Source organism: Nocardia sp. NPDC041819, assembly GCF_055590505.1.
Window position 1 is genome coordinate 57,672 of the sequence record NZ_JBVJAP010000007.1, and the last position, 55,337, is coordinate 113,008.

A 55,337-nucleotide genomic window follows, 5' to 3' on the forward strand; every position below is an offset into this window, starting at 1 on the left:
GCTCGCCGACGAACGCACCCGCGACTTCCTCGTCAACGGACTGCTGCCCGAACTGCGCCGCCGCGGCATCGTCGGCTCCGACTACGTCGGCGCGACCTTCCGTGACAACCTCGAACTTCCCCCACTACCGGACGGACCGCCCGAGGCACAGTCACACCCCTCGGCGAGATGAGCCCGCAGCCATTTTCGCCCTCGAGCCGGCGGGGCTCATCCGGAGATCACGCGCGTTGTGCCGCCCGAACGCGAGCACAGCCGCGGGACCGACGAGCCGCCGACGGCTACCGAGTGAGGACCGGCGCCGACCGGCGAGCCGAGGTTTCGCTCCCCGGTGTGTTCGTATTCCGCACCCAGGTGACGTTGGCGATGAGGTCGTCATCGAAGACCAACTCGTCCCACAGCACCCGCTCCGCGGCATCCGGCGTCGGCTGCACAGCCGGACGGGGCGCCACCGCGGCGGCCGGAGGCGGCGTTGTCTCGGTCGGCAGCGGCGTCACCAGCCAGGACAACGCCCGCATCGTGCTGAGGCCGTAACGACGGGCGCCCTGCGCGACGGCGGCCACCGCGGCGGCGGAACTCAGCACCCCGGCGAGCAACGCCACGGGGGTCAGTGCGGCACCTGCCATCCGCTGCTCACCGGCACCCGAAACGGCCGTGCCGTCCTCGTCGAAGATCCGGCGCAGCCAGCCCGAACCGAAACCTTCACCCGGATCGATCAGCGTCCGCAACTCCGGCCCCTTGGCATCCAGGTACAGCAAGCAGATGAGCACCAGAACCGTCACGGCCACACTGGATCCCATCACCAGAGCGGCGAGCGCACGAGAGCGCGACCGCACCTGCGCGACCGCCGCGAACACGGTGACGACCGCCGCGGCGGCGGCCAGCAGACCCCAGGCACCACTGATGTTCATCTCACGAAATTTCGACACCGACCACTCGTCGAAACCGTTGGTGACACCGGTGACCCGGCCGAACGCGTCCGAACGCACCTGGCCACCCGAACCCGACGCCGACAGCCACGGCTGGAACAGCAGGGCGAACGTGACCGCATTCGTGGCCGCGGCGAACAAGAAGCCCCAGTCCACGCCCCGGGGTGGCCTCGCGCTTCGTGCCGGGCGTCCGGAGCCACGGCTCCGGCGGTGTCGCGCTTCGGTTGCCTGCCAGGGGGTTGGTTGTACCATTGCTCCAGTTTCGCCGGTGCCGCATGAATTCCGCTGCCGCCCAAAGCAATAACAATGAAATTGCCTGAAGGGCGGAAAACGCGGCACATCAATGAGATGTAATTCGATCGGGCGTCATCGGCCATCGACGAAATTCACCGTAAGCACCGCGGCGACACCGGGCAAGCGTGATCGATGTCCCACGCATCACCGCAGCTCCCGCCGCATCCGACCGCAGAGTGACCCAACCGGTGAGTAACATTTCGCGCACAGCGTTGAACTCGGCCTTCACGGTTTCGCCGCGACAATTACTTGCCCGGCGCAACCGAATTGCTGTGACAGGCCTAACAAGTGCGCACTGCGACGTCGGTCACAAACCTGCACCACATCCGGTGAAAAATCCGAAAAATGGAAAACACGGTGCCGGACCGTATTTCGATCAGCACCCACCCGCAGCGGGTCGAGACCTCCGAAACCGGATCACGCCCATATCCAGAGCGGGCGCTCGCGGATCCGGTCCCACCACCCGGTCATCATGCGGCGCACAGCCGGACTGCGAACAACCTGCCGCCGCTCAGTGTCCTTCCGCCGCCGCCCGCGCGTCGGCGACCCCACGGGTGATCTCCGCCAGGCGCTCGGCCGAAACCTCGACCGCGCCCTCGGCGTCGACCAGCACCGCGGTGGGATAGAGATCGCGCAGCAGATCCGGGCCACCCGTCGCCGTATCGTCATCAGCCGCGTCGAACAGCGCCTCCACCGCAAGACGCAACGCCGCCTGCTCATCGATATCGCGGCGATAGGTCTTCTTCAACGACGACCTCGCGAACACCGACCCCGAACCGACCGCGGTGTAACCGAAACGCTCCTCCTGCCGGCCACCCACCGCGTCGTACGACACGATCCGCCCCGCCCGCTGCGGATCGGCAGCGTCCGGGTCATAGCCGACCAGCACCGGAATCACCGCCATGTCCTGCAACGCCGCGGGCAGATTCGCGCGCACCATCGCCGACAACTTCGTGGCCTTGCCGTCGAACGTCAGCGGAGCCCCTTCGATCTTCTCGTAATGCTCGAGCTCCACCGCGAACAACCGGATCATCTCCAACGCCATCCCGACCGTGCCCGCGAAACCGGCCGCCGAATAGGTGTCGGTGACGAAGACCTTCCGCATATCCCGCGTCGCCACCAGATGCCCCATCGTGCCCCGGCGGTCACCGGCCACCAGCACACCCCCGCGATAACCGATCGCGACGATCGTCGTCCCGTGCGCCGCGGCGCCGTCCCCACCGCCGCCCGCCTCGAAACCTACATCGGGCAACAACCGCGGCGCGTACCGGCGCAGAAACTCCGAGAAGGACGCCGCCGGGTACTGCAAACCGAGCGGCAGGTGACTATCGGTCGTCATGATCACCTTTCCGGGCGGACGCTGCCCACCCGCGAACGCGACACGTGCACTCCCGCCGACGTTACCGGAACACCACCACCGCTCGGCCGCAACCGGCATCCGCCCACGCGCGGTCCTAAGCCGGGTCGTCCCCGGCACAGGTGTCCGGCGCATCGATCCGGACACAGGGGAGCGGAGCCCGCGTCGGCTGATAATCCGGCCCCACCCCACCCGCGCGGATCAGCCGGACATACGCATCGACCGCGTCGGTCGGGCGGCGCGCCAACGTCGGATCGGTCAGCACATCGACCGTGTAGAGCCCGAACCGCGGCGCGTACGAACCCCACTCGTAGTTGTCCGTCAGACTCCAGTAGTTGTAACCGATGACATGCATCCCGTCGGCCTTCGCCCGCTGCAGCCAATACACCGTGTCCCGCAGATGATCGGCGCGGCTGTACCCATCCGGACGAACCTGCCCGTTCTCCGTCGGAAGACCGTTCTCCACCACATACAGCGGCCGCCCGGGAAACTGGCGCGCGTAATGCCGCAACGCGTAGTAGATACCCTCCGGCTGCACCGGCAACTCCCACATCGCAGGACCTCCCTCCGCGCCGCCCTGCGCCGACTCACCCGTCTGCGGCAGCGGAGCGAAGTAGTAATCCACACCGATGAAATCCAGCTTCGCCGAGATCCGATCGACGATCGGCTGATTCACCTCCCTCTCCGCACCGGCCACATAGCCCAGATTGCTGGTCACCTGCGCATCCGGCCGATAACCGTGGATGACGTCGTAGATCTCGTTGTGCGCCAGCGCGATCCGATCCAGCATCACCGGCGCCTCATCGACACCGATCCCACCCGTCCGCAACTCCGTGCCGACATACGCGGCCGGCTCGTTGAACGTCACCCACAGCGGATCACGCGAGGCATACCGGCCCACCACCTTGCGCATGTTCGCCAGCCAATCCTCGACCATGCCCGGGTTACGCCACCCGCCCCGATCCAACGCCCACCCCGGATACACCCAGTGATCCAAGGTCAGCATGGGCCGCATCCCCGCCGCCAGAATCCGCGCGATCACATTGTCGTAGAACCCGAACGCCGCCTCGTCCCAGGCATGCGGCGCCGGTTGCAGCCGCGCCCACTCGATACCCACCCGGTAGACCCGCACCCCCAGACGCGCCGCCAGATCGATATCGGAGATATAGCGGCGCGCGAAGTCCACCGAATCCCGGTACGGATCCGCCGTCCCGCCCGCCGCGATGAAACGCGACCAGTTGCTGTCCGGCGCATAACCTTCGGATTGGAACCCCGACGACGCCACACCCCACAGGAACTCCGCATCGAACGCAGGCAGCGCCGGACTCGGCTGAGCAGCGGAAACGCCCGAAGCCATCAGCACCGCCGCGGCAGCCGACAGCGCGGCGAACCCGCGCCGGTGAGTGCGTGTACGCATCGCCGTAGCGTAGCTGTAAGATTGCTGGCTGCCCGGGCAAGGAATCGCGTGTCGCCGGTCGAACAACCATCGCGATCCGCGCTCACGCCATCCGCGACTGCCGCGCCAACTCCACCGTCGCCGCCCGCAACTCCTCGACCGCGTTGATCCGCTCCGCATACCCGACCCTGGTGCGAGCCACACCCCGCGGCGTCACCACCCGCAAATCCAAGCCGTATCGGTCGGCACGCTCACAACTCGCCCCGGTGGCATCCGGGTACCCGCCCAACCGCCGCGCCATCGCCAGCAACGCCTCGGCATGGTCATCATTGAGATGCGCCACCGCCCGAGCCGCCACCGGAATCACCGGATCCGGCTCCGCCGCCGCATACTCCTCCGCACTCGCCGAATCCATCCGCCCATACCCGCCGACCCAGCGCACCCGCCGCACCCGCAACACCCACAACGAGAAATCGCTGTAGTCGATGTACATCCGCCCCGCCGCCACCGCCGCCAGATACGCCTCCCTCGCCGCGACCGCCTCGCCACCCACCGGCCGCTCCACCACACCCGACAGCGTGATCCGCGCCCCCGCCAACGGATCCGCAGGCGGATCCGGCGCCACCACCGCCAAGCTCGCCCGCCCGTCCGCGGCCAGATTGCGCCCGTGCTCGGCCAGCCGCGACACACACAACACCGGCTGCCCCGCCGACAACCCATACGTCACCAACGAAGCCCACGGCGAACCATCCTCCGCCAGACTCGCCAGCGTCGCGGTATTCACCGACGCCGCAACGGTTCTCGCCTCCTCCGCAGCCGATGGCCGAACCGGACACAACACCGGCGCCAGCGGCGGCGGCACCGAAGGCCCCGCACCAGGAGCACCATGATCGACAGTCATGCCCCCATCCTTCCAGCGCGTCCGGGCGAAACGCCGCACAACCTCACACGAGCGAAGCAATTGACCGAGCGCATCCGCCGCCGATCGACCAGACTTGCCCAGTGACCAGATACGCATTCGACGCCGACCGCGCCGCCCTCGTCGCCACCTGGGCGACCGGACGAGGCGACCTCGCCCAGACGGTGGCCACCCTGCCCCCGCAGGTGACCAGGGACCAGGCAACCGATCTGGCGTCGAACCTCACCACCCTCTCGCGGTTCCAATGGCGCACCTATACCCACCCGGCCAGCGCCGCGGGCGACCCCGACGTCCCCAACAGCGAAGCATGGCGCCGCGCCGAAGAACGCCGGAACTTCAAAGAGGTCGAAACCGGACTGCGCAGCCCCCATCTGCCCACCGACGAGGGACTGCTCGTCTCCTACAGCGGCGTCGTCGAATCCGCCCACCGCATCGGACGCACCCTGCACGACATCGATGACGACGCCCTGCTCGACACCGTCGCCGCCGAAGTGCGCACCGAACAAGAAGCCATCGAATCCGCCGAACGCGGCGACCTCTCCGGCCGCGCCCGCCAAGCCGTCGAACTGTCCCGCCCCGACGTCTCCCCGGCCCAGGTCCACGCCGCCGACGCACTCCTGCGCGCCGACCCGCTCGGCAGCATCGAACTGTTCACCGAACTCGACCCCGCCTCCGCCTCCGTCGCCGCGGCGCACTGGCTCTACGCCGCCGCCGAAGTCGCCGGAGAGGCCGCGAACGTACCCACCACCGATGTCGTCGCCGAAGCCGACGACATCGAAGCGCTCCAAGTCGAGACCCCCACCCTCGTGCTCGAACGGCTCGCCGCGGGCGACACCCCCACCGAAGTCGTCCTCGAACTGATCGCCGAAGCGATGGCCGTGCACGAAGGCCGCGTCGCGGCCCCGTGGAGCCTCGTCGCCCGCGTCGCCGAAATCGAAACCCAAGCCCACCGCTTCGGCGTCGACGCCGACACCCGCGAGGCGATGCTCACCGGATTCCGCATCAGCCGCCTCGACCCCGCCCGCCCCGCCCTCGACCTCCTGGAAGACCTCCTCGACGGCATCCGCGGCTGCCTGCTGCTCTACGCCGCCAACACCGACCACGACGACCCCGAATCCCACTTCGCCGAAGACGTGCGCCTCGAAGCCGACGCCGACCCCGAAGACCTCCTCTGAACGCCCGGGCGGGACACGGCCGCGCCCTGTCCCGCCCGGGGATCACTCAACAGGAGACTTCGCCGGAAACCGCCACCGCGTCCGAGGTCAACCAGGCGCGCACCGCGCGGTAGACCGCATCATGATTGAGCAACGTGAAGTGATGCGCCGACGCGAGATGCATACCCTTGTCCATGTCGAAACCGATACGGCGCGTCCGGTTCCGCCCGCCGCCGCTGGGCGTGAGAACCAGCCCGTCACCGATCACGCGGCCCAGCGGATGCCGCGGACTGCGCGTGACGGTAGCCGTGACGAAATAGTGCTCCGCACTCATCAGCAGCGGCACCTCGCGGATCACCCGGCGACGCAGCGCGTCGGCATCCAGATCCCGCCAATCCTCGTCCACCAACGAGCCATCCCGAAGATCACGAATGCCGGCGCTGCGACGACGCAACAGACGCCCGAACGGACGAGTCTCCGGCAACCGCACCAGCGCCGCCGACGCGTAGTGCACCAACTGCTCCAGCGGAGCGCCTAGATGGGGTGAACCCAGACACACCACCTGCCGCACCAGCCCCACCCACGGCAATCCGGCTTCGCTCGCCACGAAACACGCGCCCCGCGCGACCAGCCCGCCCATCGAATGACCCACCAGCGAAACTCGCTCCACCGGCACCGGCCACCGCTCGATCAGGCATCGCATCAGTTCGCTGAACTGTGCCGCATTCTCCGAGATGTGCAGACCGCTGTTGTACCGGACCTGTAGCGCCGTGCAGCCCGTATCGGACTCCAGTCGCTCGGCATAGGTCGGCCCGCCACCCAGCCGCCACGCATGCTCGGTCTCCACCAATCCGTGCAGGAAGACCACGATATGCGCACCCGGCCGCCGCACACGCGCACCGACCAGCTCGGCGGGTACGGGAGCGCCGTCGATCCGGAAGGTCATCGGCCCGGCCAGAATCGGTCGCTCCCGCTCGAGCTCGTCACCGATGAGTCCCTGCACCGCGGCGAGCAAACCCGACCCGAACACCGTGCGTGACGGCGCAGCCCCCGGCAGATCCGCAGTCCGTTCCGCGACCATGCCCGCCGCCACCGCCGATCCGCTGACCACACGATAGACACTCCCGGCGATCGCATCGTGCATCAGCTCGACCGGAGCCGCCGCCGGGCCGACGCCCCAGCGCACGGCCGCGAACACTCGCTGCGCTATCGCGCGGTGCACGGCCGCGATCCCGTCGACCGCTCCACCGAATTCGTCACCGGCCAGCCGGGCCAGCGCCCTGACCTCCGCTTGCCGTCGGCGCGCCTCTTCCGTCATGGCATGAGTGTACAAGTGTGCACTGAAAAAGTGGGCGGAGGAGTCCTACGGCACTCGCGACACGGCTACCGCCGGCTCACTGAGGCTGCCCAGATACAGCACGCCGTCCTGCTCGACCACACCCGTCACCATCGAAAAGTCGGTGCCCTCCATCTGGAGGTCGTGCACGACTTCACCCTCGAAATCGACCGCCATCACCCACACCGTCCGCGCCGGCTTCGGCTGCACCCACTCCGGCAGCGTCCACACGATGCGCCGCAGAATGCCCGGAAGTGGAAGGAGGCGGTCCAGCAACGGATTTCGCGGCGAAGGAAGGGTGATCCAGATCAGGCCGTCGCTGCCGAGCCCCAGGTTGTCGGGGAAACCCGGCAGATTCTCGATCAACCGTTCCTGCGTGCCCGCCTTCGGGCCGGTGAGCCAATAGCGCGTGAGCCGGTAGCCGCCGGTCTCCGCGACGACGACACTGGAACGATCGGGCGCGAGAACGACGCCGTTGGCGAACTGCAGATCGTGAATGAGCGTTTCCACCTTGCCCGCGGGATCTCGGCGGAACAAGCGGCCGGTACCGGAGTGCTCGAGGATGTCGCCCATGTACTCGTCGAGTGAGTACCGACGCGACGACGCGGAGAAGTAGATCGTGCCGTCGGGATCGCGCACGACATTGCTGGCGAACCGGAGTCGCTCTCCATCGATCTCGTCCACCAGTACAGTCAGCGCGCCCGAAGTGTCCAGCTCCAGCAGTCCACGCTCGAAATCGCAGATCAGCAGACGTCCATCGGCGTCGGCGTGCAGACCGAGCGGGCGGCCGCCGGTGTTGGCGAGTTCCCGTACGTCTCCAGTCGCCGGATCGATGCTGAGAATCGCACCGCCCGCTACGCCCGCGATGATCCTGCCGTCGGGGGAGAGCACCACATCCTCCGGTCCGGCGTCGGGCAATTCGAGACGCCGTACCCCCGGAAGGGGAGGGGTACTGCGGCTTTGACGTGCCCGAGCAGGGGAGGGCGGCGGCGTCCACCGCTGCGGCTGCATGGTCGAGGCGAGCATGGCCTCAGGGTAGTCCGTGAGTGCGGAGTTCCGGGAAACCGATGCCGAGCAGGCGAGCCCGCTTCGTCGGAGGTGGGCATCGGGGTTGGCTGATGTATAACATCTAGGTACGTAGATATGCGCATCTAACAATGTGTCTCTCATGACCCACCCAAGCTCCAGAGCATCCGAAACAGCAGCTCCAAAACAGCAGCAAGGAAGGGGAGGAGGCCCGACGAAACGAATTCGGCGGCAGGCTACGCGAAGCAGATCGGTTCGCCCTGGGATGCGCTGCTGCCGGCGTGTGTCGCGACTACCTCGCCGGAGCCGGGAGAGGTCACACCTGGACAGCAGCGCCGAGGTATCAGGGCTGGTGCGTGATGGTGTACCAGAGTATGGCCAGTGTGCCGAGCGTGAACAGTGGTGCCACGATGAAGGTTTCGACCTTGTTCCCGGTGCGATCGATGATGGGAAGGCTGACGCGGAGGTCGAAGGGCCAGAACAGTCGGCAGCCACGCTCGGTGAGGCAGTCGCCGATCAGATGGGCCAGCGCGCCCAGCCCCACCGCGAACGGCAACCAGACCGGCTTGTCGGCGATCCAATGCTCCATCGCGAAGGTGCCCGCGGAGGCGAGCGCCACGATCGGACCCCACGCCTTGAAGTTGTTGCCGGACGGGCACAGATGTAGTGCGCGCACGGCCAGGGCCAGAAGGAAGAAGACCAGGCTCAGGGTGAACCAGCGTCCGAGCCAGTGCTCGCCGGCCCACGTGCCGTAGGCGACGGCCGCGACGAATGCCAAGGAGTGGGTGGCACCGCGATGGCCGCCCGAGACCCAGGAGATCAGCTTGCACGCAGTGTGCGTGATCGGACCGAGGGCGTGCGAGATCGTGCCCTGGGGGTGGTCGGCATCGGGCAGCAACGCGGCACCGGCGGTGAGAAAGACCCCCAGCAACAGATCGACGGTACCGAGATGTCCCGTCGCATCCTGGAGAGCCGGAAACGTCAAGATCGTTACCGGCAGCGTCGCCACTGCCGCCGACCAGGCCAACGCGCCACTGGTCGCATGTGAATGTCCAAGCACCATTCGAACGTTAGTTCAGCTTGCTATGGGTTCGCGAATGTCGTTGTCGCGCGGGGGAGCAGCGTGGTGCGGGCGCTTCCTCGGCTGTGATGAACTAGGGGAGTGCTGGTGCGGTGCGGCGCCCCGTGCAGCTCAGGCGCGAAGATGTGGCCAGGTGCCGCCGAAGCTGACCAGTCGCTGAACTTCATCAAAGTCCTGCATCCCAGCCGCGGCATAGAAAGATGTCGGTACGCTCCTATGCATATCTATACATGTGTAATACATGCCAGTATCTAACCCGACAAATCCAGGCCATCCAAAGAAGGCATAGAGCCCGGGGGATCCTCGGTAGTCCAAGGCAGTCCGGATAGCGGATGATCTCGCTAGAGGACGTCGCCGATGGCGACCGTCGCCGCGGCCATCACCCGGCGTGCGAGTTCCGGACAGTCGATCGGAGCGGTGGTGTCGACGGTGACGACCGGAGCGAGCGCGAGGGGTTCGGCCAATCGCGCCCATCGATCCCAATCCAGCGCCAGATGCGCGTCGTCCTCGTAGAGATCGGCGCGCCGGCGGCCGCGAAATCGCGCACGGGCAACCTCGGATGGCACCGCGCACCAGACCTCCACCGCGCGTGTTGCGCCGGAAGTCGCGAGCCCGGTGGCGGCATAGCGCGCGTCGCGCGGCTTGAACCACCAGGAGTCGACCAGGACCACGCCGGGTAGTGCGGCGGCGAGCGCCCACCCCGCCTCCATCGCGATCGCGCCGATGTTCGGCAGCACAGTGGTGTCGTCGAGCCCGGAGCCCAGCGCCTCCTTGATCAGATCTTTGGAAATCAAGTGCGCGCCGAGTTCCCGTGCCAGGGGCGCGGCCAATGTCGACTTCCCGGAGCCGGGGAGGCCGTTGACCATGATGAGTAGTTCGCAGATGTGACAAAACCTCCTGAGCGGCCCGTGAATGCCGGGGCCGGCGAATGGCGTACAGCGGTGACCGCCGGAGGTTCGACCGTCATGTCGTGATTCTTATTGCTCGACAGCATGTTCGGCAAGACGCCCTGAACGATTCGGTTCGGGCCCGGGTACAGGGGAGTCGCCTTGCCGGCGTCCCGCCAGTGAACCGATCGCTGGTTGTTTCCCAGAACTGGGGATTTGGGCCATCGGTGCACGCCTACGCTGCATCGCGTAGTACGACCTGATCGATTGCCCGCTCTGGCTCCGAGTTTCGGGGATTGATGTGGCAAATGTCTGGTTCGAGCAGGTCGGCTCGATCAGCGGTAGGCCATGTGTAGGAGGTTGCGGTGGGTGAGGGGCGCGGAGTTCATCTGTGCGGCAGTGTCCCGTTGACGGACGCGCGGACGGTCTTCTCGGAGGCGGCGCGGCGGATCGGGCCGCACTTGAAACGCATCCCGGACGGTGAGACCGGGATCCGGGACAACTGGGTGGTGTGGCAGCTGCCGAAGATGCAGGCGCATCCCGATCTGGAAACCGTTCCGCCGCCGAGCCCGGAGTACGGGCCGAGCGAACGGGTGCAGCCCAAGCCCGGCGTGGACGCGGCGTCGATCGACTTCGGTCCGTTGGGCTACGCGGAGGCGGCCCTGGAATCCTGGCAGGTGTTCCGGCAGCTGCGCGAGGACGGGACGATCCCGGCGGGCATCCGCTTCCAGGTGAGCTTGCCGACCCCTATCGCGGTGATCGGGGCATTCGTCGCGGGACCGCAGGGGGAGTTGGAACGCAGATACGAGGCGCGTCTGCTCGACGAACTCGCCGCCATCGTCGCCGCGATCCCGGCCGAAGAGCTCGCGGTGCAATGGGATGCCGCGGTCGAGTTCGCCATCTTCGAGGGGATCTTCCCTTCGTGGTTCGGGGCGGACTACCCGACGCAGCTCGACGAAGTTGGGCAGCGGCTCGTCCGGCTGGGTGCCGCGGTGCCCGAAGCGGTCGAGCTCGGCTACCACCTCTGCTACGGCGATTTCGGTCACCGTCATTTCGCGGAGCCCACCGACACCAGCCGGCTGGCGGCGGTCGCCGCTCGGATCGTGGCCGGGCTGGACCGGCCGGTCAACTGGCTCCACCTGCCGGTCCCACGTTCACGTACCGACGCCGACTATTTCAAGCCACTCGCCGACCTCGTCCTTGCTCCCGAAACCGACCTGTACCTGGGCCTGGTGCACGCCACCGACGGCCGTGTTGGGGCGCTGGAGCGCATCGAAGCCGCCCGTTCCGCAGTCACCGCGTTCGGCATCGCCACCGAATGCGGTATGGGACGCCGTCCGGCGGATCAGATTCCCGCTTTGTTCGATCTGCACGCGGAACTGGCGGAGATCTTGGCCTGAGTTCGAAGACCTCGGCGCCGGACCACGTTCGGGGTTGGGTCCGGCGCCGAGACCGGAATTCGAGGTTGGGTCCGAACACAATTCAGTAGGTCGGCCCGGGCCTGCCCGATAGGGGATCAGGGGAGTTGCATGCAGGACCTGTACGTCGTGAGTCATCCGCACGCGGAGCACACCGAACTCGATCTGGTCGGTGGATGGTACGACTCGGAGTTGACGGCGCGCGGTCGGCGCGACGCCCACCTTGTGGCAGCGGAGTTGGTGCGGCGACGAGACGGAGCGATACGGCCGGTGCGGATCACGACGTCCGATCTGACTCGGTGCACCGAGACCGCGCAGATTCTGGCGGCCGCGCTCGGCGTTCCGGTAGCGGCGGATCAGCGGCTGCGGGAGATCAGCTTCGGGGAGGCGGGCGGTCGATCGAACGCATGGCTCGCGCAGCGCCAGGTTCCCGCGCCGGATCACGATCGGCTCGACCATCGCGGTCCTATCCCTGGGGCGGAGACGCGGCGTGAGGTCGCGACCCGCGTGCAGGCGTGTGTACGTGAGTTGATGGCCGACACGGACCATGACCACATCGTCGTCACGCACGGTTACGCACAGACATTCGTCCTCACGACGTGGATGATGGTGCCGGTCGAGGCGGTCGGCTTCGTCTCGTTCGCGACTGCGCCCGGCGCGATCACGCATCTGCGGCACGACGATTACTGGCGCAACCGCGCAGTGCTCAGCCTCGCCGATACGGCTCATCTGGCTGGCGAGCAGTAGTGGTCGCTACGGAGGAGTGCGGAGGCACCGGGCAACGCTCTAGTTGACATAATGTTGATTATCGGCGCAATTTCGGCCCGGGTTCGTGGGAGTGGCTTATCGCGGTACGTCGTTGCCGCTGTATGTCATTCGCTGCCTGCGCGGCGCTGTCGAGTCGTCTACGGGCTCTTAGGTGGGCGGTGTTCGTTGCCGGGCGGCCGAACCCTCTTGGCGCGTTTGTCCGTTTAGTGGAAATTTTCCGGTGATTCTTGGCTTGGTTGGTGATTCTTGGGTTTTTCCTAGAGTGGGCTCCCCTGGTCTATATCCCAGTTGCCTATAAACGTCACAGTGACGAATTGGGGCCTGCTCCGGAGTGGCGGTTGATTTCGGTGGTTGTTGTTTCGAGGTCCAGTGATCGGTGATTGGCTCTGGTTGTGGTGTCCAGTTGCGGGCAGGCTGAGTCGGTGCTGGTTCGTCGGTTGATCGCGTTGTATGTCGGGTTGTGGTTGTACGGGTTCTCGATGGCCGTGATGGTCCGGGCGGGGCTCGGACTGGATCCGTGGGATGTGTTCCATCAAGGCGTGGCGCGGCAGGTGCCGATCAGTTTCGGTGCCGTCACGGCGGTTACCGGTGTCGCGGTGCTGCTGGCCTGGATTCCGCTGCGGCAGATGCCCGGCCTGGGCACGGTGAGCAATGTCGTGGTGATCGCCGTGTCGGTCGATGCCGGGCTCGCGTGGCTGCCGTCGTGGGATCTGCTCGCGGTGCGGGTCGGCGCCATGGCGGCCGCCGTTGTTCTCAACGCGGTGGCGAGTGTGTTGTACATCGGCGCGGGCATGGGTCCGGGGCCGCGCGATGGACTGATGACTGGACTGGTGCGGCGAACCGGGCGATCGGTGTGGGTGGTGCGCACGGCGATCGAGGTGACGGTGCTGACGACGGGGTTCGTTCTCGGCGGCAGCGTCGGCATCGGAACGCTGGTGTATGCCTTCGGGATCGGCCCGCTGATTCACCTGATGATTCCCGTGGTGAACCGATTCCTGCCGGGATTCGCGGCGACGAAGCCGGCGCCTGCCGCCCGTGAAGCCGCTGAGGTACCGACGGCGTAGGTCGTCTCCCCTGCTGATCCCCCCTTGGACTCAGCCCTAATCGTCACAGTGACGGTTAGGGCTGAGTGACCCCCGCCATGGCTCTCGGTGGCCGCGTCGTCGGTGTCCTGGAGCTGAGTCGCGGCGGCGCGAATCGTCTCGGATGCTCACCCTGATCGCTCAGCTCGGAGCCGAGAGGTCATCGGCCGACCGGACGCGTGATCATGAGGTCTGTAGACGTCCGAAATGGTTTGTGCGGCGGTGAAAGTAGGGTGTGCGCCCGGCGGTGTCAGCGCAGCCCCGGATCGCGCGCGGAGCGGTCGCGTGTGCACCCGCGTCAATCTTACGTACAGCCCTGTACGGAATATGGTGTCCCCGGTTAGCCTGTGGAACATGAGTGCTACCACCATCGCCCGGCAGTGCACGTTGTGTGAGGCGCACTGCGGAATTCTCGTCACGGTCTCCGATGACCAGGTGACGCGGATCGAGGGTAATCCCGAGGACGTGCTGTCGAAGGGGTACATCTGCCCGAAGGCGACGGCGATGGGCGGGTTGCACCACGACCCGGATCGGTTGCGTACGCCGGTGCGGCGGGTGGGTTCGTCGTTCGAGCCGATCGGCTGGGACGAGGCGTTCCGCGAGATCGGGCAGCGGTTGCGGCGGGTACGTCGCGAGCACGGGAACAGTGCGGTCGGCATGTATCTCGGTAATCCGGCGGCCCATAGCTCGTCGGTGTTGTACGCGGTGCTGCTGCGGACGTTGCTGATGACGCGGAATTTCTTCTCGGCCTCGTCGATCGATCAGTTCCCGCAGGAGTTCGTCGCGTGGCGGATGTTCGGCTCGAATGTGCTGATGCCGGTGGCCGATATCGATCGCACCGATCGGCTGGTGATTCTGGGCGCGAATCCGGCGGTGTCGAACGGGTCGGTGACCACGATGCCGAATGCGAAGCAGCGGATTCGGGATGTGCGGCGGCGTGGTGGGAAGGTCGTGGTGATCGACCCGCGGCGGACCGAGACGGCGCGGCTGGCCGATCAGCACGTCGCGGTGGCGCCGGGCGGGGATGTGTATCTGCTGCTGGCGATGTTGCATGTGCTGGTCGCCGAGGATCTCTGCGACGAGAAGGCGATTCGGGCGTCGAGCACCGGCTGGGAGCGGTTGTGCGCGCTGGTGGCCGAGGCGTCTCCGGAGCGGATGGCGGTGTACGCGGGGGTGGACGCGGAGACGATTCGCGGGTTGGCCCGGGAGCACGCGGCGGCCTCCTCGGCGGTGCTGTACGCGCGAATCGGGGTGTGTCAGCAGGTGACCGGTACGTTGACGCATTGGTTGGTGAACACGATCAACGCGGTGACGGGCAATCTGGATCGGGCGGGCGGTCAGATGTTCGCGACGCCGCCGATCGATGCGGCGCGGTATGCGAAGTATCTGCCGGTGGGGTACGGGGCGTGGACGGATAGTTCCGGGACCTACAAGTCGTTTCGTTCGGAGTTGCCGGTGGCGGTGCTGGCGGAGGAGATGCTGACCGATGGGCCGGGCCGGATCCGCGCGATGATCACGTATGCGGGCAATCCGGTGTTGTCGACGCCGCAGCGCGGCCGGCTGGGGGCGGCGCTGGACTCGCTGGATTTCTATGTGGCCGTGGATATGTACATCACGGAGACGACGCGGCACGCGGACATCATCCTGCCGCCGATCTCGCCGTTGGAGCGGGAGGACGTCAACATTCTGTTCCCGGTGTTCAGTGTGCGCAACAATTTGCGTTTCGACGCGCGGGTGTTCGAGCCGCCTGCCGATGGGTTGGAGGATTGGCAGATCATGGCGCGGCTGGTCACCGAGGTGGTGCCGCTGCCTGCTCGTCGGTTCACCGCGCGGGTGCTGAACGGGTTGTTCGATCGGGTGAGTCCGGTGCGGATCGCTGCGCTCGGGGTTGCGGCGGGTCCGTACGGGGTGTTGCGGCGGGGCCGCAAGGGGTTGACCGTGGGTAAGGCGCGTGCGGCGGTGGGTGGGATCGATTTGGGGCCGTTGCGGCCGAGGTTGCGGTCGTTGCTGGGGACGAAGGATCGGAAGGTGCAGGTGGCGCCGGAGGATTTCGTGGCGGCCGCGCGTGAGGTCCTGGCGGACGCGCAGCGCGGGAATGCGGTGACCGCGCCGGTGGACGGCTATGACTTGAAGTTGATCGGGCGGCGTCATCTGCGCAGCAACAATTCGTGGTTGCACAATGTGCCTTCGATGGTGAAGGGGCGGGATCGCTGCACGGCGCTGATGCATCCGCAGGACGCCGCGGCGCGGGGGTTGCGGGACGGTGAGCCGGTGACGGTGCGTTCGCGGACCGGGTCGATCGTGGTGCCGGTGGAGGTCAGTGATGACATCCGGGTCGGGACGGTGGCGATTCCGCATGGGTGGGGGCATCAGGAGCCGGGTGTCGGGTGGACGGTGGCGGCGTCGTTGCCGGGGGCGAATGTGAACCTGCTGCACGATCCGGCGTTGACGGATACGTTTTCGGGGACGGCGGCGGTGAACAACACTTGGGTGGTGGTGACGCGGGCGTCGGTGGATTCCGGGGAGCAGGTCGGCGTGAGTGAGCGTGAGAGCGCGCCGACTGCTTGAGGGGTGCGGGTCGTGCCACTTTGCACCGGCTGCGGTTGAGGGAGTTACCGAACGCCGGTGGATCGCGGCGCGATCAGTTCTCCTCGGGCGTCCGCGCGATCGTGTCCTGGACGATCAGTTCGAGCTTTCGGCTGATGCGGTCCAGCGCTCGCGTGCTGCGCTCGGCGCGGCACACCGCCACGCTTCCCTCGACGGCGGTGACGATCAGCGTGGCGGTGAGTTCGGCATCAGCGGGGTCGGCGCCGTGTTCGCGCAGCGACGATGTCAGTAGGTCGGTCCATCGGCCGAAGGCGGCGGCCGCTGCGTCGTGTGGCGCCCCTTCGGTTTCGGGGAGGTCTTCGATCGCGACCGCCAGTACCGGGCATCCGGCTCGGAAGTCGGAGTCCACCACCAGCTTTCGCCACATCTGTAGGAAGACGCGTAATCCCTGGAGGGGTCCGTTCTCGAGTTCGCGAGCGAGCAGCGTCGCGGTGAGTTCGCCGGCGAAGGTGACCGCTTCGGTGGCGAGTTGGGTCTTGCCGCCCGGGAAGTAGTGGTAGGTCGATCCCAGCGGTGCGTGGGCGTGCTTGGCCAAGTCGCGCACGCTGGTGGCGTTGAGGCCGCGTCGCCGGATCATATCGGCCGCTCCGGCCACGAGCTTTTGGCGTGAGTCCGGGGATTCCGGCATCGCTACCTCCTTGTCTATGACAGCTGTCATATAGTAGCGTCCCCAGATTATAACGACTGTTATAGACAGCGGAGCGACACGAGGGAGAACGCCGATGCCGATGATCCACTTGATCCTGCCCACCGGAGTCCTGACCGCCCAGGCGCGCGGCGAGCTGATGAACTCGCTGCCGAAAACCCTGCTGAAGTGGGAAGGCGCGCCCGATACCGCCTTCTTCCGCGCGCAAGCGTGGTGCCGCGTCGAGGAGGTGGCCGACGGGTGCTTCGCCGCACTGGAGGACGACCTGCCGCGGTTCCGTGTGGAGGTGACCGTTCCCGAAGGCGGGCTTTCGCAACGGCGCAAGGCCGGGCTCGTCGAGGAGGTCACCGAGCAGATACTCGCGGCCGCCGGTCTCACCGCGGGTGACGCGCTGCGGGTGTGGGTGCTGATCCGCGAACAGCCGGAGGGCACGTGGGGCGCTGCCGGGAATATCGTGAAATTCCAGGAGCTGGCCGCACTGGCGCAGGGGCAGCGCGAGAATGCGTGAGCTGCAACTCGTTCGCGCCGGGCACCTGCAATGGCGGGACCGGCCCACACCCGTGCTGACCGATGCGCGCGATGCGATCGTGCGTCCCTTCGTGGCGGGCCGATGCGATGGTGACACCCTGCCGATCCACCGGCGTGTGTCTCGCGCGATGCAGTTCGGTATGCGGGCCGGGTTGATCGATCCGGTGGTGGGCAGCATCTGCGGGCCGGTTCCGTTCCTGGGTCCGTTCGGTATCGGCCACGAATGCATCGCCGAGGTGATCGAGGTCGGCGCGGACATCACCACCCTGCGCCGCGGTGACGTGGTCGTGGTCCCCTGGGCGGTCTCGTGCGGAGACTGTCACGAGTGCCGCCTGGGCCTCACCGCGAAATGCTCCACCACACGCACCTCGACCCTGGCCGCGTTCGGGTTCGGCCCGGCCAGCGGCCCCTGGGGTGGCATGGTCGCGGACCTGCTGCGTATCCCCTTCGCCGATCACATGCTCGTGCCGATCCCCGCCGGTGTCGACCCTCTGCGGGTCGCCGCGGCCGGCGACAACCTCTCCGACGCCTGGCGCTGCGTGGTGCCCGCTCTGCGGGTGCGACCGGACGGCAAGGTCCTCGTTCTGGGTGGCGCGGCGCAGAGCATCGGCCTGTACGCCGCCGGGCTGGCGGTCCGGCACGGCGCGCAGGTGGTCGACTACGTCGATCACCGGACCGAGCGGCTCGAGATCGCCGAAAAGCTCGGTGCCAGGGTGCATGCCACAGCGTCGAAGGGCAGCGTCCGGCTCGCTGATATCCCCCGCCGCGACTACGACGTCGCTGTGGAAGGCACCTCATCGGCCGCCGGTGTCGATGCCGCGCTGCGGTCGTTGGCGCCGGGCGGGTTCTGCCGGCCGGTGGGCTATTATCTGCCCATCGGTACGAAGGTCCCTTTGATGCATATGTACGCCAATGACGCCACCCTGAAGATCGGGGTCTCGAATGTCCGGCCGATCCTGCCGGAAGTGCTGGATTTCGTTGCCCGGCAGGACTTTCCCGCCGAACAGGTCACTACCCTGACCGCGGATTGGGAGGACGCTCCCGAGGCCTACAAGGCCCACACCACCAAGCTGGTCCTGCACCGCAAGCCGCTGCACGCCGTCGCCGCCGACCGATAAGGAGGCGGCTGTCGCCGTTGCGATCCGGGTGCATCGCGCGGCTTTTCACTTGCTCACCTGGTCGACGCGGGTGCCGTCCAACCATGGTTGCGGGTCGGCGAGGAAGGGGGTGTCGGCGAGACGGTCGAGGTCTTCGAAGAAGGCTTTGGTGGTGCGGGCGGCCGCGGCGGTGGTGCCGACGGAGATGAATCCGGCTTGTTCGGCGTCCAGGCCGCGGGAGAGGGATTTGTCGGAGCCGAAGTAGACGGCGCGTTTGAGTTCGGCGATGGCGATCGGGTTGCGGGCGGCCAGCCGGGTCGCGGTGGCGTGGGTTTCGGCGAGCAGGTCCTCGGCGGGGAGCAGACGGTGGATCAGTCCCAGGCGCAGTGCTTCCCGGGCGGTGAAGGGTGTGCCCTCGAGGGTGATCTCGATGGCTTTGGCGGCGCCGAGCAGTCGGGTGAGGCGTTGGGTGGCGCCGCCGCCGGGGATGAGGTTGGCGAGTGTCTCGATCTGGCCGAGGCGCACGTGCTCGGCGTCGGCGCCGTAGCGCAGGTCGCAGGCCAGTGCGATCTCGTGGCCGCCGCCGAGTGCGGGTCCGTTGATGGCGGCGAGGTAGGCGACGCGGGAGCGGTTCATCCGCAAGGTGGTGCGCTTCCAGCGGTGGCCCCAGACCAGGCCTGCGCCGAGGCCGCCGCCGTGGCGTTCGATCAGGTCGGTCGCGCCGGGGACGCGGAGCGCGGCCGCGGCGGCGCGCAGGAACGGTGCCGCGGCGCGGGCGGGGACGAAGGGGTGTGGCCGGTCGATCATGCCGCCGAGGGCGGCGGGGTCGGCGTGGGTGAGGAAGCGGCCGGGTAGTCCCCCGGTGAGCACGACCGCGCCGATGGTGTCGTCGGTGTCTACGGTGGCGGTGAGGGTGTCGAGGTCGCGGACGACCGCGGGGGTGACGAAGTTGAGCGGGGGTGCGACGACGCGTGCGGTGAGTACTCGCCCGGTGCGGTCGAGTTCGATGGTGTCCAGGTGGAGGTCGGCGGCGGGCATCGGCGGCTCCTTCGGTGCTCGGGTGGGAACGCGAGAGTGTGTGCACGCGAACCTGTTTCGGGTGGGTCGGCCCCATCCTCGACGGTCGTCTACACGATAGTGTTGCGGACCGGCCGGGCAGCCGGTCCGCAACACGGTTGGCCGGAGCGCGTCAGGCGGTGGGCTTGTGTACTCGGTCGGTGTGGAATTCCAGCAGCGCCGCGAGGGTCTGTTCCGGTGCCTCCAGTTGTGGGTAGTGGCCGATTCGGGGCAGTTCCACCACGTCGGGGTCGGTGATGAGCTCGCGGTAGCGGTGTGCCATGTGGCCGCCGGACACGGGGTCGGTGACGCCGTCGACGAGCCGGATCGGGACTTGGGCCTGCTGCAGTGCGCCCACCCAGCGCTGCCGTTGTTTGCGGCGTTCGGCCATGTAGCGGATGAGTTTGTGGCCGTTGCGTTTTCCGTGTTTGCTGCACCACAGCAGCCAGAATTGGTGCAGTTCGACGTCGGTGGGTTTGGTGTCGGGCCCGAACACGGTGGCCAGGCTGCGGTGGAAGGTGCGCTCGGTGCCCAGGACGCCGACGAGCGGGCCGAGGGGTCCTGCCAGCAGTCGCTGCACCGGACGGGCGCGGTGGGCCTCGGGGAACAGGCCGCCGTTGAGCAGGAACACCGATTCGATCACCAGCGATTCGTCGCCTGCCGCGCGGCGTTCGGCGTCGCGTGCCAGGAGTTCTTGGGCGACGGTGTCGCCGTAGTCGTGGGCGAGGATGTGGAATCGGCTGATGCCTTGTTCGCGGAGCAGGTTCTCGTGCAGGTCGGCTTGGTCGGTGATGCGGTAGTCGTAGTGGCGAGGTTTGGCCGACCAGCCGAAACCGATCATGTCGGGGGCGATGACGCGGGCGAAACGTTCGCACAGACCTGGCCAGATGCGGTGCCAGTCCCAGGACGCGGTGGGAAATCCGTGGATGCATACCAGCGTCCCGTCGGCGCCTGAGCCTCCGTCACGCCAGAAGATCTGGTGGCCGCGATGAGTGTGGCGTCGTCCGTTCGCCCGCCAGGACGCGAACTCCTCCATGTCTACCTCCTTGTCGTCGACAAGCATGGCGCGTGGGTGCGCCCGGGCACAGTAGTTCGGCCGACCGCGCACGTGTCATCTACCGCGCGGGCGGTTTGCCGATCGTGCGCTCTGCGAGAATTTCACCGTGCATGTCGCGATCGGCTTGGTTGTTCTCGTCGCGTCGGCGGCCGCGTTGGCGGCGCTGGCGCGCCGGTTCGGGGTCTCCGAACCGTTGGTACTGACGGTGGGCGGTGTGGCGGCGTCGTATCTGCCGTTCGTGCCGGAGATCCACCTGGAGCCGGAGATCATTCTGCTCGGGTTCCTGCCTCCTTTGCTGTATACCGCCGCGATCCGCACGTCGCTGGTGGATTTCCGGGCGAATGTGCGCACGATCGCGTTGTTGTCGGTGGGGTTGGTGTTGTTCACGACCTTCGCCGTGGCGGTGGTGGTGTGGTGGCTGTTGCCGGTGCCGTTCGCGGTGGCGGTCGCGTTGGGTGCGGTGGTGGCTCCGCCGGACGCGGTGGCGGCGACGGCGGTGGCGCGCCGGATCGGGATGCCGCGGCGGATCGTGACGATCCTGGAGGACGAGTCGTTGTTCAACGACGCGACCGCGCTGGTGGCGTTGCGGACCGCGCTGGCGGCGACGGCGGGCACGGTGTCGGTGTGGGAGGCGGGGGCGGATTTCCTGCTGGCGGCCGGTGGCGGCGCGGCGGTCGGGGTGGTCGTGGCGTATCTGCTGGCGATGCTGCGGCGGCGCATCACCGATCCGGTGATGGATACGACGCTGTCGTTCCTGGCGCCGTTCGTGGCGTATCTGCCTGCCGAGAGCATCCATGCTTCCGGGGTGATCGCGGTGGTGGTGTGCGGGATGATCCTCGGGCACAACGCGCCGGCGTGGCAGAGTGCCGCGTCGCGGATCGCCGAGCGCATCAACTGGCGGACGATCCAGTTCATTCTGGAGAGTGCGGTGTTCGTGTTGATCGGGTTGCAGGTGCGCGGGATCGTGGAGGGTGCTTGGCACAGCGATCTGGATCACGCCACGTTGGTGCTGACGGCGCTGGCGGTGGTGGCGGTGACGATGCTGGCGCGGCCGATCTGGGTGTTCGGTTCCTCGCTGGTGTCGCACAGTCTCGGCAACGGTGCGGCGGTGCCGGCCGGTGAACTGGTCGTGGTGTCGTGGGCGGGGATGCGCGGTGTGGTGACGCTGGCGGCGGTGTTGCTGCTGGCGGAGGACACGCCGCTGTTGGCCGTGCTGAAGCTGCTGGCGCTGGTGGTGGTGGCGGGTACGTTGCTGGTGCAGGGGACGTCGTTGCCGTGGCTGGTGCGGTGGCTGCGGTTGCGTGCGCCCAGCCGCGCCGAGGACGCGTTGCAGAAGGCGAATGTGTTGCAGCAGGCGACGGCGGCCGGTTTGGCCGCGCTCGAAGAGCAGATCACCGCGGATACGCCGCCCGGGGTGGTGCAGACGTTGCGCGATCGCGTGTCGTGGAAGGCGAATGCGGCGTGGGAGCGGCTGGGGCGGGCGGAGTCGGAACTGGTGACGCCCACCGCGGAATATCGGCGGTTGCGGTTGGCGATGTTGCGTGCCGAACGCGAATCGGTGTTGCGGGTGCGGGATTCGGGCACGGTCGACTACCAGATCCTGCAGCATGTGCTGGCGCAGTTGGATCTGGAGGAGTCGATCATCGATCGCTTCGATGAGGCCGAGGAGGAGCGCGCGGAACCGTTGGCCGCACCGGTGGGCGAGGAGGTGTGCGCGCATCTGCGGGAAGCGCCGCTGGTGCGTGCGCACGGCGGGCCCGACGAATGCGCCGAGTGCGTCGCGGAGGGGCTGGCGTGGGTGCATTTGCGGATGTGCCTGTCGTGTGGGCACGTGGCCTGCTGCGACTCCTCGCCGGGCAATCACGCGACCAAGCATCACGGGGCCAGTGGTCATCCGGTGATGCGCAGTGTGGAGCCGGGCGAGGCGTGGCGTTGGTGTTATGTCGATGAACTGCTGGGCTAGCCGGGCGAGATCAGCGCTGGGCGTGGCTGTAGATCAGGCGCGCGTATTCGGCCAGCAGTTGGTCCAGCGACAGGTTCTCCCCGCCCGCGGCGATCTGCTGGTAGCCGACGAGCATCGCCATGCCCAGTGAGGTGACCACGGCGGCGGTGTCGTCGTCGCGGACGATGCCTTTGACCGCTTTGTGCACGGTGCGCCTGCGGGATTCGTCGACGCGTTTGAGGGCGAGGTTGACCGATTCGTCGTTGGCCGCCCACGCGCGGATGGCGGCTTCGGCGGCATGGTGCAGTCCGGCGGCGAGGTCGGACATCGCGCGGATGTCGTCGTCGGGGTTGCCCTTGTTGAACGGCATGGTGCCCAGGATGCGCACTTGGCGGTTCTCCCAGTGCTCGAGCAGGGCGTCGACGAAGCCCTGCCAGCTGCCGAAGTGGTGGTAGAACGACCCGCTGGTGACGCCGAGTTGCCGGCACAGCACGCCGATGTTGAGACCCTTGAAGCCGAGTTCGGCGAGCACTTCCAACCCGGTGTCGAAGTACTGCTCCTTGGTGACCACTCGTGACATGCGTGCGCCGTTCTCTTCGTTCGGTCAGGGGGAGGGACCGAACAGTACCGCATCGTAGCGTCGGCCGGACCGAGCCCGGGAAGTACCGCGGCGTACCCCGAGAAGACTCTTCGGTACCTGTTACCTGCTGAAATATCTAGCGTCCGAACGTGATGCGCTCGCGCCCGCCGCGCGCTCGATAACAGAGCATCTGCTCTGTTATCGTGTCGGCATGCCCCGCCCCCGCACGCACGACCCCGACACCGTGCTCGACGCCGCGGAATCACTGGCCGTCGGCTCCGGCCCCGCCGCGGTCACCACCCGCGCGGTCGCCGCCGCCACCGGCATCTCCAACGGCGCGATCTACCACACCTTCGGATCCCGCGCGGAGCTGCTCGGCCGCACCTGGTTGCGCGCCGCGCGCCGCTTCCTCGACCTGCAAACCGCCCTGGTCACCGCGGCGCTGGATCGGCACGACGACGACATCGAGGCCGTGGTCGCGGCGGCCGAGGCGCCCGCCGTCTTCGCCGAGCGCCACCCGGACTCCTCGCGGCTGCTGCTCGCGGTGCGGCGCGAGGAGCTGCTGGGTGAGGTGCCCGACAGCGTGGCCGCCGACCTGGCGGCCACCGACGCGGTGCTGGTCGAGCTGCTGGTGCGGCTGTCTCGCCGGCTGTGGCAGCGCGGCGATCGCCACGCCGTCGACGTCATGACGCTGTGCCTGGTCGATCTGCCCACCGCCGTGCTGTTGCGCCGTGACCGGCTGACGGATCCGCGCGCGCGTGAGTATCTGCGCAGCGCCGTGCGCGCCGTACTCGCCGTCGGCCCGCCGCCGGTGTGATCCCCCACCACCGACCCTCGAATGGAAGGAACACCATGCCCACCCTCGACTACCAAGACAAGATCGCCGTTCTCGATCTGGGCGGCGACGAAAACCGTTTCTCCCCAGACTTCTTGGACCAGGTCGGCGCCCACCTCGACACCGCTGTGGCCGACGGCGCCCAGGGCCTGGTCACCACCGCGAGCGGCAAGTTCTACTCCAACGGACTGGACCTCGACTGGCTCGGCGCCCACGCCGAGCGCGCCGAATGGTACGTCGAGCAGGTGCAGGCGCTGCTGGCCCGCGTACTGACCTTGCCCATGCCCACCGCCGCAGCGTTGCCCGGCCACGCGTTCGGTGCGGGCGCCATGCTCGCCATCGCCCACGACTACCGCGTCATGCGCGCCGACCGCGGCTACTTCTGCTTCCCCGAAGTCGACATCCACATCCGCTTCACCCCCGGCATGACCGCGCTCATCCAGGCCAAACTCACCCCGAAGAGCGCCGTCGCCTCGATGACCACCGGCCGCCGCTTCGGTGGCATCGACGCCGCGGCCCTCGACATCGTCGACGTCACCGCCGCCGAAACAGCGGTCACCGACACCGCCGTGGCCCTGCTCGCTCCGCTGGGCGGCAAAGATCCCGGCACCCTCGGCGCGATCAAGAACACCATGTACGCCACTGCCGTCGCGGCATTGAGCGCCTAGGAGGCCCGGTCGCCGCCGCCGCTCGCGCCGTGCGGGCCGAAACCTGCCCGCGACGATGCCCGTGCGGGAGTGGCGATTCCGGTATCGGCGCCGCCGTGCGCCGTCACAGCGTGAACGTCAGGCGCTGGGGCCGGATGTAGTCGGCGGGGTCGTGTAATGCGCGCAGTTCCGGTCGTCGTGCCGCGGAGAGCTTGTCCAGCTCCGCGCGCAGCGGCGCGTCGTAGGTCGACGCGCTCGCGGTGAGTCCGGGCAGCCAGTTGTCGTGATGGGACGGCACGAAAAGTCCCGGCGACAGTGCCTCGAGGTAGGTGCGGGGATCGCGCAGGCCGTTGCTGATCTGGTTGTAGCCCTGCACGGCGCCGATCTGCACATCGGTGGCCGGTAGCGCGGCCAGGACGTCGAACACGTGCGGTGCGCGTTCGGTGAGCGGCCCGGTCGAGTCGTGCCACACCAGGCACAGACCCGGGACCCGGAACTGGTACAGCAGTACCCCGCCCTCGGCGTCACGCAACCGCGGCACTGTTTGCAGCAGGCCTTCGAGCGTCGGCGGGTGTGTGCGCACGATTCCCGGTTCGGGGCGGGGGAACAACCGTGGTGAGCCGCCGACGGGATCGGGTGGGGTGCGTGCGGAGTGCAGATGCCGCACGACGGTGACCTCGACCGCGCCGACGGTGCAGTCCTGCCGGGTACCGATCGGGGTGTGCGCGTCACCGTGTGCGACGGTGGGGAACGCCGGGTCGCCGACCTGCGCGGCGATAGCCGCGCAGTGCTCGGCGGTGCCGTGCACGGTGGCGCCGGTGGCCTGCGCGATGCGGCCCGCGTCGCCCGCGTGGTCGAAGTGCCCGTGACCGATGAAGATCGCCGCGGGCGACAGGTCCGCCAACTGCTGCGGGGTGGCCGGGACGTATCCGGTGCTGGTCAGCCGCGGCACCCAGGCATCGAGCAGGAAAACCGAACCGCCGATGGCCAGGGCGTAGGTGGTGCAGCCGACCCACGACAGCACGACCCGGTCGCCGCGCGGTGCGCCGGTGACGGGGTCGACGGTGTCGGCGCCGAAGAACCGGGTACGCGCCGCGATCGTGCGTGGATCGGCGGGGTCGGCCGCGGGCCGTAGTCGTCCGGCCGCCAGGGTCGCCCATTTGCCGCCGGGACCGAACAGACCCGCACCGGGAAGCTTGCACACGCGGCTACCCCATCACGGGCGAGGGGATGCGGGCAAGAGCAGCGGTTCTACAGGCGGATACCGAGTAGCGCGTCGACGGCGGTGGCGATCAGCGCCGGGGCGTCGGTGTCCTGGCCGCCGTAGTCGAGAGTTCGGCGGGCCCAGCTGTCGAGCGCGTCGAGCGCCTTGGGGGTATCCAGGTCGTCGGCCAGGTGCCGGCGCACGCGGGCGACGGTGTCGGCGGCCGAGGGGCCCGCCGGGCGGGCGGCGGCGTCGCGCCACAGATCCAGCCGTCGCCGCGCCTGCTCGAGCAGGGCGTCGGTCCACATCCGGTCCTGGCGGTAGTGCCCGGCCAGCAGGCCAAGGCGGATGGCCGCCGGGTCGACGCCGTCGCGGCGCAGCGCCGAGACCAGGACGAGGTTGCCGCGCGACTTCGACATCTTCTCCCCGTCCAGCCCGATCAGGCCGGCGTGCACGTAATGGCGGGCGAAGCGGCGCCCGGCGATGAGCGACTCGGCGTGCGCGGCGGAATATTCGTGGTGGGGGTAGATCAGGTCGCTGCCGCCGCCCTGGATGTCGAATTCCGGGCCGATGCGGTTCAAGGCGATCGCCGAACACTCGATGTGCCAGCCGGGGCGTCCCGGGCCGAACGGGGCGGGCCAGGAGGGCTCCCCCGGACGCGCCGCGCGCCACAGCAGTGCGTCGATGGGGTCGCGTTTGCCGGGGCGGGCGGGGTCGCCGCCGCGTTCGGCGAACAGCCGCTCCATGGTGGGGCGGTCGTAGCCGGATTCGTAGCCGAACTGCTCGGTGGCGTCGGCGCGGAAGTAGACGTCGGGGAACTCGGCGTCGTCGACGACGTAGGCCGCGCCCGAGGCCAGCAGTTTCTGTACGAATTCCACGACCTCGTCGACGGATTCGATGGCGCCGATGTAGTCGCGCGGCGGCACGATCCGCAGCGCGGCCATGTCCTCGCGGAACAGCTCGGTTTCCGCGGCGCCCAGCTCGCGCCAGTCCACGCCGTCGCGGGCGGCGCGTTCGAACAGCGGGTCGTCGACGTCGGTGACGTTCTGCACGTAGTGCACGTCGTGGCCGGCGTCGCGCCACAGGCGGTTGACCAGATCGAAGGTCAGGTAGGTCGCGGCGTGGCCGAGGTGGGTGGCGTCGTAGGGGGTGATACCGCAGACGTACATCGTCGCGGTGGAGCCGGGGGTGACCGGGCGTACCTCACGGTCGGCGGTGTCGTACAACCGCAACGGCGGTCCTGCTCCGGGGACGGTGGGGAGGGCGGTATCGGACCAGGACTGCATGCTTACGAGGGTAAAGGTGTGGTGGGGGTCATCGGTCCCCGGCCCGGTGCCCGCGCCCATCGGGCGGGTGCGCTCCCCCGTCGCGACCTGCGTCTTCCAGCAAATCGTGGGATGTCAATGATTTCGGTTTCGCTGAATCAGCTACCTGCGCGGCGGGTGGGATCGGCGATCGTGTTGGGTGTGATCGCGAACGTGCCGTCCAGCTCGGGGATGTCGGGATCGGTGTCGGCGAGGGCGAGCTGGGTGAATTCGCCGCGGGCGACGTCGAACTCGAGTTCGTGATAAGCGACCGTATCGCCCCAGTCCGCGGAAGGCAAAGAGATGAACCGCATGGTGAACCGTCCGGAGTCCACCGAGCCTTCGGTGAGGACGTAGACGCCGAAGTGGTTCTCCCCCGCCGAGCTCAGCCAGTAGACGCCGTTGTCGTAGAGGTGCAGGGCGGTGTCGGGATAGGGCTTCTTGTCGTAGAGGTGCACGTAGTGCAGCGCGATGCGGTAGGTCGGTGCGCCGATGACGATCCGCACCGCCGGTGCCGCCCGGTCCGGAGTGGAGTGGGGCATCGCGTCCTCCTCGTCGTGGCGCCGAGCGTTCGAAGCTTCAACTGTGCCAGGAATCCGGCGTGCGCGGCGCCGGGTTCAGAAGGCGGGCCACGGGATGGGGCGGGAGGTGCGCGGCACCGGCATCACCGGTTCGTCGAGCAGTTGCTGGGTGCGCTCGATCAACGCGTCGATCTCGGTGTCGGTGATGTGCTCGGCGAGGGTGTCGGCGAACGCGCCGGGCAGTTGCTTGGCGAACGCGGTGATGTCCGCGATCAGGCCGTCGCCGAGGGGTTGCCCGGCCCAGCCCCACAGCACGGTGCGCAGTTTGTACTCGGCGTGCAGGCAGATGCCGTGGTCGACGCCGTAGACCTGCCCGTCGAGCCCTTCCAGCGCGTGCCCGCCCTTGCGGTCGGCGTTGTTGAGCAGCACATCGAGTACCGCCACGCGCTGCAGTCGCGGGTCGTCGGCGTGGATGAGTGACACTTCGTTGCCCATGTCGTCCACCGCGCGCAGCACCTCGCGGAATCCGTCGGGCACCGCGCCCGCGGGGCACAGGTCGATCAGGTCCAGGCGGTCGCCGCGGTCGGTGTGGTTGTCCACGCCGACGACCCAGCGTTGCACCATGCCGATCCCGAAAGGGCCTTCGCGCAGAATGGTTTCGGGGATCACGCCCCAGCCGACGGCCTCGGAGATCAGGTAGGAGGCCACCTCACGCCCGGCCAGGGTGCCGTCGGGGAAGTCCCACAGTGGCCGTTCGCCGCGGATCGGTTTGTAGACCACCCGCAGCGGCGCGTCGTCGGTGGCGGTGTCGTTCACGTCGCAGACCAGGGTCACGTTGCTGGCGGTGCTGATCCGCCCGATCACCGTCAGTTCGCCGCTGTGGAATCCGTCCCCGGTCTCGGCCACCGAATCACTCCTCTAGTTCGGCCGCGCCGAAGATGTCGCCGCGCTTGTAGCCGTTGGTGCGCACGCACATGTGCCCGCGTGCCGACAGCGGCTCCCCGCACAGCGGGCACGGCGGGCGGCCCGCCGCGATCACCCGGGTGGAGCGCAGCGCGAATTCGCGGGCCTGGATCGGGGTGAGGAACACCCGCACCGCGTCGGGGCCCTCTTCGGTGTCGTCGAGCACCACCGACTCGTCGACCTCGGTCTCGGTGATCGCCAGCAGTTCCACCACCACCGCCCCGGCGTCGGCGTCCCAGCCCAGGCCCATGGTGCCGACGCGGAACTCGGCGTCGATCGGGGTGAGCAGGGGCGCGTTGTCGCTGACGTCCTCGGCCTGCGGGGGCACTTCCGCGCCGAAGCGGCGCGCGACCTCGTCCAGCAGCAGACCCATCCGGTCGGCGAGGACCTTGACCTGCTGCTTTTCCAGCAGCACGCTGACCACGCGCGGCTCCTGCACCGCCTGCAGATAGAACGCGCGATCGCCCGGCTCACCGACGGTCCCGGCGACGAAACGATCGGGGGTGCGGAATACATGGATTGCGCGTGACACATGCACCTCCTGATACGTGACCCTGATCGACTACCCGCGGTGCGGGGATTCCATACAACGACCGCTCGGTTGTTTACAAGGAATCTCGACGCTCCGCATTCCCATTATCCGCACTGCCGGTATTGCCGAGCTCGCCACCGGGGACTGGCCCGGAGGTCTCCGGTCCGGGCGCTGCCGAGGCCGCTGCCGGGCGTTGCGCGCCGGCCGCGGCGAGGGCGGACAGGTCGGCGCCGGTGTCGTTGAGCCGCCATACGTAGGGCGCGGTCGGGGTGTAGCGCACGACGCTGATCGAAGCGGGCTCCACGACGATGCGCTGGAAGCCGTCGAGGTGAATGCCCAGCGCGTCGGCGAGGACCGACTTGATCACGTCCCCGTGCGTGCACGCCACCCACAGCGCGTCGCGGCCGTGCTGCTCGGCCAAGGCGCGGTCGTGGTCACGGATCGCGGCGACCGCGCGCGCCTGCACCTGCGCCAGACCCTCCCCGCCGGGGAACACCGCGCCGGAGGCGTGGCGCTGCACGACTTTCCACAGCGGTTCTTCCAGCAGTTCGGCGATGGGGCGGCCGGTCCACTCGCCGTAGTCCACCTCGAGCAGCCGGTCGTCGAATACCGGTTCCAGCCCGAACTTTTCCGCCAGCGGTGCGATCGTGCGCTGACAGCGCAGCAGCGGGGAGTGCACGATGCGTTCGATCGGCAGCCCGGCCAGGCGTTCGGCCACGGCCCTCGCCTGCTCCTCGCCGCGCTCGGTGAGCTCGACGCCGGTGCTGCGACCGGCCAGGGTGCGGGCGCTGTTGGAGGTCGACACACCGTGGCGCAACAGGATCACCGTCATGCGGCCAGCCTAGCGATCATGTCGCCGAGACCACCCCGCCCGCCAGCAGGCCCATGATGATCGCGCCCAGCACGACGCGGTAGCCGACGAACCAGTACAGCGAATGCCGTGCCACGAAACGCAACAGCCACGCCACCGACGCGTAGCCGACCGCGAACGCCAGCACGGTGGCCACCAGCAGTTGCGGCCCACTGGCGTTGAGGCCCTCGCCAGCGGGTTCGAACGCGTCCGGCAGGCTGAACAGGCCCGAGGCGGTGACGGCGGGGATGGCGAGCAGGAACGAAAAGCGCACGGCCGCTTCGCGCTCCAAGCCCAGGAACAGGCCCGCGGTCGAGGTCGCTCCCGAGCGCGAGACACCGGGGATCAACGCAAGGCATTGCGCGAAACCCATGGCCAGGCCGTCGCGGGTGGTCAGTTGCTCGATGGAGCGTTCCTTGCGGCCGAAGTGCTCACCGGCGGCGATGACCAGGGCGAAGAAGATCAGCATGAACGACACCAGCCACAGATTGCGGGCGCCGGTGCGGATCTCGTCTTTGAACAAGAACCCCAGCACCCCGATGGGAATGGTGGCGATGATCACATACCAGCCGATTCGATAGTCGAGTTCGCGCTGGGCCTGCTCGTCGAGAACGCGCCGGTGGTCGGCGGTGAGGACGGGAAGTTTCGTGGTGGGCTGATCGTGCAGCGGCAGTTCCCGGCGATCGCGCGCGCCCGCCCGCTCGCGCAGTCCGGCGAACCAGGCCAACACGATCCGCCAGATGTCCTTGGCGAAGAACACCAGCACCGCGGCCTCGGTGCCGAGCTGGGTGACCGCGGTGAACGAGGCGCCCGCGTCGTCGCCGAAGAAGACTGTCGACACGATGCGCAGGTGCGCCGAGGAGGAGACCGGCAGGAACTCCGTCAGTCCCTGCACCAGACCCAGCACCAAGGCCTGCACCCAGGTCATCGACTCGCCAACCACGAACCATCCTCCAGTTCCGCCCGAAATACGCGTTCCTACCTGGGCATTGGTGCAGCGGTCGGTCGCTTCTCGGTGACTGCCGCCCCAATCTCGCAGCGACAGTACAGTGTCGAGGCGGCGTCGGCGTGCCCGGCTGTGGGGCTGCCGCCACCGGGACGGTGGCGGTCGGCGCGCGCACCGAAGCGCGACCCACTGTGCTGGTGGACGCCCTGTCGCGTATCCACACTCTAGGCTTGGCGCCGTGACGAATGCGCGGACACGGTGATGGAACAGCGGACGGTGGGCCGTAGCGGCCTGCGGGTGTCGCGGATGGGCCTGGCGACCCATACCTGGGGTTCGCACACCGACGCCGAGGACGCCGCGGGGCAGTTGGTGGCGTTCGTGGAGGCGGGCGGCACGCTGGTGGACACCTCCCCCGCCTATGCGGGCGGGGCCGCGCAGCGCATCCTGGCCGAACTGTTGGGGGATCTGGTCTCACGCGACGAGCTGGTGCTCAGCGGGTGCGCGGGGACCGCGCCGTGGGGGTTTCCCCCGGCGGGGGTGCCGGTGCCCGCGCAGGTCACGGTGGATACCTCGCGGCGGGCGTTGCTGCGTCAACTGGATCGCACGCTGTTGGAGTTGGGCACCGATCACCTCGACATCTGGAATGTGGCGGTGTGGGATCCGCGCACGCCGCTCGAGGAGGTGGCCTCGACGCTGGAGCAGGCGGTGCGCTCGGGCCGGGTGCGGTATGCGGGGGTGCGCGGGTTCGGGGCCTGGCAGCTGGCCAGCTTGGCCGCGGTGGCGCCGGTGACCGCGGCGCAGACGCCGTATTCGCTGCTGGCGCGGGGTGCCGAAGCCGATGTGGTGCCGGCGGCGCGGTTCCACGGGGTCGGGGTGATCGCCTCGGCGCCGTTGGCGGGCGGCATCTTGACCGGCAAGTATCGCGACGGTGTTCCCGCCGATTCCCGGGGCGCCGATGAGGCGACCGCGGCGGAGATCCGCAGTGGTCTCGACGAGCGCGCCACCCGGGTGGTGGATGCGCTGGTGACCGCCGCGGACGGGCTGGGTACCTCGCCGCTGGCGGTGGCGCTGGCCTGGATCCGGGACCGGCCCGGCATCGCGAGCATGATCGTCGGCGCCCGCGATATCGGGCAGCTCACCGGCGTGCTGGCCGCCGAGACCCTGGAGCTGCCGCGGGCGATCGCCGCGGCCCTCGACGACGTGAGTGCGCGCGCCGCGGATTAGCCTTGCCTGCATGAGCACTGCAGCGACCGGGGGTGGGCGTGGGAACCGAGTCCGAACCGGGTGGTGGCGTGGGCTCGCGGCCCTGTTCGCGGCGAGCCTGCTGGCCGGGTCGGTCGCGTGTGCCACGGACGCCGGTTCCTCGCACGGCGGGCACGGGCCGACGACGGCGACGTTGAGCGATCTGGATCCGGTGCCGATCGGGCCGGAGCCCACGCCCGTGCTGCCGGTGACCGTGCGGTCGTTCGACGGCGCCGAGGTAACCGTCGCCGATGCCTCCCGCATCATCGCCGTGGACCGTTACGGTACCCTCGCCCAGATCGTGTACGCGCTGGGGTTGGGGCCCAAGCTGGTGGGGCGCAGCACGTCGGCGGCGTTTCCGGCGGTGCGCGAGGTGCCGAACGTGGCCGGGGGCAACGGGTCGCTGAACGTGGAGTCGGTGCTGGCGATGCGGCCGTCGGTGTTCTTGACCGACACCACCAGCGCCGCGCCCGCGGTGCGTGAGCAGTTGCGCGCGGCCGGTGTCACGGTGGTGTATTTCGACCCGGAGCGCACCATGGACGGGGTGGGGCCGCAGATCGAGGCGGTCGCGGCCGCGTTGGGTGTGCCGGAGCGGGGGCAGGCGCTGGCGCGGCGCACCCGCGACGAGATCGCCGCCGCCAGTGCCGCGGTGCCCGCGCGGGATCCCCGGTTGACCATCGCGTTCCTGTATCTGCGGTCGAGCGCGATCACGATGCTCGCCGGTCCGGGATCGGGTGCGGATGCGTTGATCGCGGCGCTGGGTGCGCGGGACGCGGGCGCGGTCGCCGGGGTGAGCGAGCCGTTCACCGCGATCACCAGCGAGGCGATGATCGGTGCGGCGCCGGATGTGCTGCTGGTGATGTCGGACGGGTTGAAGTCCGTCGGTGGGGTGGAGGGATTGCAGAAGGTGCCCGGTATCGCGCAGACCCCGGCCGGACGCGACCGGCGTGTGGTGGACATGTCCGATGCGGTGCTGTTGAGTTTCGGCCCCAACACCGGCCGGGTGATCGCGGCGCTGAGCGCGGCGGTGTACGGCACCGGGCACGCATGAGTGTTTCGCAGACCGACGCGGCGCGGCCGTCGGTGCCGAAGTCGCGGAGCCGTTCGCGGGTGGTGCTGGTGTTCGCGGTCGCGGTGGCCGGGTTGGTGGCGTTGGCGTTGGCGTCGGCGGCGATCGGGCAGGTGCCGACGACGCCCGTCGAGGTGGCGGGCAGTGTGCTGCACCGGATCGGGTGGGACATCGGGCCGATGCCCGCCCATCCCTCGGGTGAGGTGACGCTGTGGCAGGTGCGGTTCCCGCGGGTGGTGCTGGCGATGCTGGTCGGGGCGGCGCTGGCGACAGCGGGTGCGTTGTTGCAGGGTGTGTTCGCCAACCCTTTGGCCGAGCCGGGGGTGATCGGGGTGTCGGCGGGGGCGGCGGTCGGGGCGGGCACGGTCATCGTGGTGGGCGGGGCGTTCGTGGCGGCCTGGTCGGTGGCGGTGGCGGCGTTCGTCGCGGGGCTGGCGACCACGTCGCTGGTGTATCTGCTGGCGCGCTCGGGTGGGCGCACCGAGGTCGTGACGCTGGTGCTCACCGGTGTGGCGATCAACGCGTTCGCGGGCGGGTTGATCGCGCTGCTGCTGTTCGTGGCCTCCCCCGCGGCCCGCGATCAGATCGTGTTCTGGCAGTTGGGTTCGCTGAACGGGGCCACGTGGGAGTCGGTGGGTGTGGTGGCGCCGTTGACCGGGGTCGGTGTCGCCGCCGCGGTGCTGTTGGCGCCGCGGCTGGATCTGCTGGCGCTCGGTGAATCGGCGGCTCGTCACCTGGGTGTCGACGTGGAGCGTCTGCGGCGCAATGTGATCGTGGTGGTGGCGGTGCTGGCCACCGCCGGGGTCGCGTTCACCGGCATCATCCTGTTCGTCGGGTTGATCGTGCCGCACCTGGTGCGGATGCTGGTCGGGCCCGCCCACCGGGTGCTGATCCCCCTGAGCGCCGTCGTCGGCGCGGTGGTGCTGCTGGCCGCCGACGTCACCGCCCGCTCCCTGGTCGACAACGCCGACCTGCCCTTGGGCATGCTCACCTCCCTGATCGGCGGTCCCGTCTTCTTCTGGCTGCTGCGCCGCACCCGAGCCCGCTCCGGAGGCTGGGCATGATCGCCCCTCTCACGGGTGTGGCACGTGGCTGCGGTGAACGCCGGGAGGCTTTCTCGATGGTGTGCCGTTGGTGGCCGGGAGGTGTGGGGTGAGTGTGTTGCGGACGGTGCACGAGTTGCCGGGGTGGCCGCGCAAGGGGGAGGCGACGGTGCGCGCGGCAGGGGTGAGCGTGGACCGGCGCAGCGGTGGGCAGGCGCGGCGGGTGCTCGACGGCGTCGACTTCGAAGCGGTCGCGGGGCAGGTCGTGGCGCTGGTGGGGCCCAATGGCGCGGGGAAGTCGACATTGCTGGCGGCGCTGGCGGGCGAATTGACGCCCAGCGCGGGATCGGTGGAACTCGACGGGCGGCCGTTGGCGCACTGGACGACCTTGGACATGGCCCGGCGGCGGGCGGTGTTGCCGCAGACCCACACCGTCGGTTTCCCCTTCACCGCGCACGAGGTGGTGGCGATGGGCCGCGCGCCGTGGGTCCGCACCCAGCGTCGCGAACTCGACGAGGAACACATCGCGGCCGCGATGGCCGCCACCGACGTCGAACACCTCGCCACCCGCGCTTTCCCCACCCTGTCCGGCGGTGAACGCGCCCGGGTCGCGTTGGCCCGCGTGCTGGCGCAGGACACCGCCACCCTGCTTTTGGACGAGCCGACCGCCGCTCTGGACCTCGGCCATCAGGAGGCCGTGCTGCGTTTGGCCGCCGCCCGCGCCGCCGACGGCGCGGCGGTGGTCGTCGTCCTGCACGACCTGGGTATCGCGGCCGCCTACGCCGATCGGGTCGCGGTGCTGGACGCCGGTCGCATCGCTGCGGACGGACCGCCGCGGGTGGTGCTCACCACCGAACTGCTCACGCGCGTCTACCAGCATCCGGTGGAAGTTCTCGATCACCCCGTGACGGGGGCGCAACTGGTGCTTCCCGTTCGCCGCTGACCCGCGCAGATCGGCCGGCCGGCGCGGCCGGTGGTCGTCGCTGCGCACGCGGCGGCGTGGCGGGCGCCGGATGGTCGGTGCTCGGATCGAGTCGCATGGCCGGTAACCATGTCGGCCGAGCTGCTCATTCGGCGTCCGGCTGTGCGCGCCGAACACTGCGGCAGACCACTTTTCACAACACGCGGTTGTGGCTCGCCGCCGGTCGGTTGTTTGATTCCGGCTTCTCGGCCTTGCTTTGATCACTGCTGTCAACAGCGAGTTCTGGAGTGGAAGGTAGGCGATTCGGTGGCAGGACGATCGCTGGGTCGGCAGTTCGGATGGTTGTGGGCGTCCTACGCGGTCAGCGCCTACGGCTCCGGGCTGGGGTTCGGCGCACTACCGCTGATCGCCGTGCTGGTGTTGCACGCCGGCCCGGCTCAGGTGTCCGCGCTGTCCGCGGTGGGGCCTGCGGTGGGTGCGCTGATCGCGCTGCCGCTCGGGCCGTGGGTGGAGTTTCGCCGCAAGCGACCGGTGATGATCACGATGGACCTGGCCCGGTTCGCGGCGATGATGTCGATCCCGGTCGCCTACGCCTTCGGCCGGATCGGTTTCGTCCAGTTGATGGTCGTCTCAGCCGTGGTCGCCGCGGCCAAGATCGCCTTCAATGCGGCCGGTGGCGCCTACCTCAAAGCCCTGGTCCGGCCGGAAGACCTGCTCGTGGCCAACGCGCGGTTCGAGTCGACGAACTGGAGTTCCATCGCCATCGGGCCACCGCTGGGCGGGGCGGCGATCGGCCTGTTCGGGCCGGTCACCACCGTGGTGGCCGACGCGCTCAGTTACCTGCTTTCCGCGCTGGGGATCACAGCGATTCGAGGCCGGGAACAACACTCGCGGCGAACCGGCAAGCGACAGCCCCGGGCGAGTGAGTTGCTCGACGGCTGGCGGCACCTGCTGGCTCATCCCGGCCTCCGGGCGCTCTACCTCAACCAGCTGCTCGTCAACGGACTGATCATGGCCACCGAGCCGTTGCTCGCGGTGCTGCTGCTGCGCCAGCTCGGATTCCCGCCCTGGCAGTACGGCCTCGCCTTCGCCGCCCCCTGCCTCGGCGGACTCATCGGCTCACGCCTCGCCGGTACTGTCGTGGCCCGCTACGGCCGCCACCGCATCCTGCGAGCAGTCGGCACACTGCGCGCGGTCTGGCTGATCGGCCTCGCCTTCGTCCAGCCCGGTGTCGCGGGCCTCGCGACAGTGATCGCTGTCGAACTCGCGATCATCATCAGCATGAGCCTGTACAACCCGGTACTGGCCACCTATCGACTCGAGCACACACCCGACGACCGCATCGCCCGCACCCTGTCGGCCTGGTCGATCGGCAGCAGCGCCGCCATCGCCATCCTCAGCGCGCTCGGCGGACTGCTCGCCGAGGCCACCAGCCCGCGCACGGCTGTCACGATCGCGGGACTGCTGATCCTCGCCAGCCCGCTGCTGCTACCGCGCCGCCAGGATGCCGCACCCGCAGCCGAGCTTGCGGTGACTACAACTCATGCTCGGCCACAAGCGGCTCACACCGAGCCGAATAGCGCAGCCCCCGATGCAGAAAGGCACCATTCATGACGGTCACCGCACTCGACCCCTCCAGCGCGCTGGTCCTCATCGACTTGCAGAACGCCATCATCAACGCTCCCACGGTCCCCCATACCGGCCCCGAGGTGGTGGCCCGGGCGGTCGCCTTGGCCCGCGCATTCCGTGAGCGCAGCGCCCCGGTCGTCCTGGTGCGGGTCACGGCCCGAGCGGACGGATCGGACGCCGCTCCCGGACGCAGCGAGATCCCCAGCCGGCCCGGTGCCGTGCCCGAGGACTGGGATGTCATCGTCGATGACCTCGCCGGCCACCCGGACGACATCACCGTCACCAAGCGCACCTGGGGTGCTTTCCACGGCACCGACCTCGACCTGCAGCTACGCCGCCGCGGCGTCACACAGATCGTGCTGGCCGGGCTCACCACCAGCATCGGCGTGGAGTCGACCGCGCGTGCCGCCTACGCACACGGCTACCACGTCACGCTCGCGACCGACGCCATGGCGGATCTGGATGTGCGGGCGCACCGCAACAGCATCGAACGGATCTTCCCGCTCCTCGGCGAGACCGGTCACACAAGCGAGATCATCGGAATGCTGGCCGAGGCCCTCGACTGACACCCGGGCGCCGGCGCGGTCGGCCGAACGGACCCACCACACGTCGCGGCGCCCGCGGATCGGCCTCGAGTGCCCGGAAGCGCGCGTGGCGGGCTCTGCGCCGCCGGCCGCCCAGCCGGACCGGCGTTATCGCCAGATGAGTTTGAGCACCGCGGGTGTCAGCAGCATGCGGATGACGGTGGCGTCCAGGATCAGCGCCGCGATCATGCCGTAGGCGATGTATTTCATCAGCACCAGGTCCGAGAACCCGAACGCGCCGGTGACCACGATGAGGATGGCGGCGGCGGAGGTGATCACGCCGCCGGTGTGGGCGATGCCGTAGCGGATGGCCTCAGGGGCGTCCGCGCCGCCGGTGCGTGCCTCCGACACCCGCGACAGCAGGAACACCTCGTAGTCGGTGGACAGCCCGAACACCACTGTCACGATCAGCGCCAGGACCGCGAACATCAACGGTCCGGGCGTGAAGTGGAAGATCCCCGCCCCGTGGCCCTCGACGAATACCCAGGTCAGCACACCGAGGGTGGACACGAGGCTGAGTGCGCTCATCGCCACCGCCTTCAGCGCGAGCACCAGCGAGCGGAACGCCGCGTACATCATCGCCAGCGCCGCGGAGACCAGCAGGGCCAGCAGCAGGGGCAGGCCGTCGAGCAGTCCGTTGATGCTGTCGCGTTCCAGTGCGGGCACACCGGCGACCATCACCGCCACCCCCGGTGGTTCGGGGATGGCGCGCAGCGCGGCGATCACGCGGTCGGCGTCGCGTTTGTCGGTCAGCCCGGCGGCCAGGACGTTGATGCCGTCGGTGGTGGGTGCGGCGGGCTCGAAGCGTCCGGTCAGGCCGGGGATCTGGTTGGCGCTGTAGCGGATGTCGCTCAGCTGTCGCGCGTCGGCGCCGACCACCACCAGTTTCAGCGGTTCGGTGCGGAAACTGGGAAACAGGACGTCGAAACGTTCCTGCGCGACCCGCGCCGAGTTGTCGTCGGCCAGATACCGTTCGCTGAGTCCGCCGAATTCGATGTGGCGCATCGGGATGCTCAGCGCCAGCAGGGTGAGCACGATCGGCACGGCCACCGCCAGGGGGCGGCGCATCGCCCACAGTGCCAGGCGGGAGAAGAATCCGGCGTCGATCTGCGCTTCGGTCTTGCTGCGGGAGAAGCGTTTCCAGCCCAGGAAGTCGATGCGGTGTCCGGCGATACTCAGCGCGGCGGGCAGCGCGGTCACCGACAGCAGTGCCGCGAGCAGGACCGAGCTGATGCCGCCCAGCGGCACCGAGCGCAGCACCCCGTTGGGGAAGATGAACAGCGCGCCGAGGCTGAGGGCGATGATCGCCGCCGAGAACAGCACGGTGCGTCCTGCGGTGGCGACGGTGCGGGCGGTGGCCTCTTCGACGGTGTGGCCCGCGGCGAGTTCCTCGCGGAAGCGGGTGACGGTGAACAGGCCGTAGTCGATCGCCAGGCCCAGGCTGACCAGGGTCAGCACGGCGCTGGCGAAGACGTTGACCTGGATGTGGTCGGTCAGCGCCCGCAGCCCGCCCTGGGTGCCCAGGATCGTCATGCCGCCGATGAGCACCGGCAGCAGTGCCCCGATCACGCCGCCGAACACGAAATACAGCAGGATCGCCACCAGCGGCAGGGCGATCATCTCCGCGCGCCTGATGTCGCGCTGCATTCCGGTGTTGATGCCTTCGACGATCGGCTGCAATCCCGCCAGCTGCACGGTCGTGCCGCCGGGGCCGCCGCCGGCGCGTCCGGCGCCGAGATGGTCCTTGATCGCCAGGTAGTTCTCGACGGTCGCGGTGCCCGAGCCGCGTAATCCGACGCTGGCGAAGGCGTGGGTGTGGGTGGCGTCGGTGGCCTGGGCGGAGAACGGGCTGTCCCAGTAGCTGTCGATCTTCTGGATGCGGTCGGGATAGGCGCCCAGCAGTCCGGCCAGCTGCGCGGTGACCGGTCCGCGCACCGCCGGGTCGTCGACGGTGGCGCCCTCGGGTGCGGTGTAGAGCAGGATCAGGTCGCTGTCGGTGTCGCGGCCGAAGGTGCGGTCGGCCAGTTCGGCCGCGGCCACCGATTCGCTGCTCTCGTCGAACCAGCCCTCCTGGGTCAGCCGCCCGGCCAGGTCACGGCCATACCAGCCGGAGACCAGGACGAACAGCGCGAAGAAGCCCAGGACGAGGAAGCGGTTGCGGTGGACGAACCGTCCCCACCGCAGTGATCCGGAACGGCGCATCGTGTGGCGGCCCGCTCAGCCGCAGGCCGGGGTGCGGTAGTCGGCCGAGCGCAGGATGCCGCACAGGTCGGTGCGGGAGATCTTCCACTTGCCGTCGACGAGCACGAAGTGCACGACGGTGGTGCGGACCGCGGCGCCGGTGCCGTCCTTGTCCAAGCGCATGGTGGCGGTCAGGGTGCCGTCGTGGTTGTCGAACACCGGGTCGGTCACGCCGTAGACGGCGCGCGGGTTGTCCTGCAGCGCCTTGTACATGTCGGGGATGGCTTGACGGAAGGATTCCCCGTCCTCGATGAGCGCGGTGCGTTCGCTGTCGGGTAGCGCCGGGTCCAGTGCCCGCTTGATCTGGGCGTCCAGGTCGGCGGCGGTGGGCAGCGGCGGGTGGGCGGCGCTGGAGGAGACGGCGATCGAGGACGACAGCGAGGCGTTGGCCGAGGAGCGGGCGGCGTCGACCGCGGCCTCATCGGCTCCGCTGTCGCACGCGGCGGCGGCCACCGCCGGCAGCAGGCCCGCGGCGGTGAGCGCGGCGCGGGCGAGTCGTGTGTGGGTCATCACTTCCTACATACCTTCGATGACGGAGCTGAGCCGTCCGAGTAGGGCACGCACGGTCGTGACGTCCCGTTCCGCGGCGGCGTCGACCGTCGCGGCGTCGGGGATCATATCCCGCACCAAGGCGGCGACACTGCGTTCGTCGTCGAGGTCGATGTCGGTGACCGTGGCTTCGGCGACCGCGAGCACGTCCTCCGGGCCGGGCACGGCGTCGCCGAGGTCGCGGCGGTAGACCTCCAGGGTCAAGGTGGCGCGGATGGTGCGGAACGCGAAGGGGTGGCCGTCGGCGGTGGTGCCGAAGCCGTGCGCGTACGCGCCGACGGTGAGGTCGTCGATGGCAAATCCCGACGAATGGTCGGCTTTCAACCCGGTTCTCCCTATATCGGACGGTGGGGTCTCCACCGTAACCCTGGTCACCGACATTCCGCTCGAGGCGAACCCGGTCGGTCGGCCGGTTGCGTCATCATGGTCAGATGGTGAGGTTGCGGAAGATTCGTCGGTAGAAGGAGTTCGGTGGATGCGCCCTCGCGCCTTGCTCGTCTCGGCATTCGCGGGTGCGGCGGTGCTGGTGCTGTCGGCCGGATGCTCCTCCGGCCCCGGCGGTCCCGACCTGCCGACCAGGCAGCCGGCCACCGCGGCGCCCGCGCCCGCGGTGACGACGCCGCCGCTCGGGCGGGTGCTGCCCGCCGGACCGGTCGCCGAGCTGGCCGCCGATTCCGCGAGCGGGTTGCTGGCGGGCCTGGACGGCGCCGCCATGACCGTCCTCGACCCGGCCGCCGCGCAGCCGGTGGTGCGCACGGTGACGTTGCCCGAGCGCGCGAGTGGTCTCACTCCGGGCAGGCCGGGTGAGATGCTGGCGGCCGCGCCGGGCCGGGTGCTGCGGGTGGATCTCGCGTCCGGGGTGATCGCCGAGGTGAGCGTCGACGGCGACGTCCGGTCGGTGCGCGCCCGGCCGGACGGCGGGTTGCTGGTCGGCACCGCCGACGGCCGCGTGCTGGAACTGGCGCCGGAGGGGAAGGTGGTCGGCACCGTGTCCGGGCTGGTCTCCGCCGACGAACTCGCCGAAGCCGACGGCAAGCTCACGGTGCTCGACCGGCATCAGAGCGCGATCTTCGAGTTCGACCCCGCCAAGCAGCGGCCCGGGCTGGCGCTGCGAGCCGGGGACGGAGCCACGCGGCTGATCGGCGACACGCGCGGCCGGTTCGTGGTCACCGACACCGCGGGCGGTGAACTGCTGGTCTACACCGCGGGACCACTCGTGTTGCGGCAGCGTTTCCCGGTAGGATCTTCGCCTTACGCACTTGCCTACGATCAACGGTCCGACACCGTGTGGGTGACGTGCACGCAGCGCAACGAGGTCGTCGGATTCGACCTCTCGACTGGTATACCGAAGGAAGTGGGCCGCTACGCCACCGTCCGGCAGCCGAACGCGGTGGCCGTCGAGCAACGCACCGGAGATCTGTTCGTGGGGTCCGCGACCGGCGACGGTCTGCAACGGATCGGTGCGGACGATCGGAAGAGAGGGCAGTGATGGCTCGGACACCACGCGCGGGCGATGATTCCGCGACATCTGCTGATCCGGAAGCGCACCGGGGGCGCGGGCGCGCGCTGCCCGCGGGCTGGGAAACCACCAGCGACGACTACGAGTACGTGCCGTTGCGGCTGCCGCCGGACGTCACGCGGGTGACCGCGTCCATGCGGCTGGCGATCCAGGCCGAATTCGGGGGCTGGGAACTCTCGCGGGTACGCGCCTACACCGACGGCAGCAGGCGGGTGCTGCTGCGGCGGCGAAAATCCGCCCTACTACCCCAGCCCGAACCCGGAATGTGAGCCGATGTACGCCCTGCTTCTGCGACTGATGTTCCTCCTCGCGCCGGAACGCATCCACCATCTCGCCTTCGCGGCCATGCGGTTGGCCGCCTCGGTCGCGCCGTTGCGCTGGGTGATGAGCAAGGTCCTCGTCACCCGCGATCCGATCCTGCGCGCCGAGGCATTCGGGGTCGAGTTCCCCGCGCCGCTGGGGCTGGCCGCCGGTTTCGACAAGAACGCCGACGGTGTCGATGCCTGGGCGCCGCTGGGGTTCGGTTTCGCCGAGATCGGGACCGTGACCGCGCAGGCGCAGCCGGGCAATCCCGCGCCGCGGTTGTTCCGGCTGCCCGCCGACCGCGCCCTGATCAACCGGATGGGATTCAACAACCACGGTGCGGCCGCGGCGGCCGAGCGACTGCGCGCACGCCGCGGCGGGGTGCCGATCGGGGCGAACATCGGCAAGACGAAGATCGTCGAACCGCAGGCCGCGGCCGAGGACTACGCCGTCAGCGCCGCGCTGCTGGGGCCGCTGGCCGATTTCGTCGTGGTCAACGTCAGCTCCCCCAATACGCCGGGCCTGCGTGATCTGCAGGCGGTCGAATCCCTGCGTCCGCTGCTGCGGGCGGTGCTCGACAGTGTGCGGGTGCCGGTGCTGGTGAAGATCGCGCCGGATCTGTCGGATGAGGACATCGACGCGGTCGCCGACCTGGCCGTCGAACTCGGGTTGGCGGGCATCGTGGCCACCAACACCACCATCCGCCGCGACGGTTTGCGCACCGACGCCGCCGCGGTGGCCGCCATGGGTGCCGGTGGCCTGTCCGGTCCGCCGGTCGCCGACCGTTCGCTCGAGGTGCTGCGGCGGCTGTACCGGCGGGTGGGTGACCGGCTGGTGCTGATCTCGGTCGGTGGCATCGAAACCGTCGACCAGGCGTGGGAGCGCATTCTGGCCGGGGCGACGCTGTTGCAGGGCTACACCGGGTTCATCTACGGCGGCCCGTTCTGGATGCGCGGGATCCATCGGGGCCTGGCGCAGCGGTTGCGCGCCGGCGGGTACGGCAGCATCGGCGAAGCCGTCGGCGCGGAGCACAAAGCGCACGCCTGACATCAGCGGGACTCAGCCGTGCACGAACGGTGGTTCGACAGTGCGGGTGCGTCCGCGCCGGGTGCTGCGCCCCGGCGGGGCCGGATCTCCCTTCGGTCCCAGTTCCCGGCCCAGGCGCGCCGCCATCGCCTTGGCGAGCAGGATCACCGCGTGGTCGCGCAGGATGCCCAGTTGGTCGGCATAGACCTCGACGCGGGCCTGGGTCATGCGGTCGTGCACGACGTGCGGGTCGCTGAGCAGTTCGTCCAGCGACATCCCGGCCAGTGCCTGCGCGCGGGTCAATCGCCGGTCCGGTAACCAGCTCAGCCGCCAGGAGTCGGTCGCGTCGGTGTCACGGTAGGCCGATTCCGGGGTTATGTCACTGGTCATCGTCCATTCGGTGGTGTGGATGGTCATCGCGGTCTCCGGTGCAACAGGTGGAGTGAGGCCGGCTCCAGGGGGCTGAGTTCGATGATCACGAATGCCTCTCGTCGTGCATCCGCTGGTGTGGCGCGGTGGTCGCGCCGCACCGTGAATTCCGCCGGGCCTGCGGCCGTGGTGGGTACCCGGGCCGAGGAAGTCTCTCGGCGGGCCGGGTGGTCCGAGGAATGGCTCGCAGGTGTGCGGCAGCCGGGGCAGCCGCAGCCTCGGGCAAGCCGGTGGTCGAAGGCGCGGCTGCGCGTCGATGGGGGTGTGCGAAGTCTTGTCGCGGTCGAGTGCGCCGCGGCTACGGTTCGGCCCGGCAGACACGCCGCATAGCGGCGTCCGAGGGCAGCTGAGATGCGTGATCGGGAAACCGGCGTGCCGGGGCGATGACGGGTGCGTTGCCGCGCGGGATGTCCGGGGGCTCGTTTAGTCCATCACCGGCTTCGGCACCAGCTCGATATCGGGTCCGGCGGGGCGATGTCGCCGCCGCCGTCGCGGCTGCCGTATCTGAAGAATCATTCTCCTCACCAGCCCTCCCGATTGCCTGGTGGTGCGATGGGGATCGCCACTTCCAGTGTGGCATTTGCCGTTCCCCGAGCGCAATTGCCGTTGTAATTTGGTAATTGACAATTTGCCCGCTGGCTAAACCCGATTTGTGTGGCCAACATGCGCCCGGCACCCCCGTGTCGCGCCGATCGAAGGGGTGACATCGCCATGGTCCCGCAGGATTCGGGAATGGTTGCCGTTCGCAACATCCTCACCCGGTTGTGCAAACGCTCAGGGCTGAGTTCGGATCGGTTGCGCAGCACCGAAATCGACGTATCGCCCCTGCTGGATCTGCTGGCCGTGCGGCAGTACGCGCGGCGCGCGGGCATCGACCGGGAACAAGCGGTGCCGCCACTGGTGCGCGAGCTGAGCCTGCGATTGGATATCACCGACCGGCTCGTGGTGGATGCTGAGCTGTCGCTGGGTTTGCTGCGCGAAAACCCGCCCGCCGGTGTCGATCCCGGTCGGCTCTACGCCTCGGATCTGGGTGAGCGGCGCGAATACCTCGCCGCGCAGTGGACGGTGCTGCACGAAGCACTGGGGGCGCAACCGGTTCCGGACACGTTGTCGGTGCGTTCGCTGCGCGGGGCTCCCGAGCGCCGGGCGTTCACCGAGCTGGCCACGCGGCTGGCCACGGCCTCGGTGTTCGACGGCGCGCACGCCGTGGACTTCGGCGCGGCTGCCGAAACCATTGCGGCCGAAGCCGATCCGGTGGAGACCCGCGGTGTGGTCACCGTGATCGGCGACGCGGTCATCGACCATATATATGTGGTGGACCGGATCCCGGGACCCGGTGGCACCGCGCGCGGCAGCTACCGGCAACATCCCGGCGGCAAGGGGCTCACGCGGGCCGTGGCGGCGGCCCGGCTCGGGTTGCGGGTGCGGTTGATCTCCGCGGTCGGCGATGACGAGGCCGGGGGCCGCATCCTGGAATACCTGCGCAGCGAACGCGTCGAGACCGAACTGGTCAAAGTGGTGCCCTACGCCCCGACGCCGGTGACCGCGGTGACTGTGGCGGGCACCGGCGCGGCGAGCACGATCGGCTGCAAAGACGAGCGAATCCGGTTGAGCGCCCGAGATTTACGCAGCGAGGCCATCGGCTCGGCGATCGCCTCCTCGGATGCGGTGCTGCTGACCTTCGAACAACCCACCGGCGTCATCGAGCAGGTCATGGCGCAGGTGCGCGGACTGCCCGACCGGCCGCTGATGGTGGTGCACCCCGCGCCGCGGCTGGATCGGCCCCAATACCTGTATCAGCATCTGGGTGTGGTGGATTACCTCGTCGGCGGCGACAACGACTTGCGGGCCCTGGCGATGTCGCCCGACGGCGCGGCACCGGACACCGACCAGACCGCCACCCGGCTGCGCGCGCTCGGGGTCGGCTCGGTCTGCGCCATTCGGGATTTCCGGTGCGCGGTGTGGTCGGAGCAGGTCAGCGACCGCTTCCAGCCGTTTCCGACAGCGCTGCAGGACTCGGTCGGCGCTCACGCCGCCTTCTCCGCCGCCCTGGTATATCGTCTCGTTTCGACGCGCCGCCCCGCCGCACGCAACGACTACGTCTGGGCGACCGCCGCGATGGTGGCGACGCAATCGATCGGGGACGTCCCCGGGTCGATGCCACTGGTGAGTGAGGTCGAGCGAATCTTCAAACTCGCTACGGAGGAGCATTGACCAACGTTGTGGATCCTGCCGACACCGAACATCGGTTCCGTCGCAACGGGCACGATCTGCGAGTTCGGGTGGTGGAGGTGAACGGGGACGGTGAGCGGGGGCACCTGCTGCTGTTCGGCGCGGTCGCCGACGGCTGCCTGGTGCGGGTGCACTCCCGCTGCCTGTACGGGGAGGCGCTGCGTTCGCAGGACTGCGACTGTGGGCCGGAGTTGGACAAGGCGCTGGATCTCATCCAGGCCGCGGGCAGCGGTGTGCTGGTCTACCTGGAGCAGGAGGGCCGTGGCGCGGGACTGATCGCCAAGGCGCTGGGTTATCGGGAAAGCGAGCGCTCCGGCGCGGACACCTTCGCCAGCTACGAGGCCCTCGGCTACCCCGCCGATGCCCGCACCTATGCCACCACCGCTCGTGCGCTGGCCGATCTGGGATTGCGTTCGGTGCAGTTGTTGACCAACAATCCCGCCAAGGTGGAGGCGCTGCGGCAGGAGGGGTTGGGGGTCACCGCGGTGCCGTTGCGAACGCGCGCGCTCAGCGAGCGGGCCCGCGACTATCTGGAGGCCAAGCGCACCCGGCGCAAGCACTGGATACCGACCGATGCCGCGCCGTGGGCACTCGACGAGCCAGGCGGCAGGTCGCGAGCGGCCGATGAGCCGCCTGCCGCCGACCCGGTTGTCCTCACACCTGGTGAGAACTTCCGCTCGCGCCCCGGGCCCGGCTCCGCGCCGGATCTGATCGGTGCCTGAAGGATTGTTGAAGTTTGCCCCACCCCGCTTCCCTCCTGTGGCTACCATGAGTGAGCCGCGCCACATGTGGCGCGCCGACTCGTGAGAGACTGACAGTGCATTCACCGCACCGCGTCAGGATTCGAGTCCCGGATCGTGCGCCGGTGGATACCGGTGTCCGGTTCACGCCAGCGCTATCGGGAACAGGGATATGACGACAACAGAAATCGGATACGCGCACCAGTCGGGCAAGACGGTGTACACCGTCCCCGCCGCATTCCAGGAGACCGCACGGCTGCGTCCCGACCAGATCGCCTTGCGCAAGGTAGGCGGCACGCAGGAATACACCTGGCGCGAGTACGCCGAACGGGTGCGCTCGATCGCCGCGGGCCTGGCCGGACTCGGCGTCGGCCACGGTGACACCGTCGGCATCATGCTCACCAACCGTCCCGAGTTCAACCTCGTCGACACCGCCGCGTTGCACCTGGGCGCCACCCCGTTCTCCATCTACAACACCAGCTCCCCCGAGCAGATCACCCACCTGTTCACCAACGCGGGCAACAAAGTCGTCGTGACCGAACAGGTGTTCCTCGACCGGATCATCGCGGCCGGGGTGCCGGTGGAGCACATCATCATGGTCGACGGCCCCGCCGAGGGCGCCGTCACCCTCGAACAGGTCGAGGCCGCGCCCGCCGCCGACTTCGATTTCGACGCCGCCTGGCAGGCCGTCGGCGCCGACGACCTGGTCACTTTGATCTACACCTCCGGCACCACCGGCCCGTCCAAGGGCGTGGAGATCACCCATCGCAACGTGCTCGCCCAGATCATCGCCCTGGTCAACGGCCCGCTGCCGGTCGGCCTGGACGATCGTGCGGTGTCCTACCTGCCGGCCGCGCACGTCGCCGACCGGATCTCCGCCCACGCCATCAACCTGCTCACCGGCATCCAGATCACCACCGTGCCCGACCCGCGCGAGGTCGCCGCCGCCCTGCCCGACGCGCGACCGACCGTCTTCTTCGGCGTCCCGCGGGTGTGGCAGAAGATCAAGGCCGGAGTGGAGGGCAAACTCGCCGAAGAACCGAGCCCGGTCAAGAAAGCGCTGGCCAACTGGGCGATCAGCACCGGAATCGCGGCCGCGCGCGCCGACCTGGCCGGCACGGGTCGCGGTCCCCTGCTCGGCGCGCAGCACAAGATCGCCGAGACGCTGGTGCTGTCCAAGCTGCGCCACGCCCTCGGGCTCGATCAGCTGCACGTCGCCTCCTCCGGCGCCGCGCCCATCCCGCCGGAGACCCTGGAATACTTCCTCGGCCTGGGCTTCACCGTCAGCGAGGTGTGGGGCATGTCGGAGACCACCGGCGTGGGCACCTTCACCGAGTTGGACAAGCCCCGCCCCGGCTCGGTCGGGCGCCCGGTGGACGGCATCGATCTGCGGCTGGACGCCGACGGCGAGGTGCTGGTGCGCGGCCCGATCGTCACCCGCGGCTACCGCAACATGCCGGACAAGACCGCCGAGGCCATCGACTCCGACGGCTGGCTGCACACCGGCGACATCGGCACCCTCGACGCCGACGGCTACCTGCGGATCGTGGACCGCAAGAAGGAACTGATCATCAACGAGGCGGGCAAGAACATCGCGCCCACCAACATCGAGAACTCGGTGAAGGCCGCCTCCTCGCTGATCGGCCAGGTCGTCGCCATCGGCGACGCCAAGCCCTACATCGCCGCCCTGGTCGTGCTCGACCCCGACATCGCCGCTATCCGCGCCAAGGAACTCGACGCCACCGGCGAGGACATCGCGGCCCTGGCCACCCGCCGCCAGATCATCGACGAGGTGCTCGCCGCGGTCCAGGCAGGCAACGCCAAACTCTCGCGCGTGGAGCAGATCAAGCGGTTCACCGTTCTCGGCGCCGTCTGGGAGCCCGGCGGCGACGAACTGACCCCGAAGATGTCGCTCAAGCGCGCCCCCATCGCGGCCAAATACCAGGCCGAGATCGACGCGCTGTACGCGAAAGAACCCTCCGACCGGGTGATCAGCGTCAAGTAAGCTCGCCGGAACGCACTGTGGCCCTGGGCATTACGTCCAGGGCCACAGTCTTTCACGCCGATCCCCGAGGCCCCGGATGCCGACCGCCGCGGCCCCGCCGGGAGAATGGAACGGTGCTGCTGTCTCGACTCGACCGGTTCAATCGGCGACATCCGTGGAGCCACAACGACCACTACGGTGCGTGGGTCGTACGCCGGGTGGCAGCGGCCGGTGCCCATCACGTCCTCGATGTCGGATGCGGCACAGGCAACCTCGTCGCCCGGCTGCGCGACCGTGGCGCCACCGTCACCGCGCTCGAACCCGACCCCGCGACTGCCCGACTGGCGGCGCAGCGTTTCGCCGACGACCCCGCGGTGACCATCGTCGAAGCCGGCTTCGCCGGTCGAGACCACCAGCGACGGTGGGACGCCGTCACCCTCGTCGCCGTCCTGCATCACCTCCCCTTGCTGCCCACCTTGCGGGAACTGCGCGACTGTCTGGCCCCGGGCGGGCGGCTCGCGATCGTCGGCTGCTACCGCCACGCCGGACCCCTCGACGTACTCGCCGACCTACCGGCCATAGCCGCCAACCCCGTCATGGGACTGATCAAGCACCCGGCTCGCGCCGAAACGCTGCCCCCGCACATGACCGCACCCATCGCCGAGCCGACCGAGACCCTCGCCGACATCCGCGCCGCCGCCGCGCGGGAACTGCCCGGCGCCCGGATCCGCCGCCGCTTGTTCTGGCGCTACACCCTGATCTACGACGCCCCCGCCTGACCGGGTGGGCCCTCACGGCTCCAGATACAACCGTTCACAAGGCAATCGCGGATACCCCTCGATGTCGTCCATCGACACCTCGACCGCGTCGTGCCAGTGCCGGGCACGCCACTCCTGGACGAACAAGCACGCCGCGGTGACGCAGGCGACGTAATCCATTCGGGCGCCGTGCCAGAACACCGACAAATGGACATCCGGCTCCGACGGGAGCGGAGAACCACGGCGCTCGGCGCCGTTCACCGCCGCCGCTCCTTCGCGTGGTCGTGTGTATCGCTCTGCCGGAGTCCGAGGCCGATCCCGTAGTGCGCCGAGACCGTGAAGCCTCGCTTCCGCCGTGCAACCCGCTCCGCCACGCATCCACGGATAGCGGCCACCACGACGCTCCCGGAGGGACGAAAAGCGCTGTCGGGGCGAGCGACCCAGGCGCGGAACGTCGTCCCCCGATCGGCCGGGCTCGGCAGCGCCACGGTTCCGCCGGCGCGCACCAACGAGACGTCGAGCCGGAACATCTCGGCGAACAGCATGATGTCATCCGGCAGGTCGGGCTGCGTCAGATACGTCCACCGCTTCGACCGGGGATGCGTCATGATCGGCCCGATCCGATGGTGGTGCCGCTGCATCCAGGCCTTCACATCCTGGCCCAGCGTGGCGGGCATGATCACCGCCCACGCCACCCCCATACGTAGCACGATGCGCCCCACCTGAGGTGGATCCACCTGCGCGGGCAGGTCGCACACCTGCCGGTAGTAGGCGCACCGGGACAGTGGTGTGCGTCCGAAATCTATTTGAACCATGGAGCCCCCTACTGAATCGCACATCTGGATGAGTCGCGCCCGGTTCGCCGCGGTCGGCCTGTCGCCGAGCGGAGCCGATTGCCTCCTGCGACTTGGCGTTTCGCTCGCAGTGCCTGACGCACCTCTAGTAGACGCCCATCGTGGGCTCTTTGGAATATTCCAGGGCGCGAGTAGTCTGGATTTCTCCCCATCTTCCAGAGTGGCTGTGCAGATCCTTCCAAATTCACCTACCGCCGTGAGGTTGGCTAATGACCGAGAGTTCGGGCTCCACAGTTCCGCGTCGCATGTTGGGCCGCCGACTGCGTCAGCTCCGCGAGGCCTCCGGTGTGACAGTCGCGCAGGCGTGCAGAGTCATCGAGGTATCGCCGCAAACCATGTGGCGGCTGGAGGGAGGTCAGGGTGTGAAGCTCAAGGACATCTACATCAAGGCCCTCTGTGAACTGTATGGAGTTGACGAGAATGACACGGCAGCGCTCATGGGCTTGGTTCGTGAGACCAAGAGAACCGGATGGTGGCATGCCTACGGCGATGCGGTGCCCACCTACTTCGATCTCTATCTCGGATTGGAAGAAGCGGCCAAGAAGCTGACCACCTTCCATCTCACCTTGCTTCCCGGCCTGCTCCAGACCCCTGCTTACCGGCGTGCGGTGATCTGGGGCGCGTATCCCGGAATGCCCACAGCCGATGTCGAACGTCGGATCGAGATCGCGGCCACGCGCCAGAAGCGCCTACAGGAATCGCGCGACCGCTTCAGCATGAACGTGTACCTCGGAGAGGCGGGGCTGAGATACCGGGTTGGTGGGCCACCGGTTATGACGGAACAACTCCACCATCTCCTGGATGTTTCGCGGTTACCCACCGTCACGCTTCGCGTGGTGCCATTCCACACCGAGCGTGTATTCCCCCTGGTCACGGGATCTTTCACGCTCATGGAGTTCCCAGCATTGCAGTCCTTCACCGAGCCGCCGGTGGTGTACGTTGAGGGCTACACGGGCGCCCTCTACCTGGACAAGCCCACTGAGATCGACCAGTACAGGACGGCGTGCAAGGCGATTCGCGCCGCCGCGCTGGATGAGCAGGAAACCAGGGAACTGGTGTTGAAGATCGCTAAGGAGTATGGCGGGTGAATACCGACCTGGCGAAGGCGGCGTGGTTCAAGAGCAGTCGCAGCGGACCTAACCAGGATTGCGTCGAGGTGGCATTCCTGGACGGCGGGCTGATAGGCACGCGGGATTCCAAAAACCTGTCGGGTTCGGCCCTCGTGTTCACCGATAGCGCCTGGGACGCATTCACGACTGCGGTAGCTCGAGGCGAATTCGACCGCCCCTGACGCGAGCAGAAGCCCAGCGACGCCTTGTGCCCCTGATCGGGCTTCGCGGCGCTGAAAGAGTGAGCAGGGACTACGCCAACTGCTCTACGGCGAAGCCGACCAGGAGCACGCAGAATCCGCCGATCTCACCGATGATCAGAGCGGCGAGGACGAAACGCATCGACGGCGGAGGGTTGCGCATCTGGTTGTCGGTCTCGCGCTGCAAGCCCAGACGGATGTAGTTCGCGATCGTCACCACGAACAGTGCGATGATCGCCCCGGCCGCGGTGGCGTTCACCGCCGTCGGCCAGCCGGACAATTCGACGAACCAGGCGATCAAACCGGTGGCGAACGAGTACAGCAGTGCGGCGCGGTGGGCGATGTCGACATAGGGGTGTGCCAGACCGTCCGGCGAGGTGGTCATCGCCTGCCATTTCCACACGCCGAGAACCAGCGCCCACAGGAAGATGAGCCCGGCGAAGAAGAGCACCCAGGCGGTTTCCGTGCGAATGATCAAGTTCGTACCCTCATCAGTCCATCGCGCGCCCACTTGGGCGGCTGTCCAGCGGCAGCGTAACGCCTCCGGGTGGCCGCAGCGCGACGAGCGCGAACCACCGCTGGGAATACCGACTAGTCGGCTTTGGTGGTGCCATTCACCCACGCCTGAGGCCGTCGCATCAACCAAAAATCGCGGACACGGCTACCGAGGTACGGCGTCTGGCACCAGTTCGGTTGTCACTCGCGCAGCGGCCGCAAGGAGAACCGGTCGTAGAAAAACCCCGGTGTCCTGCCCGCAGCGAGATGGGCGAGCTCGTGCTCGATGCGCCGCCATTCCTGGGCCGCGACGCCCTCTGTCATATATCCGGTGGCCTCACGTTCCACGCCGTCGCATGGGTGCTGATCGACGATGTAGGCCTGCACGCCTAGGTCGCCGAGATCCTGTCGGTGCAGCAGGCGGCCGATCGGCCCGTCATGATGGACACCACGCTTGCCGACCTTTGGCGCGCCCCGATAGTCGACGAAGTTCCACCCGCTGTGCTCCATGAGCACGCCATCGACGTTCACGACCCGCGAGTCGTTGCGCGCGGACGGAAAAACCAGGCCCTGGTAGCGACGCTTGCGCAGTACATTTCCGACTGCGGCGTGGAACATCTCGCCGCCCAATTCGGGAAAGATCATGGCGCTCAACACCGAGATGAAGTCCACTGTGGACTCATGGCGGGTGTCGGCGAACCGCGCCCGTGCGTTGATAGGGTCGGCTTCCACGAGCTCGGTGCAGAAGAACTCGCGGTGCGCTTCGAGCCGCAGATCCAGGCAATCCGGCACGGTGAATTCACGGATGGTCAGTTCGCACAGCGCGGGAAAGTCCACGAACTCCTGTGCGTTCTGGGTTTCATGCACCGATGCATGCGCGCGCATCGGGATGACCGACAGGAACGGTCTTCCGCTGTCGAGCAACCGCTCGGCCGCGTCGCGGTACCGCCGGTCCGGGGACCGCGCCACAAAACCCCGAAGGGACTCGATGAACCCGTCCGCGCCGGGATGGCTACTGGTATCGAACACCGAGGGGAACACGCGGCCGCTGAGCCGTCCGCTCCAAAATGATGCATGCTCGTGCGCCTGGCTATTGCATCATCTGGATGTGCGGGTGCTCAGGCGATTTCGGGCAGACTCGGATGATCTGGTCGTTGCGGTCGGAGACGCAGACCCGGGTCGGCATGCTCGGGCCGTTTTGTGCAGCACCCCATGACAAGTCGGCGGCCTGGTCCTCGTACGGGATCCAATGGCGGACATCGGATTGCCACTCGGAGCTGGCGATCGTCAGTAGCGGCTCGGTCGGCGTGCCGCAGGTGGGGCAGGGGTTCGGATAGGGATCTTGCATGCCCCAATTGACGAAGCCGCCGATCTTCCATCCGGGCGCGATACACAAGAAGTTGTACGGATGATCGCGGTCTTCGAGACCGCCGAATTCGACACCGGGAATCTGGGCCATGGTCCACCGGCCCACTCGCTGCCGAAGCTCGCCCTCGAGTTCCGCCGAGTTCGGGTATTCGATCACTTGTTCCGGATGGATCATGCACGGTTCGGGCAGGAGATCCGAGTCGAAGGCCGCCGGATCCGGAGGATCGACCAGGACGTCGGTTATCTGCGCCGCGGATCGCCAGAACAGCGCGGTCTCGGGCAGACCATCGGTGTCGTGCTCGAAGGGGCACCACAATACTTGCAGCAGGTCCGCTCCCTCGGGTGGATGCAAACCGGGCACGTCACGGACGTACAACTGCGCCACCGGCACCATCGCGATCGGACCATCGAACTCCGGGTCCCCATCGTGGTCTTCGGCGTGGCAGTGTGGCCACAGTTCGGTCGCCGGCCACAGCAGCGGACCGCCGACCGAACTGGTTTGCGGCGTAGGCGTTCCGGGGCGTGGGTGCAGCCGGGTCGCGGTCCGGGCCAGCGGGGCCAGCGCGGGGAAGGTGGCCGCGAGGTCGACGGGCCGGGGCGGGGTGGTGCGAGTCATGCAAGCCTTCGGAGACGCAGTGAGGTTCGATTCCCGGGACGGCGGTCCGTCACACTCCGGGTTGCCAGACTAACGACACGGTTCTCGGTAGCTTCCCGTCACGGGGGAACATCGGCAGGCGCACCGCCGACAAGGTGCCGCCGAGCGGGTATTCGAGTATGCGTTTCCGGGCGCCCGGGGTGCCTCCCGCCGAACCCGCGATAGAAAACGCTGTGGCCCCGAGCGTTTCGCTCAGGGCCACGATCACGTGACGGGGCACTAGTTCTGCTCGTAGGTGGCGATCAAGGTCGCGCGGGCGAGGGTGTGGGAGAACAGGTTGAAGCCGAGGTAGGCGGGCGTGGCGTTCTCGTCGATGCCGAGACTTTCGACGTCGACGGCGTGCACGACGATGAAGTAGCGGTGCGGGCCGTGACCGGGCGGCGGGGCGGCGCCGACGAAGCCGTGGAAGCCGCCGTCGTTGCGCAGGGTGATCGCGCCGGTCGGCAAGGCGCCGCCTTCCTCACCGCTGCCCGCGCCCGCAGGCAGCGAGGTCGCGCTCACGGGGATATCGGCAACCGCCCAGTGCCAGAAGCCGGAGGCGGTGGGGGCGTCGGGGTCGTACACGGTGACCGCGAAGCTCTTGGTCTCCGCCGGGAAGTCCGACCAGGACAGCTGCGGGGAGATGTCCTTGCCTCCCGCGCCGAAGACGCCGCTGACCTGGTCGTTGCCGAAGGGCCGGCCGTCGGTGACGTCGGTGGAGGTGAGGGTGAACGACGGCACCTTCGGAAGCGCGTCGTAGGGGTCGTAGGTCATGAAAACCTCTCTCTTGCGGATCGGATCAGCTGTGCAGTAGGAAGTGTTCCAGCACGCGGGTGCCGAATTCGAGGGCCTGCACCGGCACCCGCTCGTCGACGCCGTGGAACAGGGCGGTGAAGTCCAATTCCGGCGGCAGCTGCAGCGGGGCGAAACCGAAGCAACGAATACCCAAGCGGGCGAACGCTTTCGCGTCCGTTCCGCCGGAGAGCATGTAGGGCACCGTGCGGCCGCGCGGATCATGGGCGAGCACGGCGTTGTTCATCGCCTCGACCAGATCGCCGTCGAAGGTCGTCTCGTAGGAGTCGAGCTTGGTGATCCACTCGCGTTCGACGTCGGGGCCGATCAGCTCGTCCACCTCCCGTTCGAACGCCGCCTGCCGCCCGGGAACCACGCGGCAGTCCACCACCGCCTCGGCGGTCTGCGGGATCACGTTGGCCTTGTAACCGGCTTGCAGCATGGTGGGATTGGCGGTGTCGCGCAGGGTGGCGCCGATGATGCGCGAAATGGTCCCCAGCTTGGCCAGCTGACCCTCGATGTCGGGGCTGGACGGATCGAATTCCAGACCTGTTTCCTCGGCGACGGCGGCGAGGAAGGCGGCCACCGAATCCGAGAGCACCAATGGGAAGGTGTGTTTGCCCAGCCGGGACACGGCGTCGGCGAGGATGGTGACG

56 protein-coding genes (2 of these 56 cut by a window edge) are annotated in these 55,337 nt (G+C 68.5%); 26 read left to right on the plus strand and 30 right to left on the minus strand.

The genetic code is table 11. The annotated features are described in order from the left end of the window. A protein-coding gene (locus tag ACZ6DL_RS20970; RefSeq protein ID WP_466053348.1) for an NtaA/DmoA family FMN-dependent monooxygenase crosses the window boundary here: on the plus strand, positions 1-172 show its 3' end. It extends 1,163 nt beyond the left edge of the window; only the last 172 of its 1,335 coding nucleotides appear in the window; its start codon lies beyond the left edge, outside the window; the stop codon is at positions 170-172. A 106-nt stretch (positions 173-278) separates the two neighbouring features. Here the strand turns inward: ACZ6DL_RS20970 and ACZ6DL_RS20975 are convergent, their stop codons facing one another. The 4 genes from ACZ6DL_RS20975 to ACZ6DL_RS20990 form a co-directional block, all read right to left on the minus strand. Then, on the minus strand, positions 279-1,082 hold the full coding sequence (locus ACZ6DL_RS20975) for a hypothetical protein (protein WP_466053350.1): 804 nt from the start codon (positions 1,080-1,082) through the stop codon (positions 279-281). Between the two features lie 649 nt (positions 1,083-1,731). After that, the gene (prcB, locus tag ACZ6DL_RS20980; RefSeq protein ID WP_466053351.1) at positions 1,732-2,559 is read right to left on the minus strand and encodes a proteasome subunit beta; all 828 of its coding nucleotides are present in this window, start codon (positions 2,557-2,559) and stop codon (positions 1,732-1,734) included. Between the two features lie 115 nt (positions 2,560-2,674). Further along, positions 2,675-3,994, minus strand: coding sequence for a family 1 glycosylhydrolase (locus ACZ6DL_RS20985; RefSeq protein ID WP_466053353.1), 1,320 nt, complete (start codon positions 3,992-3,994; stop codon positions 2,675-2,677). 82 nt (positions 3,995-4,076) lie between these two features. After that, the gene (locus ACZ6DL_RS20990) at positions 4,077-4,874 is read right to left on the minus strand and encodes a HugZ family pyridoxamine 5'-phosphate oxidase (protein ID WP_466053355.1); all 798 of its coding nucleotides are present in this window, start codon (positions 4,872-4,874) and stop codon (positions 4,077-4,079) included. 101 nt (positions 4,875-4,975) lie between these two features. On the opposite strand from ACZ6DL_RS20990, the gene ACZ6DL_RS20995 reads away from it, so the two are divergent. Further along, positions 4,976-6,067: a hypothetical protein gene (locus ACZ6DL_RS20995; RefSeq protein ID WP_466053357.1), complete on the plus strand. Its 1,092-nt coding sequence runs from the start codon at positions 4,976-4,978 to the stop codon at positions 6,065-6,067. 46 nt (positions 6,068-6,113) lie between these two features. On the opposite strand, the gene ACZ6DL_RS21000 is transcribed toward ACZ6DL_RS20995, so the two are convergent. The 4 genes from ACZ6DL_RS21000 to ACZ6DL_RS21015 form a co-directional block, all read right to left on the minus strand. Further along, positions 6,114-7,364 carry a lipase family alpha/beta hydrolase gene (locus tag ACZ6DL_RS21000; protein WP_466053359.1) on the minus strand — a complete coding sequence of 417 codons (1,251 nt, stop codon included), beginning with the start codon at positions 7,362-7,364 and terminating at the stop codon, positions 6,114-6,116. A 45-nt stretch (positions 7,365-7,409) separates the two neighbouring features. Further along, on the minus strand, positions 7,410-8,552 hold the full coding sequence (locus ACZ6DL_RS21005; protein WP_466053361.1) for an SMP-30/gluconolactonase/LRE family protein: 1,143 nt from the start codon (positions 8,550-8,552) through the stop codon (positions 7,410-7,412). 199 nt (positions 8,553-8,751) lie between these two features. Then, complete coding sequence (locus tag ACZ6DL_RS21010) at positions 8,752-9,468, minus strand: metal-dependent hydrolase (RefSeq protein ID WP_062970672.1); 717 nt, start codon at positions 9,466-9,468, stop codon at positions 8,752-8,754. Between the two features lie 362 nt (positions 9,469-9,830). Next, complete coding sequence (locus ACZ6DL_RS21015) at positions 9,831-10,355, minus strand: P-loop nucleotide/nucleoside kinase family protein (RefSeq protein ID WP_466053362.1); 525 nt, start codon at positions 10,353-10,355, stop codon at positions 9,831-9,833. A 386-nt stretch (positions 10,356-10,741) separates the two neighbouring features. Between ACZ6DL_RS21015 and ACZ6DL_RS21020 the strand changes: the two genes are divergently transcribed. The 4 genes from ACZ6DL_RS21020 to ACZ6DL_RS21035 all read left to right on the plus strand — a co-directional run bounded on the left by ACZ6DL_RS21020 (position 10,742) and on the right by ACZ6DL_RS21035 (position 16,212). After that, entirely contained in the window at positions 10,742-11,776 is a 1,035-nt protein-coding gene (locus ACZ6DL_RS21020) for a hypothetical protein (RefSeq protein ID WP_466053363.1), read from the plus strand. A gap of 129 nt (positions 11,777-11,905) precedes the next feature. Then, positions 11,906-12,541: a histidine phosphatase family protein gene (locus ACZ6DL_RS21025; RefSeq protein ID WP_466053364.1), complete on the plus strand. Its 636-nt coding sequence runs from the start codon at positions 11,906-11,908 to the stop codon at positions 12,539-12,541. 443 nt (positions 12,542-12,984) lie between these two features. Next, complete coding sequence (yczE, locus tag ACZ6DL_RS21030) at positions 12,985-13,626, plus strand: membrane protein YczE (protein ID WP_466053366.1); 642 nt, start codon at positions 12,985-12,987, stop codon at positions 13,624-13,626. A 372-nt stretch (positions 13,627-13,998) separates the two neighbouring features. Next, on the plus strand, positions 13,999-16,212 hold the full coding sequence (locus ACZ6DL_RS21035) for a molybdopterin oxidoreductase family protein (protein ID WP_466053368.1): 2,214 nt from the start codon (positions 13,999-14,001) through the stop codon (positions 16,210-16,212). 73 nt (positions 16,213-16,285) lie between these two features. Here ACZ6DL_RS21035 and ACZ6DL_RS21040 read toward each other — a convergent pair whose 3' ends face one another. Then, a complete protein-coding gene (locus ACZ6DL_RS21040) occupies positions 16,286-16,879 on the minus strand; it encodes a TetR/AcrR family transcriptional regulator (RefSeq protein WP_466053370.1) in 594 nt (197 codons plus the stop codon). A gap of 94 nt (positions 16,880-16,973) precedes the next feature. On the opposite strand from ACZ6DL_RS21040, the gene ACZ6DL_RS21045 reads away from it, so the two are divergent. Both ACZ6DL_RS21045 and ACZ6DL_RS21050 read left to right on the plus strand, forming a co-directional pair. After that, positions 16,974-17,405, plus strand: a complete 432-nt coding sequence (locus tag ACZ6DL_RS21045) for a tautomerase family protein (protein WP_466053372.1) — start codon at positions 16,974-16,976, stop codon at positions 17,403-17,405. Next, positions 17,398-18,543 carry a zinc-dependent alcohol dehydrogenase gene (locus ACZ6DL_RS21050; protein WP_466053374.1) on the plus strand — a complete coding sequence of 382 codons (1,146 nt, stop codon included), beginning with the start codon at positions 17,398-17,400 and terminating at the stop codon, positions 18,541-18,543. The genes ACZ6DL_RS21045 and ACZ6DL_RS21050 overlap by 8 nt, the downstream gene beginning before the upstream one ends. A 45-nt stretch (positions 18,544-18,588) precedes the next feature. Here the strand turns inward: ACZ6DL_RS21050 and ACZ6DL_RS21055 are convergent, their stop codons facing one another. Both ACZ6DL_RS21055 and ACZ6DL_RS21060 read right to left on the minus strand, forming a co-directional pair. Further along, positions 18,589-19,560: an enoyl-CoA hydratase/isomerase family protein gene (locus tag ACZ6DL_RS21055; RefSeq protein ID WP_466053376.1), complete on the minus strand. Its 972-nt coding sequence runs from the start codon at positions 19,558-19,560 to the stop codon at positions 18,589-18,591. Positions 19,561-19,711: 151 nt separating this feature from the next. Next, positions 19,712-20,614, minus strand: coding sequence for an alpha/beta fold hydrolase (locus tag ACZ6DL_RS21060; protein WP_466053378.1), 903 nt, complete (start codon positions 20,612-20,614; stop codon positions 19,712-19,714). A gap of 127 nt (positions 20,615-20,741) precedes the next feature. Here ACZ6DL_RS21060 and ACZ6DL_RS21065 point away from each other — a divergent pair, with 127 nt between their 5' ends. Next, complete coding sequence (locus tag ACZ6DL_RS21065) at positions 20,742-22,598, plus strand: Na+/H+ antiporter (RefSeq protein ID WP_466053380.1); 1,857 nt, start codon at positions 20,742-20,744, stop codon at positions 22,596-22,598. Positions 22,599-22,608: 10 nt separating this feature from the next. Here ACZ6DL_RS21065 and ACZ6DL_RS21070 read toward each other — a convergent pair whose 3' ends face one another. Next, a complete protein-coding gene (locus ACZ6DL_RS21070) occupies positions 22,609-23,157 on the minus strand; it encodes a TetR/AcrR family transcriptional regulator (RefSeq protein WP_040867073.1) in 549 nt (182 codons plus the stop codon). A gap of 211 nt (positions 23,158-23,368) precedes the next feature. On the opposite strand from ACZ6DL_RS21070, the gene ACZ6DL_RS21075 reads away from it, so the two are divergent. Both ACZ6DL_RS21075 and ACZ6DL_RS21080 read left to right on the plus strand, forming a co-directional pair. Next, entirely contained in the window at positions 23,369-23,974 is a 606-nt protein-coding gene (locus ACZ6DL_RS21075; RefSeq protein WP_466053382.1) for a TetR family transcriptional regulator, read from the plus strand. 35 nt (positions 23,975-24,009) lie between these two features. Then, on the plus strand, positions 24,010-24,660 hold the full coding sequence (locus ACZ6DL_RS21080) for an enoyl-CoA hydratase-related protein (RefSeq protein ID WP_466053384.1): 651 nt from the start codon (positions 24,010-24,012) through the stop codon (positions 24,658-24,660). Between the two features lie 103 nt (positions 24,661-24,763). Here ACZ6DL_RS21080 and ACZ6DL_RS21085 read toward each other — a convergent pair whose 3' ends face one another. The 7 genes from ACZ6DL_RS21085 to ACZ6DL_RS21115 form a co-directional block, all read right to left on the minus strand. Further along, positions 24,764-25,843 carry an MBL fold metallo-hydrolase gene (locus ACZ6DL_RS21085; RefSeq protein ID WP_466053386.1) on the minus strand — a complete coding sequence of 360 codons (1,080 nt, stop codon included), beginning with the start codon at positions 25,841-25,843 and terminating at the stop codon, positions 24,764-24,766. Between the two features lie 47 nt (positions 25,844-25,890). Beyond that, complete coding sequence (gene mshC, locus ACZ6DL_RS21090) at positions 25,891-27,129, minus strand: cysteine--1-D-myo-inosityl 2-amino-2-deoxy-alpha-D-glucopyranoside ligase (RefSeq protein ID WP_466053388.1); 1,239 nt, start codon at positions 27,127-27,129, stop codon at positions 25,891-25,893. Between the two features lie 137 nt (positions 27,130-27,266). After that, on the minus strand, positions 27,267-27,689 hold the full coding sequence (locus tag ACZ6DL_RS21095; RefSeq protein ID WP_393236553.1) for a hypothetical protein: 423 nt from the start codon (positions 27,687-27,689) through the stop codon (positions 27,267-27,269). A 75-nt stretch (positions 27,690-27,764) separates the two neighbouring features. Then, entirely contained in the window at positions 27,765-28,574 is an 810-nt protein-coding gene (locus ACZ6DL_RS21100) for an SCO1664 family protein (RefSeq protein WP_466053390.1), read from the minus strand. A 4-nt stretch (positions 28,575-28,578) separates the two neighbouring features. Beyond that, positions 28,579-29,163: a DUF3090 domain-containing protein gene (locus tag ACZ6DL_RS21105; protein WP_063020586.1), complete on the minus strand. Its 585-nt coding sequence runs from the start codon at positions 29,161-29,163 to the stop codon at positions 28,579-28,581. A gap of 73 nt (positions 29,164-29,236) precedes the next feature. Further along, positions 29,237-29,995 carry a histidine phosphatase family protein gene (locus ACZ6DL_RS21110; RefSeq protein WP_466053392.1) on the minus strand — a complete coding sequence of 253 codons (759 nt, stop codon included), beginning with the start codon at positions 29,993-29,995 and terminating at the stop codon, positions 29,237-29,239. A 16-nt stretch (positions 29,996-30,011) separates the two neighbouring features. Beyond that, complete coding sequence (locus ACZ6DL_RS21115; RefSeq protein ID WP_466053785.1) at positions 30,012-30,941, minus strand: undecaprenyl-diphosphate phosphatase; 930 nt, start codon at positions 30,939-30,941, stop codon at positions 30,012-30,014. Positions 30,942-31,220: 279 nt separating this feature from the next. Between ACZ6DL_RS21115 and ACZ6DL_RS21120 the strand changes: the two genes are divergently transcribed. The 6 genes from ACZ6DL_RS21120 to ACZ6DL_RS21145 all read left to right on the plus strand — a co-directional run bounded on the left by ACZ6DL_RS21120 (position 31,221) and on the right by ACZ6DL_RS21145 (position 37,430). Next, a complete protein-coding gene (locus ACZ6DL_RS21120) occupies positions 31,221-32,183 on the plus strand; it encodes an aldo/keto reductase (protein ID WP_062970540.1) in 963 nt (320 codons plus the stop codon). Between the two features lie 10 nt (positions 32,184-32,193). Next, a complete protein-coding gene (locus ACZ6DL_RS21125) occupies positions 32,194-33,252 on the plus strand; it encodes a heme/hemin ABC transporter substrate-binding protein (protein WP_466053394.1) in 1,059 nt (352 codons plus the stop codon). Beyond that, on the plus strand, positions 33,249-34,334 hold the full coding sequence (locus ACZ6DL_RS21130) for a FecCD family ABC transporter permease (RefSeq protein WP_466053396.1): 1,086 nt from the start codon (positions 33,249-33,251) through the stop codon (positions 34,332-34,334). Before ACZ6DL_RS21125 ends, ACZ6DL_RS21130 begins: the two co-directional genes overlap by 4 nt. Before the next feature lie 88 nt (positions 34,335-34,422). Next, the gene (locus ACZ6DL_RS21135; RefSeq protein WP_466053398.1) at positions 34,423-35,256 is read left to right on the plus strand and encodes a heme ABC transporter ATP-binding protein; all 834 of its coding nucleotides are present in this window, start codon (positions 34,423-34,425) and stop codon (positions 35,254-35,256) included. Positions 35,257-35,541: 285 nt separating this feature from the next. Then, the gene (locus ACZ6DL_RS21140) at positions 35,542-36,849 is read left to right on the plus strand and encodes an MFS transporter (protein WP_466053400.1); all 1,308 of its coding nucleotides are present in this window, start codon (positions 35,542-35,544) and stop codon (positions 36,847-36,849) included. Next, positions 36,846-37,430, plus strand: coding sequence for an isochorismatase family protein (locus ACZ6DL_RS21145; protein WP_466053402.1), 585 nt, complete (start codon positions 36,846-36,848; stop codon positions 37,428-37,430). Before ACZ6DL_RS21140 ends, ACZ6DL_RS21145 begins: the two co-directional genes overlap by 4 nt. Before the next feature lie 126 nt (positions 37,431-37,556). Here ACZ6DL_RS21145 and ACZ6DL_RS21150 read toward each other — a convergent pair whose 3' ends face one another. From ACZ6DL_RS21150 to ACZ6DL_RS21160, 3 genes are read right to left on the minus strand one after another with little or no spacing between them, the layout of a single operon-like run. Further along, positions 37,557-39,650: an MMPL family transporter gene (locus ACZ6DL_RS21150; protein WP_466053404.1), complete on the minus strand. Its 2,094-nt coding sequence runs from the start codon at positions 39,648-39,650 to the stop codon at positions 37,557-37,559. 15 nt (positions 39,651-39,665) lie between these two features. Next, positions 39,666-40,199: a WKL family lipoprotein gene (locus ACZ6DL_RS21155; RefSeq protein ID WP_466053406.1), complete on the minus strand. Its 534-nt coding sequence runs from the start codon at positions 40,197-40,199 to the stop codon at positions 39,666-39,668. A 6-nt stretch (positions 40,200-40,205) separates the two neighbouring features. Then, a complete protein-coding gene (locus ACZ6DL_RS21160; protein ID WP_466053408.1) occupies positions 40,206-40,613 on the minus strand; it encodes a hypothetical protein in 408 nt (135 codons plus the stop codon). A 100-nt stretch (positions 40,614-40,713) separates the two neighbouring features. Here ACZ6DL_RS21160 and ACZ6DL_RS21165 point away from each other — a divergent pair, with 100 nt between their 5' ends. The 3 genes from ACZ6DL_RS21165 to ACZ6DL_RS21175 are packed head-to-tail and all read left to right on the plus strand — an operon-like array spanning position 40,714 to position 43,107. After that, positions 40,714-41,727 carry a YncE family protein gene (locus ACZ6DL_RS21165; RefSeq protein WP_466053410.1) on the plus strand — a complete coding sequence of 338 codons (1,014 nt, stop codon included), beginning with the start codon at positions 40,714-40,716 and terminating at the stop codon, positions 41,725-41,727. Continuing rightward, positions 41,727-42,026, plus strand: coding sequence for a DUF5703 family protein (locus tag ACZ6DL_RS21170; protein ID WP_466053412.1), 300 nt, complete (start codon positions 41,727-41,729; stop codon positions 42,024-42,026). Before ACZ6DL_RS21165 ends, ACZ6DL_RS21170 begins: the two co-directional genes overlap by 1 nt. A gap of 4 nt (positions 42,027-42,030) precedes the next feature. Further along, positions 42,031-43,107 carry a quinone-dependent dihydroorotate dehydrogenase gene (locus ACZ6DL_RS21175; RefSeq protein ID WP_466053414.1) on the plus strand — a complete coding sequence of 359 codons (1,077 nt, stop codon included), beginning with the start codon at positions 42,031-42,033 and terminating at the stop codon, positions 43,105-43,107. Positions 43,108-43,119: 12 nt separating this feature from the next. On the opposite strand, the gene ACZ6DL_RS21180 is transcribed toward ACZ6DL_RS21175, so the two are convergent. Next, positions 43,120-43,503 (minus strand): hypothetical protein, encoded by a 384-nt coding sequence (locus ACZ6DL_RS21180; RefSeq protein WP_466053416.1) that lies wholly within the window; start codon positions 43,501-43,503, stop codon positions 43,120-43,122. Positions 43,504-44,247: 744 nt separating this feature from the next. Between ACZ6DL_RS21180 and ACZ6DL_RS21185 the strand changes: the two genes are divergently transcribed. From ACZ6DL_RS21185 to ACZ6DL_RS21200, 4 genes are all read left to right on the plus strand, one after another. Then, positions 44,248-45,729 carry a PfkB family carbohydrate kinase gene (locus ACZ6DL_RS21185; protein WP_466053418.1) on the plus strand — a complete coding sequence of 494 codons (1,482 nt, stop codon included), beginning with the start codon at positions 44,248-44,250 and terminating at the stop codon, positions 45,727-45,729. Then, on the plus strand, positions 45,726-46,469 hold the full coding sequence (locus tag ACZ6DL_RS21190) for a GTP cyclohydrolase II (RefSeq protein ID WP_466053420.1): 744 nt from the start codon (positions 45,726-45,728) through the stop codon (positions 46,467-46,469). Before ACZ6DL_RS21185 ends, ACZ6DL_RS21190 begins: the two co-directional genes overlap by 4 nt. Positions 46,470-46,659: 190 nt before the next feature. Continuing rightward, a complete protein-coding gene (locus ACZ6DL_RS21195; protein ID WP_466053422.1) occupies positions 46,660-48,492 on the plus strand; it encodes an AMP-dependent synthetase/ligase in 1,833 nt (610 codons plus the stop codon). A 113-nt stretch (positions 48,493-48,605) separates the two neighbouring features. Further along, positions 48,606-49,250 carry a class I SAM-dependent methyltransferase gene (locus ACZ6DL_RS21200; protein ID WP_466053424.1) on the plus strand — a complete coding sequence of 215 codons (645 nt, stop codon included), beginning with the start codon at positions 48,606-48,608 and terminating at the stop codon, positions 49,248-49,250. A 12-nt stretch (positions 49,251-49,262) separates the two neighbouring features. Here ACZ6DL_RS21200 and ACZ6DL_RS21205 read toward each other — a convergent pair whose 3' ends face one another. Together ACZ6DL_RS21205 and ACZ6DL_RS21210 are read right to left on the minus strand one after the other, a co-directional pair. Continuing rightward, positions 49,263-49,490: a hypothetical protein gene (locus ACZ6DL_RS21205; protein ID WP_040867034.1), complete on the minus strand. Its 228-nt coding sequence runs from the start codon at positions 49,488-49,490 to the stop codon at positions 49,263-49,265. Further along, the gene (locus tag ACZ6DL_RS21210) at positions 49,487-50,044 is read right to left on the minus strand and encodes a DNA-directed RNA polymerase subunit beta (protein ID WP_466053425.1); all 558 of its coding nucleotides are present in this window, start codon (positions 50,042-50,044) and stop codon (positions 49,487-49,489) included. Before ACZ6DL_RS21210 ends, ACZ6DL_RS21205 begins: the two co-directional genes overlap by 4 nt. 284 nt (positions 50,045-50,328) lie before the next feature. Between ACZ6DL_RS21210 and ACZ6DL_RS21215 the strand changes: the two genes are divergently transcribed. Both ACZ6DL_RS21215 and ACZ6DL_RS21220 read left to right on the plus strand, forming a co-directional pair. After that, complete coding sequence (locus ACZ6DL_RS21215) at positions 50,329-51,171, plus strand: helix-turn-helix domain-containing protein (protein ID WP_466053787.1); 843 nt, start codon at positions 50,329-50,331, stop codon at positions 51,169-51,171. Beyond that, the gene (locus tag ACZ6DL_RS21220) at positions 51,168-51,374 is read left to right on the plus strand and encodes a DUF397 domain-containing protein (RefSeq protein WP_466053427.1); all 207 of its coding nucleotides are present in this window, start codon (positions 51,168-51,170) and stop codon (positions 51,372-51,374) included. The genes ACZ6DL_RS21215 and ACZ6DL_RS21220 overlap by 4 nt, the downstream gene beginning before the upstream one ends. Positions 51,375-51,444: 70 nt before the next feature. Here the strand turns inward: ACZ6DL_RS21220 and ACZ6DL_RS21225 are convergent, their stop codons facing one another. The 5 genes from ACZ6DL_RS21225 to ACZ6DL_RS21245 form a co-directional block, all read right to left on the minus strand. Further along, positions 51,445-51,870 carry a hypothetical protein gene (locus ACZ6DL_RS21225; protein WP_393236574.1) on the minus strand — a complete coding sequence of 142 codons (426 nt, stop codon included), beginning with the start codon at positions 51,868-51,870 and terminating at the stop codon, positions 51,445-51,447. Between the two features lie 218 nt (positions 51,871-52,088). Further along, entirely contained in the window at positions 52,089-52,811 is a 723-nt protein-coding gene (locus ACZ6DL_RS21230) for a hypothetical protein (RefSeq protein WP_466053429.1), read from the minus strand. Positions 52,812-52,977: 166 nt separating this feature from the next. Continuing rightward, a complete protein-coding gene (locus ACZ6DL_RS21235) occupies positions 52,978-53,871 on the minus strand; it encodes a hypothetical protein (protein ID WP_466053431.1) in 894 nt (297 codons plus the stop codon). 258 nt (positions 53,872-54,129) lie between these two features. After that, positions 54,130-54,663: a YbhB/YbcL family Raf kinase inhibitor-like protein gene (locus ACZ6DL_RS21240; RefSeq protein WP_466053433.1), complete on the minus strand. Its 534-nt coding sequence runs from the start codon at positions 54,661-54,663 to the stop codon at positions 54,130-54,132. A 25-nt stretch (positions 54,664-54,688) separates the two neighbouring features. Next, positions 54,689-55,337: the end of a M20/M25/M40 family metallo-hydrolase gene (locus ACZ6DL_RS21245; protein ID WP_357124736.1), read on the minus strand. The gene runs 713 nt beyond the window's last position; only the last 649 of its 1,362 coding nucleotides appear in the window; the start codon falls outside the window, past its right edge; the stop codon is at positions 54,689-54,691.

Excerpts from the sequence above, each read along its gene's own strand:
- prcB (WP_466053351.1), bottom strand. The coding sequence starts at position 2,559 with ATGACGACCGATAGTCACCTGCCGCTCGGTTTGCAGTACCCGGCGGCG.
- ACZ6DL_RS20985 (WP_466053353.1), bottom strand. The coding sequence starts at position 3,994 with ATGCGTACACGCACTCACCGGCGCGGGTTCGCCGCGCTGTCGGCTGCC.
- ACZ6DL_RS20990 (WP_466053355.1), bottom strand. The coding sequence starts at position 4,874 with ATGACTGTCGATCATGGTGCTCCTGGTGCGGGGCCTTCGGTGCCGCCG.
- ACZ6DL_RS21000 (WP_466053359.1), bottom strand. The coding sequence starts at position 7,364 with ATGACGGAAGAGGCGCGCCGACGGCAAGCGGAGGTCAGGGCGCTGGCC.
- ACZ6DL_RS21005 (WP_466053361.1), bottom strand. The coding sequence starts at position 8,552 with ATGAGAGACACATTGTTAGATGCGCATATCTACGTACCTAGATGTTAT.
- ACZ6DL_RS21015 (WP_466053362.1), bottom strand. The coding sequence starts at position 10,355 with ATGGTCAACGGCCTCCCCGGCTCCGGGAAGTCGACATTGGCCGCGCCC.
- ACZ6DL_RS21025 (WP_466053364.1), top strand. The coding sequence starts at position 11,906 with ATGCAGGACCTGTACGTCGTGAGTCATCCGCACGCGGAGCACACCGAA.
- ACZ6DL_RS21035 (WP_466053368.1), top strand. The coding sequence starts at position 13,999 with ATGAGTGCTACCACCATCGCCCGGCAGTGCACGTTGTGTGAGGCGCAC.
- ACZ6DL_RS21040 (WP_466053370.1), bottom strand. The coding sequence starts at position 16,879 with ATGCCGGAATCCCCGGACTCACGCCAAAAGCTCGTGGCCGGAGCGGCC.
- ACZ6DL_RS21045 (WP_466053372.1), top strand. The coding sequence starts at position 16,974 with ATGCCGATGATCCACTTGATCCTGCCCACCGGAGTCCTGACCGCCCAG.
- ACZ6DL_RS21050 (WP_466053374.1), top strand. The coding sequence starts at position 17,398 with ATGCGTGAGCTGCAACTCGTTCGCGCCGGGCACCTGCAATGGCGGGAC.
- ACZ6DL_RS21055 (WP_466053376.1), bottom strand. The coding sequence starts at position 19,560 with ATGCCCGCCGCCGACCTCCACCTGGACACCATCGAACTCGACCGCACC.
- ACZ6DL_RS21060 (WP_466053378.1), bottom strand. The coding sequence starts at position 20,614 with ATGGAGGAGTTCGCGTCCTGGCGGGCGAACGGACGACGCCACACTCAT.
- ACZ6DL_RS21070 (WP_040867073.1), bottom strand. The coding sequence starts at position 23,157 with ATGTCACGAGTGGTCACCAAGGAGCAGTACTTCGACACCGGGTTGGAA.
- ACZ6DL_RS21075 (WP_466053382.1), top strand. The coding sequence starts at position 23,369 with ATGCCCCGCCCCCGCACGCACGACCCCGACACCGTGCTCGACGCCGCG.
- ACZ6DL_RS21080 (WP_466053384.1), top strand. The coding sequence starts at position 24,010 with ATGCCCACCCTCGACTACCAAGACAAGATCGCCGTTCTCGATCTGGGC.
- mshC (WP_466053388.1), bottom strand. The coding sequence starts at position 27,129 with ATGCAGTCCTGGTCCGATACCGCCCTCCCCACCGTCCCCGGAGCAGGA.
- ACZ6DL_RS21095 (WP_393236553.1), bottom strand. The coding sequence starts at position 27,689 with ATGCCCCACTCCACTCCGGACCGGGCGGCACCGGCGGTGCGGATCGTC.
- ACZ6DL_RS21110 (WP_466053392.1), bottom strand. The coding sequence starts at position 29,995 with ATGACGGTGATCCTGTTGCGCCACGGTGTGTCGACCTCCAACAGCGCC.
- ACZ6DL_RS21115 (WP_466053785.1), bottom strand. The coding sequence starts at position 30,941 with ATGACCTGGGTGCAGGCCTTGGTGCTGGGTCTGGTGCAGGGACTGACG.
- ACZ6DL_RS21120 (WP_062970540.1), top strand. The coding sequence starts at position 31,221 with ATGGAACAGCGGACGGTGGGCCGTAGCGGCCTGCGGGTGTCGCGGATG.
- ACZ6DL_RS21125 (WP_466053394.1), top strand. The coding sequence starts at position 32,194 with ATGAGCACTGCAGCGACCGGGGGTGGGCGTGGGAACCGAGTCCGAACC.
- ACZ6DL_RS21130 (WP_466053396.1), top strand. The coding sequence starts at position 33,249 with ATGAGTGTTTCGCAGACCGACGCGGCGCGGCCGTCGGTGCCGAAGTCG.
- ACZ6DL_RS21145 (WP_466053402.1), top strand. The coding sequence starts at position 36,846 with ATGACGGTCACCGCACTCGACCCCTCCAGCGCGCTGGTCCTCATCGAC.
- ACZ6DL_RS21150 (WP_466053404.1), bottom strand. The coding sequence starts at position 39,650 with ATGCGCCGTTCCGGATCACTGCGGTGGGGACGGTTCGTCCACCGCAAC.
- ACZ6DL_RS21155 (WP_466053406.1), bottom strand. The coding sequence starts at position 40,199 with ATGACCCACACACGACTCGCCCGCGCCGCGCTCACCGCCGCGGGCCTG.
- ACZ6DL_RS21165 (WP_466053410.1), top strand. The coding sequence starts at position 40,714 with ATGCGCCCTCGCGCCTTGCTCGTCTCGGCATTCGCGGGTGCGGCGGTG.
- ACZ6DL_RS21170 (WP_466053412.1), top strand. The coding sequence starts at position 41,727 with ATGGCTCGGACACCACGCGCGGGCGATGATTCCGCGACATCTGCTGAT.
- ACZ6DL_RS21175 (WP_466053414.1), top strand. The coding sequence starts at position 42,031 with ATGTACGCCCTGCTTCTGCGACTGATGTTCCTCCTCGCGCCGGAACGC.
- ACZ6DL_RS21180 (WP_466053416.1), bottom strand. The coding sequence starts at position 43,503 with ATGACCATCCACACCACCGAATGGACGATGACCAGTGACATAACCCCG.
- ACZ6DL_RS21185 (WP_466053418.1), top strand. The coding sequence starts at position 44,248 with ATGGTTGCCGTTCGCAACATCCTCACCCGGTTGTGCAAACGCTCAGGG.
- ACZ6DL_RS21195 (WP_466053422.1), top strand. The coding sequence starts at position 46,660 with ATGACGACAACAGAAATCGGATACGCGCACCAGTCGGGCAAGACGGTG.
- ACZ6DL_RS21210 (WP_466053425.1), bottom strand. The coding sequence starts at position 50,044 with ATGGTTCAAATAGATTTCGGACGCACACCACTGTCCCGGTGCGCCTAC.
- ACZ6DL_RS21215 (WP_466053787.1), top strand. The coding sequence starts at position 50,329 with ATGTTGGGCCGCCGACTGCGTCAGCTCCGCGAGGCCTCCGGTGTGACA.
- ACZ6DL_RS21235 (WP_466053431.1), bottom strand. The coding sequence starts at position 53,871 with ATGACTCGCACCACCCCGCCCCGGCCCGTCGACCTCGCGGCCACCTTC.
- ACZ6DL_RS21240 (WP_466053433.1), bottom strand. The coding sequence starts at position 54,663 with ATGACCTACGACCCCTACGACGCGCTTCCGAAGGTGCCGTCGTTCACC.